Here is a 54,127-nt window from a genome sequence, read left to right as displayed (position 1 = left end):
GCCCAGTTCACGGCCGGTGGGCGAGCCATGCCGGCGGTACCGGGGGCATGCGTACAGTACGACACCGATGCCATCCAGGCCGCCGGTCGCGGCCTGTCCGCCCCGGTCCCCCTGATCGCGGTCGGCGGCCTGCTGCTCGTCTTCGGCCTGTGGTGGATCTGCTTCACCGGAAGCGACGTGGGACTGACCACGCTGCGCACCGCCTTGGCCGGGGGATGCCGGGGGATGCCGGGGGATATGGCCACTACGTGGTCTTCGCCGCGCCGGCAGCTGGCCTCTTCACCGTCCGTCATCGAGCCGAGAGGCGTTGAGGTGAGACTGGACCTGAACAAACTCGACCATCTGATCGCCGTCGCCGAGGAAGGCAGCCTCACCCGCGCCGCCGCCCGCCTCCACCTGTCCCAGCAGGCCCTGTCCACCTCCATCCGGGTCCTCGAACGCGAAGTCGGCGTGGCGCTGCTGGAGCGCGGCAGCACCGGCGTCACCGTGCTGCCCGCCGGAGCTGCCCTGCTTGAGGACGCCCGCGTCCTCAACGGTATGACCCGCGCCGCCCTGCATCGCGCCCGGCGCATCGGACGGGGCGAGACCCAGACGCTCCGCATCGGCTACACCCCCGCCGTCACCGGCGACGAACTCGTCACCCTGCTCGCCCCGGTGACCGACACCCACCCCGACATCACCCCCGAGATCCACCAGCGCTACCCCTCCGAGCTGACCGCCGCCCTCCTCGCCGGCGACCTCGACATCGGCCTGTGCCGCGGAATGACGCCGGCCCACGGTCTGACCCGTACCACCCTCGGCCACCAGCGTCTGCACATCGCCGTCGCCTCCGATCACCCCCTGGCCGCCCGCACATCCGTGGCACTGCCCGAACTCGCCCACGAGTCCTTCCTGGTCTGGGGCGCCCCCGGCCGCTCCGGCTACACCGACCTCCTCATCGACCACTGCCGCAACGCGGGTTTCGAACCGGACACCGAACGCACCGCCCGCCAAGGCACACCGCCAGTCACCGCCGTCATCGGCACCCGTCACATCGCCTTCGTCACCACACCACCGGGCCCCGCGGCGGGCGGCAAAGCGCACGTCCTCGCCCTCGAACCCTCCCTCCACGCGCCACTCCACGCGCTCTACCTCCCCCACACCACCTGCCCCGGCCGCACCACTTTCCTCACCCACGTGAGGCTGTGAGCACGAACCATCACCCGACAACCGAAGCAGCGGCCGGTCGGCCCCGAAGCCGACCGGCCCTCAAGAGCGCGCTCAGCCCTCGCCGGGCGCCACGAGCCCGGACTCGTACGCGAAGATCACGGCCTGCGCCCTGTCCCGCAGCCCGAGCTTCGTCAGGATGCGGGACACATGGGTCTTGACCGTCTGCTCGGCCAGCACGAGCGAACCGGCGATCTCGCCGTTCGACTGCCCGCGCGCGATGAGTTGCAGCACCTCCGTCTCGCGCTCGGTGAGACCGTTCAACTGGAGGGAGCGCCGCTCGCGGGGCACGGGGCGCTGACGGGCGAAGTCGGCGATGAGGCGGCGCGTGACCGAGGGCGCGAGAAGGGCCTCGCCCCCGGCGACGACCCGTACCGCCGAGATCAGGTCGGCGGGCGGCGCGTCCTTGAGCAGGAAGCCGCTGGCACCGGCGCGCAGCGCCTCGTAGACGTAGTCGTCGACGTCGAACGTCGTCAGCATCAGCACCTTCGGCCTGTGGGTGACGCCCGGCGCGGGCTCCAGCAGTTCGCGGGCCGCCTCCAGCCCGTTCATGCGCGGCATCCGCACGTCCATGAGCACGACGTCGGGGTGTGCGCGACGGCTCAGCTCGACGCCCTCCGCCCCGTCCGGGGCCTCGCCCACCACGTCGATGTCGGCCTGCGCGGCCAGCAGCGCGGCGAACCCGGCCCGCACCATGGCCTGGTCGTCGACGATGATCACTCGGGTGACGTCGGCGGTCATGAGGGCTCGGAGTCCTTCCCCTTGGGGGGCAGTGTGGCGGCGACCCGGAAGCCGCCGTCGGGCAGCGGTCCGGTGTCCAGGGTGCCGCCGACGAGACGTACGCGCTCGCGCATGCCGATCAGCCCGTGTCCGGTGCCCGATGTTTCCAGCGGGGGCCCGTCGGGCGCGGGGGAGGGCCCGTTGACGACGAGCACGGTCAGCCCCTTGAGCACGGCCTTCTTCTTCGCGGAGGCGGCGGGCGCGGTGACGGACACGGTGGTACGGGCGCCAGGCGCGTGCCGTACGACGTTGGCAAGGGCCTCCTGCACGATGCGGTAAGCGGACAACTGCACGGCCTGCGGCAGCCCGTCCACCTCGCCCTCCACCGACAGCTCCGTGGGCACCCCGGCCCGTACCGTCGCCTCCACAAGCTGCTCCAGCCGGTCCAGCCCCGGCTGAGGGGCCCGCTCGCCCTTCGTCTCCTCGCTGCGCAGCACCCCGAGGAGGCGGCGCATCTCGGCAAGGGACTCGCGCGCAGTGACGGCGATCGACCCGAACTCCTGCGCGGCCTCGGGCGGAAGGCCCTGGAGCCGGTAGGGCGCGCTGTCCGCCTGGACCGTGATCACGGACATGTGGTGGGCCACCACGTCGTGCAGCTCACGGGCGATGCGCGTGCGCTCCTCCAGCAGCGTGCGGCGCGAGCGTTCGGCCTCGCTGATCGTCTCCTGCTCGGCCAGCTTCCGCTGCACGTCGGCGCGCTCGCGCACCGCCGTGCCGAGGAGCAGCACGGTCCCGCTCAGCACGATCAGCAGCACGTTCGTGCCCTCGCTGCGGTCCTGCCCGATGAAGCCGAGCGCGAGCGAGAGCGCGACGGTCACGCACCAGACGGCGACGACCGTCCTGCGCCGCTCGCGCAGCGCCAGCGCGAGACACAGCACGAGGTACCCGACGATCACCATGGCCGTCCACGGCCAGGGGCGCACCGGTTCGGTGGGGGCGCCCAGCAGCGCGAGGGCGCCGAGGGTGTCGCCCACGATGACGATCCACCAGGCCGCCAACGGCCGCGTCACGGCCAGCAGCAGCGGAGCGGACTGCATGACGGCGAGCGCGCCCGAGACGGCGCCGTTGACCCCGTAGTCGTTGGACAGCACCTGCGCGGTGACGGGGATCAGGGTGGCGACGAAGCCGAACGCGAGCACGTACGGGAGGGAGCGCATCCAGCGGCGCGGGGCGTGCGCGAGAAGGGGCTCGGTGGACCGTGAGGGCGTGGTGAGCGCGGCCCCCAGCGCCCGCGCCCCGCGCCCGACGGCATCCCCGACGACCCCGCGCCAGCCCCCGGCACGGGGCGGCGGCTGTCCGGGTGGCGCCTCGTGAGGGGGCGACGCGTCCTGATCGGATGACGCGCCATGGTCGGGGGACGTGTCCTGTCCGGGTGGCGCGTCCTGTCCGGGTGGCGCGTCCCGATCGGGTGAAGGGGCCCGCGCGGGGGGCGGGTCCTGGTCCGGTGAAGGGGCCCGCGTTGGAGGCGGGTCCTGGTCCGGTGACGGTGTGTTGGCCATGGCGCGCCCAGCGTATGGCGTCGGCGAAGCGTCGACGTCACCCCTGGGTACCGCTGTGTCCCCCTACCCCGGTACGTGGTGGGGAGGGGGCGCCCCCAGCACGGGATGTGTGGGATGTACGGCTTCCGGGCGCGAGGCAAGGCGCACCGTTCCCGTCGGCGCACCGGCACGGCGGCCGAGTGAACCGTTTCCTTCGCCCGACCGGCGAGGTCACAGCTCGGCGAGGAGTTCCGCCTTCTTGTCCGAGAACTCGTCGTCCGTCAGCAGCCCCGCGTCGTGCAGCTCGCCGAGATGCCGGATGCGGTCGGCGATATCGGCGGGATCCGATCTGTCGGACCGCGCCGGCATGGCCGCCTGCGGCGCCGCCGGAGGCGTCACCTCGGCCTCGGACCCCGGATCCACGGCCCGCACCGCTTCCAGCACGGCCGCCGCGAACGGCAGCGACTCGTACACCAGCCCGTACCCGAGCCCGAACACCACCGAGGCCGGATCCTGATCCGCTTCCCCCGGCGCCTCGACGCCCCGCAGCCGCAGCCGCAGATGCCCGTTGAGCACCTCGGGCGAGCGCCACTCGACGCCCTCCAGCTCGGCCACGGAGAAGTTCTGGTCACCGGCCTTCCACTTCGCGGAAGAGGCCCCGGTCCAGAACCACCGGAAAGAGACCGCGCTGCCGTCGAAGGTCGCCTTGCCGTCGTACGCCTTGAAGCTCAGCGGAGGAGACGGCGCCCCCACCATGTGGCGCTCGGCGGGCTTGTCCGCGTCGGGGCCGAGGACCGAGCGCAGCTCCGTCGCGTAGTAGTCGGCCAGCGTCTCGCGCTCGGCGGGGAGCACGAGACGGTAGGGGTCGCTGCCCTCTTTGAGCTGTCCGGCCGCCGCCTCCAGCAGCGGATCGGCGCCCGCGCGGGGCACGGCGCGAAGTACGACGGTGCCCCGCTTGCCTCCCGGCGCGAGCTCGACATCGCTCAGCGCCTCGTACGGAATACGCCGCTCCCCGAGCACGTGGAAGAGCTTGGGCGTGCGGATCCCCCGTTCGAAGCGGATGAGCACCGAGTCCGTGTCGAACTCCCAGGTGGAGTGAATTCCAGCCAGTACGTCACCCATGTGGGCCATCGTATGCGGGGACCGCCCGCGCGTCCCCCTCCCAGCGCTACGCGCGTTAATCGGTGGCGGCTGTGCAGCCCGGGTCGTTCGAGGCACAGTTGACAGCGCCGTACGAGCCGGTGCCGATGGCGGCGAAGTTGGCGAGGCTCCCGGTGCCCGGCACGAAGTAGCCGGTGTGTCCGACGGCGCCGTCGGCGGAGAGCCTGCGGGAGCCGAAGCCGGGGGAGACGGGGTCGGCGCCGTGGCCCAGGCCGCCGAACTCCATGTGCGGCACGTCGGCGATCCAGTCGTCCTGGTCGCGGGTGGCCCACACGTGGGCCCGGGTGTCGAGGTGGTCGGCCTTGTCGGCGCGCATGCCGGGGCTGCCGGAGACCGTGATGTCGCTGACCCGGGGCGACAGCTCGTGCGCCGCGACCCCGCACACCACGGAGCCGTAGCTGTGGCAGAACAGCGCGACCCGCGAGGCGCCGGGCAGCTCCCGCACGAAGTCCCGCAGCCGGTCGCCGCCGTCCTGCGCGAGGTCCCCGGAGGCGGCGTCCATCCCGAGGCCGACGGGCGCGGTGTAGTCCGCCCAGGCGACGGTCGCCGTCCGCAGATGCGGCGAGCGCGCGCTCTGCTGGTCCTGGAGCGCGCGGGCCATGCCCACGGGCGCCGAGTGGGACCGCTCGGTCTTCTCGAAGGTGAGCAGCTCGGTGTCGACCCCGGGGACGACGACGGAGACGCTCTGGGCCCGGTCCAGGTCCCCGAAGACCTCGGCGGCGCGCCCGCGCCCCGTCGGGTCGAAGGAGAGGATCTGACGGCCTGGATGGAGCATCGACTCGAAGCGGTGCATACGGCGGCCCGCCTCGTGCCGCCCCTCGTCGGTGAGCCGCTGGTCGGTCATGCGTTTGCGTTCGACGTCGCGGGCGTCCTCGAGCGCCGCGTGGTTCGCGCGATAGCGCAGCGTCACGGGCGCGCCGCCGAGGTTGCCCACGACCAGGGGATATCGGTCGGCCAGCCGGTACTGCTGCGCCGTGCTCAGCGCGCGGAAGAAGCGCGCTATGGCGCCGGGCCGCCCGTCGGGGTCGGGCAGCGCCCGTCCGGCGACGGATCCCTTCTCCCAGGCGAGCAGCGCCGCGGCGCGGGGGCCCGGCGTGTCGTCGCTCTTGCGGATCGCGGTCCACCCGGTCGTCGCCAGCAGCACGAGCACCACCGCAAGCGCGAGCAGCGCGCGCCAGGCGGTGGAGCCCGGGGCTCCCGTCGCCGGGAAGCCGGTTCCGGACAGGGGATTGCCGAATGCGGAGAAGGAAGTCACTAGCGGGACACCCTAGGAGACGCGGCTGTGTGCTCGCGTATCCGGTGAGCCATCTCACGTTTCGGCGTGGGTAATTGGGTCAGATCGGGCGGCCGTGCTGTCATCCGTGACGCTACGGAGTCACCCGCGAAGGTGAGCCGGAAGCCCCGGCTCCGCGCCGCCGCGCACTGCTCCGCCGCAGGTCGGGGGCTTCTGGCGACCCCTCGGGGCCTCTCGCTCATGCGTACCGGGGCACGGTTGTGCCGCGTCCGCGTGGTCCGCACTCGTACGCGCCGTATTTGGCGGGGTGAGGGGGTTGGGGGGTGAAGGGGTGGGGCGGGGTGACAGATCTCGTTATCTGTTAATTGTTATCTGTTACCTGCTACTTGATAACTGTTATCCGTCAGCCGTCAGCCGTCAGCCGTCAGCCGTTAGCCGTCACGCGTGGGGGTGTGCTCGCCCACTCGTCGGTGAGGGCGGGGCCCAGTGCGTCCACGTAGGACTCCATGAAGCACTGCGCCGCCGTCATGGAGGTGTCCTGGCCGCAGCCCCAGCGGCGTCCGGCGGCCCGCATCACGCCGGAGTACGCGGCGACGAGCACGCGCGGCCGCGGGTCCTTCTCCGGATCGAGGTCCTGGCGGCGCGCGATCTCCGTGACGAGGGCCTCCTCCATCTCCACTGAGCGCCGCAGATGGACGGCGACGAGCGCGGGCGTGGTCTCGATGACCTGCCACATGCGCATGTGGAGCTGCATGGGGACGATCTCGTGGATGGTCTCGCCGATGCTCTGCCACGTCTCGTCCAGGGTGCGGCGCAGCACCTCGATGGGCGCCTCGCCCGGCGGCCGCTCGCGCACCGCCTCCAGATAGCGCTGCTCGACAAGATCCTGGAGGGCGAAGGCGACGTCCTCCTTGCTCGTGAAGTAGCGGAAGAAGGTGCGCTGGGAGACGTCCACGGTGTCGGTGACCTCGTCGACGGTGGTGGCCTCGTACCCCTTGGCGACGAAAAGCTCGTGAGCCGCGCGGATGAGTGCGTCCCGGGTGCGCTGCTTCTTGCGCTCGCGCAGTCCGGTCACTTTCGGCCACCTCCGGGTCTCATCCTGCTGATCTTCTTCCTCACGATATCTGTGAGACACCTGACATCTACCGGCGAATAATTCGGTTTGTCAATTGTCAGCGGCTGACATTAGCCTCGCCCCCATGAGCTCCCAGACCACCACCGTCGCGGACGGGACACCGGAACCGCCCGGACCGCGCAACTCAGAGATAACGGGCGCCAGGAAGGGGCTCAGGGGGCACCCCTGGCTCACCCTGGTCACCGTCGCGCTCGGCGTCACCATGGTCGCCCTGGACGGCACGATCGTGGCCATCGCGAACCCGGCGATCCAGAAGGACCTCGGCGCCTCGCTCGCCGACGTCCAGTGGATCACCAACGGGTATCTGCTGGCCCTTGCCGTGGCCCTGATCACGGCGGGCAAACTCGGCGACCGCTTCGGCCACCGGCAGACCTTCCTCATCGGCGTCGTCGGGTTCGCCGCGGCCTCCGGGGCGATCGGTCTGGGCGGCAGTGTCTCGCTCGTCATCTTCTTCCGCGTGCTCCAGGGCATCTTCGGCGCCCTGCTGATGCCCGCGGCGCTCGGCCTGCTGCGGGCCACCTTCCCGGCCGAGAAGCTCAACGCGGCGATCGGCATCTGGGGCGCGGTCATCGGCGCCTCCACCGCCGCGGGGCCGATCGTGGGCGGTCTCCTGGTCGAGCACGTCAACTGGGAGTCGGTCTTCTTCATCAACATCCCGGTCGGCGTCATCGCCCTGGTGCTGGGCGTGGTGCTCCTGGTGGACCACCGCGCGGAGAAGGCGCCCAGGTCCTTCGACATCCCGGGCATCGTGCTGCTGTCGGTCGCGATGTTCTGCCTCATCTGGGCGCTCATCAAGGCGCCCGAGTGGTCGTGGGGCGACGAGAAGACGCTGCTGTTCCTCGGCGGCTCGATCGTCGCGTTCCTGCTCTTCGGCTTCTGGGAGACCAAGGCCAAGGAGCCGCTGCTGCCCCTGAGCATGTTCCGCTCCGTGCCGCTGACGGCGGGCACCGTGCTGATGGTGCTGATGGCCTTCGGGTTCATGGGCGGCCTGTTCTTCGTCACGTTCTACCTCCAGAACGTGCACGGCATGAGCCCGGTCGACAGCGGGCTGCGGCTGCTGCCGCTGACCGCGATGATGATCGTCGCCTCGCCGCTGGCGGGCTCGTTGATCACCAAGGTCGGTCCGCGCATCCCGCTGGTCGGCGCCATGGTGGTGGCGGCGGTCGCGATGTTCGGGCTCTCCACGCTCGACGCCGAGAGCGGCACCGCGATCACCTCGCTGTGGTTCGGTCTGCTGGGCCTGGGCCTCGCGCCGGTCATGGTCGGCGCGACGGAGGTCATCGTGGGCAACGCGCCGCTGGAGCACGCCGGTGTCGCTGGCGGCCTCCAGCAGGCCGCGATGCAGGTCGGCGGCAGCCTCGGCACGGCCGTGCTGGGCGCCGTCATGGCCTCCCGTGTCGACAGCTCGCTGCCGGAGAAGTGGGCGGACTCCCAGCTTCCGCCGCTGAAGGGCGAGCAGGCAGAGCAGCTCAAGGGCCTGGCCGAGGTCGGCATGGCGCCGCCCGCGCCGAAGGGCACCCCCGCGCAGATCGCCGAGGCGATGACGAAGGCCGTGCACGACTCCTTCATCTCCGGCATGGGTCTCGCCTTCACCTGCGCGGGCATCGTCGCGGTCGTCGCGGCGGGAGTCGCCGTCTTCACGAAGCGCGGCTCGAACGACGCGGGTCCCTCGGTCCACGTCTGAGCCCGGGCCGGTGGCCCTGGCCCCGGCCCGGGAGCCTGTGGAGCCGCCGGAATTCCCCGGAATCTGTGGATCCTTCGGAGCCTGTGGATAACTCCGTGCCCCATGGTGGTGAAACGGCCGGTCTGCCCTTGGCAGACCGGCCGTCGCCGTTCGAGGCTGATCACACGCACGACGCGACAGGCGCGGACGTGCGGCACACGGGGGAGTGATCCATATGCGAGCGGTCCATGCCTGCGCGGTCGTGATGGCGGCGGGCGCCCTGCTCCAGCTCGCCGCGGCCCCGGCGCCTCTGGCGTCGGCGGCCCCGTCGAAGAAGCCGCAGCCGAGGCTGGGGGAGTGCGGCGCGGGGGAGCTGTGCCTCTGGGAGGCGGCGCGCTTCGAGGGCGAGCGGCAGACGTACGAGCTGAGTGACGTCGACATCGAGAGCTGCGTCCCCCTGCCGAAGGGCACGGAAGCGGCCTCGTTCGCCAACCGCACGGGGCGGCCCGTCACCGTCTATCAGAGCGCGGAGTGCGCCGAGACGGCCGAGTTCAGCACCCACCCCTCCGGTTCCTGGACGCCCGAGGGCGCGTATCGGGTGCGGGCCTTCAAGGTCTGGGAGAACTGAGATGGCAGGCGCCGTCACCGCACCGCGTCCGAGAGAGCGCCCAATCGCTGGGACGGGGCGGGCTGTTGAGGAAACCGTGTCTATCGGCCGGGGAAAGGGGCACTTGGTCTCCGAGCCCGAAACGACAACCCTGGGAGGGACGATGACGGGCTATCGGCACTCCACCCGCCCCCGCACGCGCCGGGGCTCCTTCGCCGGACGCGTCACAGCGGACCGGGAGACGCTCGGCATCGTGGGTCTGATCTGCGCGGTCGCGGGCTTCTTCACCCTCGGCATCGTCCTCGGCCCGGTCGCCGTCGTCTGCGGCTGGCTCGCGATGGGCCGCCGCTGGACGGGCACCCGGTCGATCCCCGCCCTCATCGCCGTGGTCCTCGGCGCCCTGGACACGCTGCTGGCACTGATATGGCTCACCGGCGCGGGCGGCGGCACGATGGGCGTGGGCGGCATCCTCTGACGACGGCCCCCTGAACGGGCCCCCGCACGCCCTGGCACGAGGATGTGGCGTCGCCCGCCGAGGGGGCACCCCACCAGGCGACCGGGGCGCTCCACGGGCGGACGTACACGGCCCCGTCACAAAGGGACGCACCCGGCCGCTCCACCCGACGACGCGACGTGCACAGCTCCGTCACCCAGCGAGCGACTTGCGGGGCCGCCGCACCCGGCCACGTAGGTGGTCACGCCACCCCGTGACGCCGGGTGCGGCCCGTCCGGCGAGGACTACGCGTCGCCGCCCGCGGCGCCCGGGTCAGCGGCGGCGACGTCGAGCAGCTGGTAGCGGTCCAGCGCCTGCTTCAGCGCCGAGCGGTCGATCTTGCCCTCCCTGGCCAGCTCGGTGAGCACGCCGAGGACGATCGACTGCGCGTCGATGTGGAAGAAGCGGCGCGCGGCGCCACGGGTGTCGGCGAAGCCGAAGCCGTCGGCGCCGAGCGACTGGTACGTGCCGGGCACCCAGCGGGCGATCTGGTCGGGCACCGCCCGCATCCAGTCGGAGACGGCCACCTTCGGCCCCTCGGCGCCCTGGAGCTTGCGCGTCACGTAGGGCACGCGCTGCTCCTCCTCCGGGTGGAGGAGGTTGTGCTCCTCGACGGCGACGGCCTCCCGGCGCAGCTCGTTCCAGGAGGTCGCCGACCAGACGTCGGCGCGGACGTTCCACTCGTCGGCCAGGATCTGCTGGGCCTCCAGCGCCCAGGGCAGCGCCACGCCGGAGGCGAGGATCTGGGCCTTGTGCGTGCCCTTCTCGCCCTCCTGGTAGCGGTAGAGGCCCTTGAGGATGCCCTCGGCGTCCACGTTCTCCGGCTCGGCGGGCTGGCGGATCGGCTCGTTGTAGACGGTGAGGTAGTAGAAGACGTCCTCACCCTGCGGGTGCTCCTCGCTGGAGCCGTACATCCGCCGCAGGCCGTCCTCGACGATGTGGGCGATCTCGAAGCCGAAGGCCGGGTCGTAGGCCACAGCCGCCGGGTTGGTGGAGGCCAGCAGCTGCGAGTGGCCGTCGGCGTGCTGGAGGCCCTCGCCGGTCAGCGTCGTGCGGCCCGCCGTGGCGCCCAGGACGAAGCCGCGGGAGAGCTGGTCGCCCATCTGCCAGAACTGGTCGCCGGTGCGCTGGAAGCCGAACATCGAGTAGAAGACGTAGATCGGGATCAGCGGTTCGCCGTGCGTGGCGTAGGCCGAGCCCGCCGCGATGGCCGCGGCCGTACAGCCCGCCTCCGTGATGCCGTCGTGCAGCATCTGGCCGGTGGGGGACTCCTTGTAGGCCAGCAGCAGCTCGCGGTCCACGGACTCGTACGTCTGGCCCAGCGGGTTGTAGATCTTGGCCGACGGGAAGAAGGAGTCCATTCCGAAGGTGCGGTACTCGTCGGGGGCGATCGGCACGAAGCGCTTGCCGATCTCCTTGTCCCGCATGAGGTCCTTGAGCAGCCGCACGAAGGCCATCGTGGTGGCGATCTGCTGCTGCCCCGAGCCCTTCTTGACGGCGGCGTACGCCTTCGCGTCGGGGAGCTGGAGCGGCTTCGACCGGTTCACGCGGGTGGGCACATAGCCGCCCAGCTCGCGCCGCCGGTCGTGCATGTACTGGATCTCCTCCGAGTCCGGACCGGGGTGGTAGTACGGCGGAAGGCCGGACTCCAGCTCCTTGTCCGGGATCGGCAGGTGCAGCCGGTCGCGGAAGCCCTTGAGGTCCTCGACCGTCAGCTTCTTCATCTGGTGCGTGGCGTTGCGGCCCTCGAAGTTCGGGCCCAGCGTCCAGCCCTTGATGGTCTGCGCGAGGATGACCGTCGGCTGGCCCTGGTGCTCCTTGGCCGCCTTGTAGGCCGCGTAGACCTTGCGGTGGTCGTGGCCGCCGCGGCCCAGGTGCAGCAACTGGTCGTCGGTCATGTTCTCGGCCATGGCCCGCAGCCGCTGGTCGCCGCCGAAGAAGTGCTCGCGGATGTAGGAGCCGCTCTCGGTGGCGTAGGTCTGGAACTGGCCGTCGGGCGTCGTGTTGAGCTTGTTGACCAGCACGCCGTCGCGGTCCTGCGCCAGCAGCGGGTCCCAGGAGCGGTCCCAGACCAGCTTGATGACGTTCCATCCCGCACCGCGGAAGTACGACTCCAGCTCCTGGATGATCTTCCCGTTGCCGCGGACGGGCCCGTCAAGACGCTGGAGGTTGCAGTTGATGACGAAGGTGAGGTTGTCCAGGCCCTCGCGCGCCGCCAGGGAGAGCTGGCCCAGGGACTCGGGCTCGTCCATCTCGCCGTCGCCGAGGAAGGCCCACACGTGCGACTTGGAGGTGTCGGCGATGCCGCGCGCCTCCATGTAGCGGTTCATCCGGGCCTGGTAGACGGCGCCGATGGGGCCGAGGCCCATGGAGACGGTGGGGAACTCCCAGAAGTCCGGCATCGACCGCGGGTGCGGGTAGCTGGAGAGGCCGTTGGGGAAGGTGCTCTTCTCCTGGCGGAAGCCGTCGAGCTGGGTCTCGGTGAGGCGGTCCAGCAGGAAGGCGCGGGCGTAGATGCCGGGCGAGGCGTGGCCCTGGAAGAAGACCTGGTCGCCGCCGTCGCCCTCGTCCTTGCCGCGGAAGAAGTGGTTGAAGCCCACGTCGTAGAGCGAGGCGGAGGAGGCGAAGGTGGCGATATGGCCGCCCACACCGATGCCGGGGCGCTGGGCCCGGGAGACCATCACGGCCGCGTTCCAGCGGGTCGCGTTCAGGACCTTGCGCTCGATCTCCTCGTTACCGGGGAAGAACGGCTCGTCCTTGGTCGCGATGGTGTTGACGTAGTCCGTGCTGCGCATCTCCGGCACGGCCACGCGCTTCTCGCGGGCGCGCTCGATGAGACGGAGCATGAGATAGCGGGCACGTCCCCTGCCCCGCTCGTCGACGGCCGCGTCGAGCGAGTCGAGCCATTCCTGGGTCTCCTCGGGATCGAAGTCCGGGACCTGGCTGGGGAGGCCGCCAATGATGATCGGGTTGCGATCGGATCCGGAAGCCACGCTGTTCCTTCGCTGTTCGGTCTTGCTCTGTATAGGTGTCGCGCCGCCTCCATCGTGTACCGCTGCCGCGCGTACGTCATCTCTACCGAGAGGTAACTCCTGCTGATTCCGGGACAGGTCCGGGAAGGTGGATGACGGCCAAATCGCAACCTTACGCCCAGTGATCCCTTGTGGGCGTCCGAGGGATCACCCCTCGCCCCCTCCCCTCGCCCCCTTGTCCGGCCCGTACCCGCCCCTGCCCTCCCGCGCGCCCCGGCCTCCCCGCGTGCCCCGGGGCTCCCGGGTCCCCCGGATGGCGGGACGGGCCGCACTGTCTCGTTCTCGCCCGTCCCCACCCGTGCCCGCCCGTCCCCACCCGCCTCTAACGGTCGCGATCGGTCGCGATTGGTCTCGCGCGGTCCGGGTAGGCGCACGGCGCGCGGCGGAGTCCGCGCCGCGCGCGCCGCTGGGCACACGCGGTGCACGCCCCGCGCCTCGGCCTCCGTGGGCCAGCCGGGGCAAACCCGGCTGATCCGCGCCAGATCCCTGTGGTGTGAATCACTGTTGATCAGGCATTGTGGGGTGAGACGTCAACGTTTGGGCGGGATGGAGGGCTGGGTACTTGCGCGATCCGTTCCGCCCGTGTGGACTACGGCCAATGCTTCGCGTGCGCGCGGGGCGCCAGGCATATTCAAGAAAGATGACAGGAGGCAATCCGTGAGCGCGACCGCGGACCACGCGGAGGAGCGGACCAACCCGGCCGCGAGGCTGGGTTTCCAGCCCGGGCAGGTGGTCCAGGAGCTCGGTTACGACGACGACACCGAGCAGGAACTCCGTGAGGGAATCGAGGCCATCACGGGTACGGAGCTCGTCGATGAAGATCATGACGACGTGGCCGATGCCGTGATTCTGTGGTTCCGCGAGGAGGATGGCGACCTGACGGACGCGCTGGTGGACGCCACCACGATGATCGACGCGGGCGCCCCGGTCTGGCTGCTGACTCCCAAGACGGGCCGTGACGGCTATGTGGAGCCCAGCGAGATCGGCGAGGCGGCCCAGACCGCGGGCCTGGCCCAGACGAGCAGCGTCAACGCGGGCAAGGACTGGACCGGCAGCCGCCTGGTCACCCCGAAGGCGGCCCGCTCCGGCAAGCGCTGACGGGCAGAGCCGGCCGAACGGCAGAGACTGAGGCGTAGAGACGCAGAGACCGAGGCATGGGCCCCGACGGCGAGACCGTCGGGGCCCACGCTGTTCCCTGCCGCTTCCCGGCGCCCACGTCCCCGGCACCGTTCCGCGTCCGCGCCCGCGCCCGTGCCGCTTCCGGCCCCGTGCCTGGCCCCCGCCGTGCGGCGCCGAGGTGCGAGACTGGGCCCGTCAGGCAGGCAAGCCACCCAAGAGACCCAAGAGAGGGGCTCCCCACCCATGGCCATCGAGGTCGGCACCAAGGCTCCGGACTTCACGCTGCGGAACCAGCACGGCGAAGCTGTATCGCTCTCCGACTTCCAGGGGAAGAAGAACGTCGTCCTCCTCTTCTACCCGTTCGCCTTCACCGGTGTGTGCACCGGTGAGCTGTGTGCCCTGCGCGACGAACTCCCGAAGTTCGTGAACGACGACGTCCAGTTGCTCGCCGTCTCCAACGACTCGCCGTTCGCCTTGCGCGTATTCGCTGAGCAGGAGGGCCTGGACTACCCCCTGCTCTCCGACTTCTGGCCGCACGGCGAGGCGTCCCGCGCCTACGGCGTCTTCGACGAGGAGAAGGGCTGCGCCGTGCGCGGCACCTTCATCATCGACAAGGCGGGCGAGGTGCGCTGGACCGTGGTGAACGGGCTCCCGGACGCGCGCGATCTGGACGACTACGTGAAGGCCCTGGAATCCCTCTGAGCGAACACTGTGAGCCCGGGGGAACCGCTCACTAGGATCGACTCGTTGATCTGACGGCATCCGTAATACGGGGGCACGGCACGCGGTCACGCGGTGCTCCTCACGAACAATATCCAGGAGGACTCGTGGGAGTCAGCCTCAGCAAGGGCGGCAACGTCTCGCTGACCAAGGAGGCGCCGAACCTCACCGCCGTGATCGTCGGTCTCGGCTGGGACGCCCGTACGACCACCGGCTCGGACTTCGACCTCGATGCCAGCGCGCTGCTGACGAACTCCGAGGGCAAGGTCGGGAACGACCAGAACTTCGTCTTCTTCAACAACCTCAAGAGCCCGGACGGCTCCGTCGAGCACACCGGTGACAACCTCACCGGTGAGGGCGAGGGGGACGACGAGGTCATCAAGGTCAACCTCGCCGGCGTCCCCGCCGATGTGGAGAAGATCGTCTTCCCGGTCTCCATCTACGAGGCCGAGGCCCGCCAGCAGAGCTTCGGCCAGGTCCGCAACGCGTACATCCGCGTCGTCAACCAGGCCGACAACAACGAGCTGGCCCGCTACGACCTCAGTGAGGACGCCTCGACGGAGACCGCCATGGTCTTCGGCGAGCTGTACCGCCACGGTGCGGAGTGGAAGTTCCGCGCCATCGGGCAGGGCTACGCCTCGGGTCTGCGCGGCATCGCGCAGGACTTCGGCGTCAACGTCTGACGGGCGCGGCGGCGCCGCGCACGGCGGAAGCGCCTGGGCCTCCGGGCGGCGCACGGCGGACACCCCTGGCCGCCCCTTGCCGTCCTTGTCGCCCTTGGTCGCTCTTGGCCACAAAGAACAGTGTGTGCGAAACGATCACAAGGTCCCACGCGCTTTACGGCAGTGTCCCGGCGCCGCAGACTTCCGTGTTCGGGAGGTGTGCGGCGCCGGGCGGTGTGGACACACTGGATGCATCAGCGGGTGCATCAGTACCGGGGAGAGGAAGCGGAACATGGGCGTCACGCTCGCCAAGGGGGGCAATGTCTCCCTCTCGAAGGCTGCACCGAACCTGACCCAGGTCCAGGTCGGGCTGGGCTGGAAGGCCCGCTCCACGACCGGCGCCGCCTTCGATCTCGACGCCAGCGCGCTGCTGTGCGCGAACGGGCGGGTTCTCGGCGACGAATACTTCATCTTCTACAACAACCTCAAGAGTCCCGAGGGCTCCGTCGAGCACACCGGCGACGAGCTGGTCGGCGGCAGCGGTGCCGACGCCGGGGACGACGAGACGGTCCTGGTCGATCTCGGCCTCGTCCCCGCCCAGGTGGACAAGGTCGTCTTCCCGGTCTCCATCTACGACGCCGAGCCCCGTCAGCAGACCTTCGGGCAGGTCACCGACGCCTACATCCGTGTCGTCAACCAGGCGGACGGCCAGGAACTGGCCCGCTACGACCTCACGGAAGACGCCTCATCGGAGACCGCCATGATCTTCGGCGAGCTGTACCGGTACAACGGGGAGTGGAAGTTCCGTGCGGTTGGGCAGGGGTACGCCTCTGGGCTGAGAGGCATCGCTCTAGACTTCGGAGTCAACGTTTCGTAATCCATCGTCCTGTCTTACGTAAAGCGGATTGGGTAGCCAGTGCTTCTGAGAACCTTCGGCTGGTCCTTCGGCGTCACCGCCGTCGGACTCGCCTGCGCTGCGTTCTTCTGGGGGTGGGAAGCGTTCGCACTGGTGGCGATGCTCTCCATCCTGGAGATCTCGTTGTCCTTCGACAACGCGGTCGTCAATGCCGGTGTGCTGAAAAAGATGAATGCCTTCTGGCAGAAGATCTTCCTCACCATCGGCATCCTGATCGCGGTGTTCGGAATGCGGCTGGTGTTCCCGGTCGTCATCGTCGCCATCACCGCCAAGGTCGGGCCCATCGAGGCCGTGCAACTGGCCTTGGACAAGCCCGGCCAGTACGAGCAGCTCGTCACCGACGCCCACCCGGCCATCGCGGCCTTCGGCGGGATGTTCCTGTTGATGATCTTCCTCGACTTCATCTTCACGGACCGTGAGCACAAGTGGATCGGCTGGCTGGAGCGTCCCCTCGCCAAGCTCGGCAAGGTGGACATGCTGTCCGTCTGCATCGCGCTGATCGTGCTGCTGGTCTCGGCCATGACCCTCGCGGTCTCGGCGCACCAGCACGGCGGCGGCCACGCCGACAAGTCCGGCACGGTCATGCTGGCGGGCATCGCGGGCCTCATCACGTATCTCCTGGTCGGCGGCCTCTCCGGACACTTCGAGAACAAGCTCGAAGAGGAGGAGGAACGCGAGCAGGAGGCCGAGGAAGAGGCCAAGCGCCAGGGCAAGGACCCGAGCATGGTGGGCCTCGCCGGCAAGGCGGCCTTCTTCATGTTCCTGTACCTCGAAGTGCTGGACGCCTCCTTCTCGTTCGACGGCGTCATCGGCGCCTTCGCCATCACGAACCACATCTTCTGGATGGCACTGGGCCTCGGCATCGGTGCGATGTACGTCCGTTCGCTGACGGTGTACCTCGTCCGTCAGGGCACGCTCGACGACTACGTCTACCTGGAGCACGGCGCGCACTACGCGATCGGCGCGCTCGCCGCGATCCTCCTCATCACCATCAAGTTCCAGATCAACGAGGTCATCACCGGTCTGCTCGGTGTCCTCTTGATCGCCGCCTCCTTCTGGTCCTCGCTCCGGCGCAACCGCGCCATCGCGGCCAACGGCGGTGGTGACGGCGAGGACGACGAGTCCGGTGACGACGGCGGTGGCTCCTCCAAGAAGCCGGAGGTCACCTCGCAGGTCTGACGGGCCAGGGGCGCCGCGAAGCCCGGCGCCCCTGGCCGTCGCCGCCCGACCGTGCGGGACCTGTCCCGGGGTGAGCCCCCGGCATGTGTCACAGCGGTCCGATTGCGGAACGCTCCAAGCGGGGCGGTACCGAGGTCCCGTCCTCGGTACCGCCCCGCCGCAGTTGGAGCATTTTTTCCTGGTGAGTTTCTGGTGAGTTTCCGAGTGGGGGTGCGTGATGGTCTCCCTGTGGGAGAACTGGCGGCGCGGCGTGGGGATGAGGCGGCACGGGCCGAAGTTCGATACGGTCGGCGGCCCTTCGACGTACGCGGTGGAACTGACGAAGCGGAACTCGATGGTCTCGCTGACCGAGCAGGGCGCCGACAGAGGCAGTATGCGGGTCAACCTTTCCTGGCGGATGCGCAGCTCGGACATCGAGGGCCGCCCGCGCCGCAGCTCCTCGCTGCGGCATCCGTTCCAGTCGCTCAAGCCCGACGTCGTCCAGGCGCACACGCACGGCGTCGTCGACGTCGACCTGGACCTGGCGTGCATGTACGAGCTGGTGGACGGCAGCAAGGGGGTCGTGCAGCCGCTCGGCAACTTCTTCGGCGACATGAACGCCCCGCCGTATGTGAAGCTCAGCGGGGACGACAGGTTCGGCTCGGCCTCCGGCGAGACGATCTACATCAACCTTGACCACAAGGACGAGATCAAGCGCCTGCTGATCTTCGTCTACATCTATGACGGCACTCCGGCCTTCGACCGCACCCACGCCATCGTGTCCCTCTTCCCGAGCAACGGCCCCCGCGTGGAGGTCGGCCTCGACGAGCGGGCGCCGCAGGCGCGCTCCTGCGCGGTGATGCTGCTGGAGCACCACAAGGGCGAGCTGATCGTCCGCCGCGAGGGCCGCTACGTGTACGGCTTCCAGGCGGAGCTGGACCGCCTCTACGGCTGGGGCCTCCAGTGGGGCCGCGGCTACAAGGCGGGCAAGGTCTGAGAGGGCTGCGAGGGCTGGGCCGGGTCCGTCGCGGCGCATGACGTACCGGCCGCCGGGACGTACGCGTCCCGGCGGTTCCGGCGGTCCCGGCCGACCTCACCTCATGCGTGGAGGAACTGCGGGCCCTGGGGCGGCAACTGGAAGCTCGGGTCCGGCTGCTGCGGATAGCCGTACGTGGGCTGCGGATACCCGTAGGCGGGCTGGGTGGACGGCGGCTGCTGCGGGGGCGGCGGATAGCCGTACCCCGGCTGCGGCGCGTGCGGTGCGCCGTGCGGGCCCCCCATGGCGCCCGCGCCGGCCGCCGCGAACGCCCCGCCTCCGCCCCCGTGTGCGCCCGCAGGCTGCGGCTGGGGCTCCGGAGAGGGCGGTTCCGGGGCGGGCCCTGGCCCTGGCCCGGGGACCGGGTCAGGGACGGGCTGCGGTTCGGGGCCCGGCTGGGGTTCGGGACGCGGTTCGGGCACCGGTTCCGGAGCCGGGAAGTCCGGCTCGCCGGGCGGCTTCGGCACCGTACCCGCGGGAGCGCCCCCAGGCCCCACAGGGAGGGGGCCGAGCGTCTCGGGGCCCGGCACGTACGGCACGGTGGCGTCCCCGTCCGGATCGGCGGACGGAGACGCGGAGGCGGAGGCGGATACGGACGCAGGTGCGGGCGTCGGTGTCGCCGTCGTCTCGGGACCGTTCTCGCCGCCCGTGCCGTGCGGCGGGGTGACCTCCTGGCTGACCTCGCCTTCATCGACCGAGATGCCGAACTCCGTGGCGAGCCCGATGAGCCCCGTGTCGTAGCCCTGGCCCAGCGCCCGGAACTTCCAGCCGTCCCCGCGGCGGTACAGCTCGCCGCAGATCATCGCCGTCTCCGAGCCCGTCTCCGGCTCGATCTCGAACCGTGCCAGCGGCTCGGCCGACGGATCGGCCTCCGTCCCCGCCGCGTACAGGAGAAGCCGCAGCTCGCGTACGTCGGCGAAGGTGCCGCCGTCCGCCGAGGCGGCCAGCATCACCCGGTCGACGGTGGCGTCCAGCGCCGACAGATCGGCCTCGACGGTGTCCATCAGACCGCCGGACTCACCGGACTCCCGGGTCTTGGCGAGGTGCCTGACCACTCCCGAGGGGTGCCGGGGCTGGTTGTAGAAGATGAAGTCGTCGTCCGAGCGGACCGCTCCGCTGTCGCCGAGGAGCAGCGCCGAGGCGTCCACGTCCGGCGCCCCCGTCCCCGGTGACCAGCACAGGACGGCACGCACCGCCGACGTCTCCAGCTGGATGTTCGACCCCTTCAACATGGCGTGCGTCATAGACTCATCCTGCCCTCCAGCCGCACTCCGCGACAACGCGGGGGGAGAGGCGTGTGTACCCAGGGGTAACGTGTTTTTCACCCGCTTGAGGAACTCTTGACCCACCCTCGTACGTACGATGAGCGGCCAGATTCCGCCACGGCAGCGCTGCCGAGGCGGGCCGAAAGACAGCGCCGCGTCACAGCCACCAAGGTCGGACGGCTGCGAAAGAGACGGGGAGACGAGGGCATCCATGCGCCATTTCAGGCATCTCACGCCTGAACTCCGGCAGACGCTTTTCCACCAGGAGCCCGCCGAGTTCACGCCGGATTCACCGGCCCGCACGCTGGCCGCCGCGCTCGGCGCCACGCTCTACAGCCCGGCCACCCGTGCCTCCCTCGCCTCCGACGTGGTGCGGCAGGGCGCTCGCGGGGTGGTCTCGATGGTGCTGTGCCTGGAGGATTCCATCGACGACGCCGAGGTCGTGGCCGCCGAGGAGAACCTGGTGCGCCAGCTCGGCGAGCTGGCCCACGCCACCTCCGGGACCGGGACCGGGACTGCGGCGGACGGGGCCGACGAGCCGCCGCTGCTGTTCATCCGGGTACGGGAGCCGGAACAGATACCGGACCTCGTCGACCGGCTCGGTCCGGCCGCGCGGCTGGTGTCCGGATTCGTACTCCCGAAGTTCACCGAGGAGCGCGGCATCCCGTTCCTGGAGGCGCTGGACGAGGCGGAGACGGCCGGTGGGCGACGGCTGTTCGCGATGCCCGTGCTGGAGTCGCCCGAGCTGCTGCACATGGAGACCAGGGCCGAGACCCTGGCGGGGATATCCCGTGCGGTCAACAAGTACCGCGACCGCGTACTGGCCCTGCGCCTGGGCGTGACCGACTTCTGCTCGGCCTACGGGCTGCGGCGCACGCCCGAGATGACCGCCTACGACGTGCAGCTCGTCGCCTCCGTCATCGGGGACGTCGTCAACGCGCTGGGCAGGGCGGACGGCACCGGCTTCACCGTGACGGGGCCCGTGTGGGAGTACTTCAGGCTCCAGGAGCGGATGTTCAAGCCCCAGCTCCGGCGCAGTCCCTTCCTGAGCGGGCGGGCCGAGGAGCTGCGGACGAATCTCATCGCGCACGACATGGACGGGCTGCTGCGCGAGATCGAGCTGGACCGCGCCAACGGGCTGCTGGGCAAGACCTGCATCCACCCCTCCCACGTCGCACCCGTGCACGCGCTGTCCGTCGTGAGCCACGAGGAGTTCTCCGACGCGACGGACATCCTGCGCCCCGAGCGCTGCGGCGGCGGAGTCCTGCGCTCCGCCTACACGAACAAGATGAACGAGGTGAAGCCCCACCGCGCCTGGGCGGAGCGCACCCTGCTGCGCGGCGAGGTCTTCGGCGTCGCCCGCGAGGGCGTGGGCTTCGTGGAACTGCTGGCGGCGGGGGTCAAGTGAACGAGACGGGTGCGGCGAACACGGTGGACACGGTGGACGGAGTGGGCGTGGGCGCGGCGGACGGGAGCGACATGGCGGACGGCGCGACGGAGATCTGGTCCGGTGAATGGGTCGCGGAGCGCCTGGACGTCGGGCTGACCGGCGAGGGCCTGCGGGAACTGCTCGGCCTGGCCCTGCGCCGTAACCCCAAGCGCGCCCACCTGCTCGTCTCGCAGGTGCTGGGCAAGCACGTCCCGCAGCGCCCCGGCACGGTGCACGGCGCGGGCCTGGAGCTGGGGCGCCGGGTGCGTGCGCTGCTGGGCGAGGCGGAGGCGGCGCGCGCGGTGGTACTCGGGTACGCGGAGACCGCCACCGGTCTCGGGCACAGCGTCGCCGACGGCGTCGGTGCGCGCGCTTATCTGCACTCGACCCGGCGCCCGGTGCGCGGCGTCACCCCCGTCGGCGGCTTCGAGGAGGAGCACAGCCACGCCACCTCGCATCTGTTGCTGCCGGAGGATCCGGAACTGCTCGCGGAGGGCGCGCCGCTGGTCCTCGTAGATGACGAGTTCTCGACGGGCCGGACCATACGCAACACCATCGCGTCCCTGCACCGCCGCTATCCGCGCGAGCGCTACGTGATCGTCGCGCTGGTGGACATGCGGTCCGAGGCGGACAGTGCCGGGCTGGACAAGTTCGCCGCCGAGCTGGGCGCGCGGGTCGAGATCGTCGCCCTGGCCGGTGGCACCGTCTCCCTTCCGGACGACGTGCTGGAGCGCGGGCGGCGCCTCGTCGCGGAGTACGACCGCGACGAGGAGGGCGACGAGGACGCGGAGGGGGCGCGAGCCGTCGACGCCGGGCCCGCCGGTGACAGGGGTGACGGGGGTGACGGTGTGGAGGACTGCCCCGTCACGCCCGGCGGCGTTGGGAACGTGCGGCGCGTCGAGCTGGGCTGGCCCCTGGGTCTGCCCGACGGCGGGCGCCACGGCTTCACCGCCGCGCACCGCGAGCACCTCGAAGACGCCCTCCCCGCGATGGCCCGGCGCCTGGCGGCCGAACTGCCGCCGCACGCCCGCCGGGTGCTCGTCCTCGGTAACGAGGAGCTGATGTACGCGCCGCTGCGACTCGCCACCGCGCTGGAAACGGAACTGGAAGCGGAACGGGGAGCGGAACGGGGAGCGGAGGCGGAACGGGGAGCGGCGGACGGGGTGGAGGTGCGGTTCTCCACGACCACCCGCTCCCCTGCACTCGCCGTGGACGACCCCGGCTACGCGATACGCACCGTGCTCACCTTCCCCGCGCACGACCGGCCGGGGGAGGGCCACGGCCCGCGCTACGCGTACAACGTCGCGCCCGGCGACGACCGTTCGCGCCGCTTCGACGCCGTCGTCGCCGTGACGGACTCGGCCGGCGACACGCCCCGGCTGCACGCCCCCGACGGGCTGCTGGCGGCGCTCTCCCGGCACACCGACGCCGTCCTCCTGTGCGTCGTCCCCTCTTACGCGCCGCTGCGCGAACCGCTGCGCGGCCCGGCGTTCTCCTCGTACGCGCCCGACGACGTGGGCTGGCTGCTCCAGGACGTCTCGGACGTCGAACTGGAAGCGCCGACGGAGGAGCGCGAGGAGGCGATCCAGAGCGGCGGGGCGCACTACGCGGAGTCGCTGCCCGTCGAGTACCAGCCCAGCGCCGAGTACCAGCGGCTCTTCCACAGCGCCCTAGACGCCTCGGCAGCGCGCATCGCCCGCGCCGTGGGCACGGTGACCGAGACGGTGCTCGCCGAACGAGGCGGGCGAGGTGGGCCGGGCGGGCCTGCTGGGGGCGGGCGGCGCCCGGTGCTGGTGTCGCTGGCGCGCGCCGGTACGCCCGTCGGCGTGCTGATGCGCCGCTGGGCGCTGCACGCGCACGGCCTGGACCTGCCGCACTACGCGGTGTCCATCGTGCGCGGCCAGGGCATCGACACGGCCGCGCTGCGCTGGCTCGCGGAGCGGCTCGACCCCGCCGACGTCGTCTTCGTCGACGGCTGGACGGGCAAGGGCGCCATCACCCGCGAACTGGCCGACGCGCTCGCGCCGTTCGAGGGCTTCGACCCGGAGCTGGCCGTCCTCGCCGACCCGGGCGGCTGCGTACGCACCTACGGCACCCGCGAGGACTTCCTCATCCCCTCCGCCTGCCTCAACTCCACGGTCTCCGGGCTGATCTCGCGCACCGTGCTGCGCGCCGACCTCGTCGGCCCGTACGACTTCCACGGCGGCAAGTTCTACCGCGAGCTGGCGGAGACCGACGTCTCGCGGTTCTTCCTGGAGGCGGTCGAGTCCCGGTTCGGGGAGGTGCGTGCGCAGGCCGACGAGGGCGCGCGGGCGCTGCTCGCCGCCTCCGAAGCGGAGCGCGCGCCCACCTGGGAGGGCTGGCGCGCGGTGGAGCGGATCAGCGAGGAGTACGGCATCGGGGACGTCAACCTCGTCAAGCCCGGCGTCGGCGAGACGACCCGGGTGCTGCTGCGCCGGGTGCCCTGGCGGGTGCTGGCACGGCGCGACGCGGGGGCCGACCTCGACCACGTGCGGCTCCTCGCGGAGCAGCGCGGTGTGCCGGTGGAGGAGGTCGACGGGCTGCCGTACCGCTGCGTCGGGCTGATCCATCCACGCTTCACGAGGGGCGCGACCGGCGCGGACGGCAAGGCGGTGGCGTCCCGATGACCGCCTCTCCCACAGCCTCGGGGGTGCCGTCGCCCTCGCTGTTCGCGAGCGATCTGGACCGCACGCTGATCTACTCGGCCGCTGCCCTCGGCCTGACCGTGCCGGACGCGGCGGCGCCGCGGCTGCTGTGCGTCGAGGTGTACGAGAGCAAGCCGCTCTCCTACCTGACGGAGACGGCCGCTGAGCTGCTGACGGCGCTGGCCGCCCGTACCGTCTTCGTGCCCACCACCACCCGCACCCGCGAGCAGTACGGGCGCATCCACCTGCCGGGCCCACCCCCTCGGTACGCGGTGTGCGCCAACGGCGGCCACCTGCTCGTCGACGGCGAGTCCGACCCCGCCTGGCACGCGCGCGTACGCGAACGCCTCACGGAGTGCGCGCCGCTCGACGAGGTCCGCGCGCACATGTTGCGTACGGCTTCGTCGTCGGCGTCGGCTTCGGGTGTCTCGGACGGTGGCTGGGTGCTCAAGGAGCGGGTGGCCGAGGACCTGTTCGCGTACCTCGTGGTGGACCGCGCGCGGCTGCCCGACACCTACGTCAAGGAACTCGGCGACTGGGCCGCGCCCCGCGGCTGGACCGTCTCCCTCCAGGGCCGCAAGATCTACGCCGTGCCGCGCCCGCTGACCAAGAGCGCCGCGATCGCGGAGGTCGCCCGCCGTACGGGCGCCGCGCGCACGTACGCGGCGGGTGACTCCCTCCTCGACGCCGACCTGCTCCTCGCGGCGGACGAGGGCTGGCGCCCGGGCCACGGCGAACTCGCCGACGAGGGGTGGCACGCGCCCCACATCACCGCGCTGCCCGAGCGGGGCGTGGCGGCGGGGGAGCGGATTCTGCGCGAGGTGGGCGCGGCGGTGGGGTGAGGGCTGGGGGGCGAGGGCGGGTCAGCCGCAGCAGCCGCCACCGCAGCAGCCGCCGCCACCCGCGCCCGGTGCGGGGGCGGCGGAGGCGGCCGAGGCCGAGGCCGAAGCGGTGCCGCCGACGGCGACGGTCGACAGCAGCTTGACGGTGTCGTCGTGCCCCTTCGGACAGTTCGCGGGGGCGCTCGACTCGGCCATCGGACGGCTCAGTTCGAAGGTGGACCCGCATTCGCGGCAGCGGTACTCGTAACGAGGCATGACGGAAGAGTAAGCGATGCGTCGCGCGCCGCAGCGTGCCGTGGTGTCCGTTCCTGGGGGAGGGGAGGGGAGGGGAGGGCAGGGGAGGGGCGCGGGCGGGGTCTACTGCCCGGCCCGCTGCTCTCTGATCTGCTCGACGACGATGCGGACGGTCTCCTTCACCGCGTCCAGCTCGGTCAGCAGATGCCAGTAGTCGGGGTGGCGGCCGGTGAGCGAGGCCACCGCGCGGTCCACGCGCTCCACGGCGTCGTCCAGCGGGCGGGCGTGCCGGGGGTCGGGCGTGCTGCGTCCGGCCATGGCGAGCCTCTGCGCGTCGCGGATGGCGAAACGCGTGCGCTCGACCTCCTTGGAGTGGTTGAACGACACCTCGTTGAGCCGCTGGAGCCGGTCGCCCGCGGCCTTCACGGACTCGTCCGTGGTGTTGAGCAGCGCGCGGACCGTCGAGAGCAGCGACGTCGCGTCGGCCCAGCGCTGCTCGTCGCGCGCCTTGCGGGCCTCCGCCAGCCTCTCCTCGGCCTGGCGCGCGGATCTCGCCGCCTGGTCGGGCACCTGCTGGAGGTCCTGCCAGCAGGCGGCGCTGAAGCGGCGGCGCAGCTCGCTGAGCACGGGCTCGACCTGGCCCGCGCGGGTGTGCAGCGCCTGGGTGCGCGTACGCAGGGAGGAGAGCCGCTTGTCGATCTCGGCGGCGCGCTCCGGCAGCCGCTCGGCCTCGCCCCTGATGGCCTCGGCCTCGCGCACGACGCGGTCGGCGCGGCGCAGGGTGTCCTGGATGCCGTGTCTGCCCGCGCCCTCGTTGAGCTTCGTCAGCTCGGGGGAGAGGGCCGCGAGCCGGGAGGCCAGCTCGTCGGCCTGGAGCCCGGCGGCGCGGGCGGAGTCCAGCGCGTTGCTGGCGGCCAGCAGCCCCTGCCGGGCCCGTTCGACGGCGGGGACGAGCCGGGCCAGCTCGTTCTCGGCCTGGGTGAGGAGGGAGGCGAGGCCCTGGCCGAACCTCTCCAGATCGGCCTTGGTGCGCTCCAGATCCTGCTTGGCCCGGTCCAGCTCGGCGCGGGCGCGTGCGGCGGAGCCGGAGTCGAGATCGTCACGGTCCAGGTCGTGCGCGTCCACGGTGGTGATGTAGGCGTGGCTGACCTCGTCGATCCGGGTCCCGAACTCCTCGAAGTCCCGGACGGCCTTACGGGCGGCGGGGGAGTCGTCGACGGCGCTGAGGGTCTCGATGGAGATCCGCAGATCGCGCTGTGCGGTGTCCAGCTCGTAGAAGGCGGCAGCGGCGGCGTCCTTGGCGGCCTGCGCGTCGGCCCGCTGACTCTCCGAGCGACCGCTGCCCCAGCTCCAGCGACGGGTGCCGCCGCCGTTCATCGCCGTCACGTAACCTCTCTCCCCGCGCACCGCAGCCAGTGAACCGGTGGTCATTCTCCCACCCCCTCCCAACGAACACACGAGCCGTTTCGTTCGCACCCTCCCCGGCCTGCCCCGCGCCCTGGGACGGTTTGCGCGGCCGGTGCGGTGGCAGGGTAGTGTGTGGGCTCATTACGCCCGGGGCGCATAGCTCAGCGGTAGAGCGCTTGCCTTACAAGCAAGATGTCACTGGTTCGATCCCAGTTGTGCCCACTTCATACGCGCAGGTCAGGGCCCCTCCGAGTGATCTCGGAGGGGCCCTGGCGCGTGCTGGGGGCAGCCCTGGCCCGTGTGAAGGGTGTGTCAGGGTGGGCGTATGGCGTGGGATGGCGAGGAGTATCAGGCGCGGTTCGACAGCATTGCCGCCGAGGGCCGGGACGTGCACGGTGAGGCGACGCTGGTGCGCTCTCTGGAGCCGGCCAGTGTGCTCGACGCGGGGTGCGGTACGGGCAGGGTGGCGATCGAGCTGGCGCGGCACGGGGTCGACGTGGTGGGGGTGGACGTCGACGCGTCGATGCTGGAGACGGCCAGGCGCCTCGCGCCCGGCATCCCCTGGCACCTGAGCGACTTGACCGCCCTCGACCTCGGCAGGTCCTTCGACGTGGTGGTGATGGCGGGCAACGTCCCCCTGTTCACCCCGCCGGGCACGGAACCGGCCCTGGTCGCCGGGGTCGCGGCGCACGTCAGGGCCGGAGGCCGCCTGGTGGCGGGCTTCTCCCTGGACCGGGGCTACACCGTGGACGACTACGACGCGCACTGTGTGGCGGCAGGACTCGCGCCCGAGGTGCGGTACGCCACGTGGGACCGCGAGCCCTACGCCGGTGGCGCGTACGCGGTGTCGGTTCACCGTCGGCCCTGACCCCGATTCTGACCCTGTCCCTGTCCCAGCCCCTGACCGCCTTCCACGATGCGGCCCGCCTCCGAGGCCATGTGGCGCAGCCAGGTGTGGACGGGGTCGCGTTCGTGGGCGGGGTGCCACCAGAGTGATTCCAGGAGGTGGCCCAGCTCGAAGGGGGTGTCGGCGATGGTCACGCCCTGGTCGGCGGGGTGCAGGCGGGCGACGCGCTCGGGCATCAGGCCGATGCGTCCCCGGACCGAAGGGTGGGCGATGGGCGACCCGAACGAGATCAACGGATACGACATCTACGAGAACGAGATCGTCTCAGCGCCCGAAAACGCCCCAGGTCACGGCCTGGTGCTCCCCGCGCCCGCAGACCCCGCACCCCACGTACGCCGCACCGTTGCCGTACGCGGATCAGTCCCGCAGCCCGTAGAAGTGGAGCGGGGAGTTCGGGGTGAAGCCGATGCGGGGGTAGACCGGGGCGCCGGCGGCGGTCGCGTGGAGGGTGGCGCGGGGCAGGCCCGTGGCGCGGGCGCCCTCGTAGAGGGCCTTCCGGGTCACCGCCTCGCCGTAGCCCCGGCGCTCCCACTCCGGCGCCGTGGCGACGAGCGCGACGAAGAGGCGGCCGTCCGCCTCCACCGTCGCGGCGCAGGTCACCGGGGTGCCGTCCCGCAGGCCGAGGTAGGCGTACGCCTCGTGCTGCCACAGGCGGGAACCGGCGACGAGGCCGTCCCGGCCGTCCTCCAGGGGGAAGCCGTAGGCGCGGGAGTTGAGGTCCGCGTAGGCGCGCAAGTGGTCGTCGGTGGTCACGCGGGTGAAGGTCAGATCGGGGTGTGTCGGCTCGGGGAGGGGCAGCAGGTTCCCGGCCATGCCGGTGCCGGAGAAGGCGTGCGCGAGGCCCGCTCGTTCGGCCCCCGGGCCCAGCGTCGCGCGGGCTTCGTCGTCCAGGAGGTCCTCGAAGAGCCAGAGGAAGCCCGGGTGCTTCTTCGTACGCATGATGTCCGCCGCCTGGCCCAGGCGCTGACCGAGGACGTCCGCGTCCACGCCGTCCTCGGTCAGCGTCACACAGTTCCAGAAGAGGAACCGGCAGTCGGCCCAGCGCACGGCGATGCCGGGGAGGTCCCGTACATCCGCGTCCGGGTTCCGGTCGAGGACCATGGTGCGCCAGGCCACGGTGAGCTGTTCCATCGATTCGACGGAGTCCCTGAGTGTCATCGTCGAAACCTCTCAAAGGGGGCGGCGTGTCAGATCTGCGCGGGCCGGGCCGGACTCGGGGACGAGTGGACGTCGGGCGAGGTCTCCGGGGGCTGCTCCAGTTGCAGTTCCTTCTTGCGCTGTTCCTCGCGGAGCCGCTCCACTTCCTCGGCGAAGGTCGCCGACGCCTCGGCCGGGGGCACGCCCTTGTAGCGGCGGATGCCCAGCCGGTACGCCTGGAGCTCCAGATCGATCGCGTCCGCCGTCTGCTGGAGGTTGAGGCTCCGTTCGCGGAACTTGTAGTAGGAGATGATGCCCGCGGAGATGCTGACCAGGGCGCTTGTCGAGACGGCGAGCCAGCTCCAGATGCCCTCCTCGGCCGCCGCTGTGGTGGCGACGGAGGTGAGGATCGAGCCGACGATGACCGTCAACTGGAAACGGTTGTGGCGGGAGCGGTAGCGGTCCGCGCTCCGCCGGTACTCGTCGCGCACCAGGGGGACCGACTCGCGGTACTCGCTGAAGGCGTTCGGGATGGACCGGGCGTCGTCCTGAGCCGCCAGCGCGAGACGCCGTCGCGCCTCCAGCTTGCGCTGCTCGACGACGAGGCCGTCGATCTTGGACCTCATGCTGTACCAGTTGACCGCGGCGGCCACGGTGGAGGCCCCGCCGAACAGGACGGTCATGACGTTGGCCACGCCCTGTCCCCCGCCAGGCTCGCCCGGTTTCGGCGCTTCGAACGTCACCACGACGTTGATCAGGATGAGGAGGCCCGTGAGCACGAGAACGCTGGCGAGGAACCAGAGAAGCGTGAGGCGCTGGAGGAAGCGGTGCTTCTTCAGGTCCTCCTCTACCTCGATCGCCCCTTCCTCGATGGTCAGAAGCGCGCTGTCCTGTGCCATACGTTCCCCCCGGAACCAGCAGAAGCGACCGGTAGCGACCGGTCACCCTACCGACCAGCCGTTTACGGGCCACGCTCAGGGTTACGTTCCGGGGATGACTGACATCGTGGACGGACAGGAACTGCTCGAACGGATCCGTCGTGCCCGGGACTGGGCCGCCAAGGAAGAGGCGAAGTTCAAGGAGGTCGGCGAGGAAGTGGGCAGCACCGAGGATCTCGCCTTCGCCGTCAACTATGTCGCCTACGGCGCCGTGCGCGAGGTGCTCGACGAGGTGTTGCAGCCGGGCGTTCACGACCGGAACGAGTAGACCCAACCCTGGTCCCCACCCCCCGGCTCCCTCACCGGTCCCGTCGCGCGATGCTGCCGCGCGGGATGAGGGACGGGGTCGGGGAGCGGACCGGGCCCGGGGGCGGGGAGGTGCCGTCCAGGAGTTGGAAGAGGCGACGGGTCACCTCGGCGCCGAACGCGGTCACGTCGTGGCTCATCGCCGAGAGCGTCGGGTGGGTCAACTGGCAGAGCTGGGAGTCGTCCCAGGCCAGCAGGGAGACGTCGGCCGGGACCGCGAGGCCCATCTCGGAGGCGACGGAGAGCCCGGCGACCGCCATGATGTCGTTGTCGTAGATCACCGCCGTCGGACGGTCGGCCGAGGCCAGCAGCGTGCGGGTGGCCCGCGCGCCCTCCTCGCCCGAGAAGTCGGTGGGGAGCGTGCGGCGGTAGGGGAGGGAGAGGGCGCGCAGCGTCTCCTCGTACGCCGTCGTGCGGATCGCGGTGTGCCCCAGCGAGGGCGGCCCGGCGACGCGCGCGATGCGCAGGTGCCCCAGCGCGGCGAGATAGCGGACGGCCTCGGTCACCGCCGTCGCGTCGTCCGTCCACACGCAGCTCAGGTCCTCCGCGAGCGACGGGTGCCCCACGGCGACGGCCGGGATGCCCAGGCTCCGCACGGCCGGGAGGCGCGGGTCGTCCTGGTGGAGGTCGACGAGGATGGTGCCGTCGATCTGGCGGGAGCGCCACCAGGTCTCCTGGAGCGCCGTCTCCTCGTCGTGGTCGCGGACGAGGCGCAGCAGCAGGGAGCAGGAGCGCTCGCTCAGCACGCTCTCGATGCCGGAGATGAACTCCATGTAGAAGGGTTCGAGCCCCAGCATCCGCGCGGGTCTGGCGATGGCCAGGCCGATGGTGTCCACCTTGGAGTTGGAGAGGGAGCGGGCCGAGAGGTGGGGGGCCCAGCCCAGTTCGCGCGCCGCGGCGAAGATGCGGGCACGGGTGGCGTCGGAGACACCGGGGCGCTTGTTGAACGCGAGGGAGACGGCGCCCTTGGAGACGCCCGCGCGGGCCGCCACGTCGTTGATGGTGACGCGGCGGCCAGCGGCGGGTCCGGGGCGGCGGGCGCGGCGGGTGGTCATGAGGCCGGGCCGCCGCCCGTGCCTGCGACGTCGGGTGCGGCGAGGCCGCCTGGCGCGTTGACGCAGTACAGGGCGGTGCGGGCCGCCTCGGCGCTCGGCCGGTGCCAGCCGGTGACGGTGAGGGTGACGCTCTCACCTGGCAGCAGGGTGCGGACGCCGTGGTCGGCCGCCGCGCCGGGCGCGAGCCGGTCGGGCTGGAGGAGCAGGTCGCGTACGAGGGTGTGGGCCGTGACGACCAGCTTCGTTCCGTCCCCTTCCCCCTCCTCGTCCCCGCCCCCGTCGCCGGGCGCGAGTGCGACGTCGATACGGGGGCGTGGCCAGGCGAACTCGCTGTCCGGGCAGGCGAAGTGGAGGGCCCGCAGGCCGTCGGCCCCGGTCTCGCCTTCGCCCTCGCCTTCGCCGTCGGCCTCGGCCGTCAGGAACTCCTTCGCCGCGTCCCCGAGCCCCGCCGTCTCCGGCGGCAGCGGCACCACCGCGACCGCGTCGGGCCCGGCGGCGAACGGCAGCGTGGACTCGGCGAGCACGGCACCGTCGGCCGAGTGGCGGCGCAGCACGAGACGCCCGCTCCACTCCGTGCGGGACTGGTTGACGGCGACGACCGTCAGCGCGCCCTCGCGTTCCTGGAACGTCAGCAGCCGGTCCGCGTAGAGGCGCCGCAGCTCGTGGTGGAGGGGCTTGGCGCGGCCTTCGCCGTCGACCGCCGCCCATGAGGTCACCGGCCAGCAGTCGTTGAGCTGCCACACGACGGTGCCCGCGCAGCGCGGCCAGTGGGAGCGCCAGTGCTCGATGCCCGTGGAGACGGCCCGTACCTGGGTGAGCTGGGCGAGGTAGTGCCAGGCGTCGAAGCCGAGTTCGCGCTCGACGGACGACGACGTGGCCTCGGGCCCCTCCGCGACGGTGCCGGACCGTACCGTGAAGTGGCGGGCCAGGCCGCGGGCCAGCTTGGTGTTGCCGTCCGCCGCCTTCTGGTGCTGGAGCATGCCGGGGGAGGCGGGGTCGGTCAGCGGGTCATCGGGCAGGGCGCGGCGCAGCGTGGCCCAGGCGGGCGGCGCCTGCCAGCCGAACTCGGCGACAAACCGGGGCACGTCGCGCAGGTAGTCGGCGTAGTCGGTGCGGTTCCACACCTCCCAGGAGTGGTGGGTGCCGTGCGCGGGATCGTTGGGGTGGTGGTCCCACGACCCTGACCAGGGGCTGCCGGGCCAGTACGGGCGCGTGGGGTCCAGCTCGGCGACGACGCGCGGCAGCAGGTCCAGGTAGTAGCCCTCGCCCCAGCTCAGCTCGCCCAGCCTGGGCTTCCAGTCCCAGTCCTCGTGCCCCCACAGGTTCTCGTTGTTGCCGCACCACAGGGCGAGGCTCGGGTGGGACGCGAGCCGGGTGACGTTCTCGCGGGCCTCCGCCTCGACCTCGGAGCGCAGCGGCTCCTCCTCCGGGTAGGCGGCGCAGGCGAACGGGAAGTCCTGCCAGACCAGCAGTCCGAGCGCGTCGCAGGCGTCGTAGAACGCCTCGGACTCGTAGAGTCCGCCGCCCCAGACGCGGACGAGGTCCACGTTGGCCTCGGCGGCCTGGCGGAGGCGGTGCGCGTAGCGCGCGTGGGTGATGCGGGACGGGAAGGTGTCGTCGGGGATCCAGTTGACGCCCCGCGCGAAGACGCGGCGGCCGTTGACGACGAGGGCGAAGGCCGTGCCGTGCGCGTCGGGCGAGGTGTCGAGGGCGACGGTGCGGAAGCCGACGCGCCGGTTCCAGGAGTCGAGCGCGGGGCCTCCGGTGTCCCCGGTGTCCCCGGTGTCTCCAGTGCCGTCCTCGGCCGCCGGGCCGTGCAGCGTCACCTCGCAGTCGTACAGCGGCTGTTCCCCGTGTCCGCGCGGCCACCACAGCCGCACGTCGGGAACCCGCAGCGTGACGACGGTGCCGGTCGCGTCAGGGGCGACCGGCACCGTCGCCCGCACACCCGCCACCCGCAGCTCGGCGGTCAGCGGGCGGCCCTGGCCCGAGGCGGCGCGCTCGATCTCCACGTGCGCCTCGACGCGGCCCGTGGTGCCGTCGGCCTCCACCGTCACCAGCGGCCTGACGGAGGCGAGCCGCGCTGTGGACCAGTGCTCCAGGCGCACCGGCTTCCAGATTCCGGCGGTGACGAGGGTCGGGCCCCAGTCCCAGCCGAAGGAGCAGGCCATCTTGCGGAGGTAGGGGAAGGGTTCCGGATACGAGTTGGGGCGGTCGCCGAGCCGGTCCCGCTCGGATTCCGCCTCCGTGTAGGCGGAGGTGAACCGGACGGCGAGGGTCCGGTCCGCCTCGGCGCTGTCCGTCTCGGCGAGGTCCGCGCCGGTGACGTCGAAGCGGTAGCCGCGGTGCATGTTGCGCGTGGTGCCCAGGAGGCGCCCGCCCAGGGTGACGGCGGCGACCGTGTCGAGCCCGTCGAAGACCAGGTCGGTGCGCTCGTGCTCAGGGGAGGAGTGGGGGGACGGCTGCTGTCGCGCGGGAAGCGTCGTCGTGTACGTCCAGTCGGCGCGGCCCACCCAGGCGACGTCGCGCTCGTTCTCGCCGAGATACGGGTCCGGAATCAGTCCCGCCGCCAGCAGGTCGGTGTGGACGCAGCCCGGGACGGTGGCGGGCGTGGCGGGCAGTGACCGGCCCTCGTGGTGCAGCGTCCAGCCTTCGCACAGCGGCGTGACGTCCTTCATCGGGTACCTCCGGGGAAACCCCGTCCTTGAGGGCGGGGAGGAATCGGATCCCTGCGGAGCAGGGCAACGAGCGGGGTTTCGCCGCCGGGGCGAAAGGCGGTGCTCTGCCCCGCGGGTTTGGTCTTAAGTCGCAGTCTCGCTAGTTTGTGAGCGTGACCACGGGCCAGGTGAAGCGGGCGTTCAAGTACCGCTTCTATCCGACCGATGCGCAGGCGGCTGAGCTGTCGCGCACGTTCGGCTGTGTGCGCAAGGTCTACAACCTCGCTCTCGCCGCACGCACGGAGGCGTGGGCGCGGCAGGAGCGGGTGAACTACCACCAGACCTCGGCGATGCTGACGGTGTGGAAGAAGACCGGGGAACTGGCCTACCTCAACGACGTGTCCTCGGTGCCGCTTCAGCAGTGCCTGCGGCACTTGCAGACGGCGTTCACCCACTTCTTCGGCAAGCGGGCCAAGTACCCGCGCTTCAAGTCCCGGAAGAAGTTCCGGAAGTCCGCCGAGTACACCACCAGCGGCTTCCGCTTCCGCGAGGGGAAGCTGACCCTCGCCAAGATGCGCGAGCCGCTGGAGATCGTGTGGTCCCGGCCCCTTCCCGAAGGGGCGAGCCCTTCGACGGTGACTGTCTCCCAGGACGCGGCCGGACGCTGGTTCGTCTCCATGCTGTGCGACGACGCATCCGTGAAGCCGCTGGCGAAGACGGATACGGCGGTCGGTATCGACGTCGGCCTGACGCACCTTCTGGCCCTGTCCACCGGGGAGAAGATCGCCAATCCCCGACATGAGCGCCGGGACCGCGCTCGCCTGGCCAAGGCCCAGCGCAACCTCGCGAAGAAGGCCCGGGGAAGCAACAACCGGGCCAAGGCGCGGCGCAAGGCCGCCCGGGTGCACGCCCGCATCGCTGACCGGCGCCGCGACCTGCTCCACCAGCTCACCACTCGACTCGTGCGCGAAAACCAAACGCTCGTGATTGAGGACCTGACCGTGCGCAACATGGTCAAGAACCACACGCTCGCCCGAGCCATCTCGGATGCGAGCTGGAGCGAATTCCGCTCCATGCTGGAGTACAAGGCGGCCTGGTACGGGCGAGAGGTCGTGGTCGTGGACCGCTTCTTCCCCTCGTCCAAGCTGTGCTCCACCTGCGGCACCTTGCGGGGCAAGATGCCGCTGCACGTCCGCACCTGGACGTGCGAGGGCTGCGGCACGGCCCATGACAGGGACGTGAACGCGGCCAAGAACCTGCTTGCCGCCGGACGGGCGGTCCAAGCCTGCGGAGCTGGTGTAAGACCTCAACGGAGTTCTCCGGGCGGGCAGTCGGTGATGAAACAGGAAGTCTCACGGCGCGAGCCGTAAGAATCTCCCCCGTATACGGGGGAGAGCGTCAAACAGTCTCCGTTCGTCCGCGGAACGCGGTTCGGGGGCGCGACGGGATGCTCAGGGCGGTGCTCAGTGGGGTGCCCGGTGCGGTGCTCGGGGTTCACGACTTCACGGCCCCCTCGACGAGGGCGGCCTCCATGCGGCGCTGGAGCGCGGTGTAGACGACGTAGACGGGAGCCAGTGTGATCAGACAGGCGGCGGAGAGTATCCCGTACTGCACCATCACCGCCGAGGTGAGCGACGGCAGCGCGACCTGGACCGTACGCAGATCGGGGTCGGGGCCCAGGATGACGAGGCTGAAGAGGTACTCGTTCCAGAACCCCAGGAAGTTCAGGATCGCCACGGTGACGACCCCCGGCACCGACAGCGGCAGATAGACGCGCAGCAGCACGGTCAGCCGCCCCGCGCCGTCCATCAGCGCGCTCTCCTCCAGCTCGGCCGGGATGGTGCGCAGGAACTGGGTCAGCAGGATGACGGAGAGGGGGAGCGAGGTGGCGGGCAGGAACAGCACCAGGAAGGCGCGGGTCTGGAACATGCCCAGCTCGATCGCGAGCAGCACCGTCGGCACCAGCGCGGCGAAGGCCGGGATGAGGAACCCGAGCGCGAAGACCTTCTCCACGACGGCCGCCGTACGCCCGCCGCTGCGCGCGAGCCCGTAGGCGGCGGGGAAGGCCAGCAGGAGGCTGATGGCCTCCGCGCCGAGGGTGATCAGCGCCGAGCTGCCCAGCGCGGGGCCGAGCGCTGCCAGCTCCCAGGCGCGGGTGAAGTTGTCCGTCAGCCACTGGGTGGGCAGGCCGAACGGGTCGGTGAGGACGCGCTGGTTGTCCTTGAGCGAGGAGACGACGAGGTAGTAGAGCGGGACGAGCAGGAGCAGCGCGTACGTCCACGCGGCGACGTGGCCCGCGACGAGGCCCTTCCCGTGCGGGGCGCGCCCGCGCGTGGTGCCTGTAGTGCGTGTGGCTTGTGACATGGCCGGCCCGGCCTCCCCTCAGTAGTTCTGCCGGAGCAGTCGGCGGATGACGACCATGCCGAGCAGGCCGAGGACGAAGAGCAGGGTGCCGACGGCCTGGCTGTAGCCGATGTTCTGTTGCAGGAACGCCTTCTGGTACATCAGGAAGGACAGCGTCGTGGACGCGGTGCCGGGGCCGCCCTGGGTGAGCATCAGCACGGTGGCCGCCGAGTTGAAGAGCGTCCACAGGAACTGGAGCATCGTCGCGACGCCGAAGAAGTCCTTGCAGATCGGATACGAGATCTGCCACATGCGCCGCCAGTGCCCCGCGCCGTCCAGCGCCGCCGCCTCGTAGACCGTCTCGGGCACGGAGGCGAGCCGCGCCGCGAACAGCACCGCCGTGTAGCCGATGCCGCTCCAGACGTCGACGGCGATGATCGCGGCCAGCGCGGTGGCGGGGTCGGCCAGCCAGGGCGTGGTGGACGACTCCAGGCCCACCGAGGCCAGCAGCCCGTTGACGCCTCCGTCGGGTGCCAGCATCCCGAAGAAGATCATGGCCTTGGCGGAGAGCGAGAGCAGCCCGGGAGTGAAGCAGAGCACGCGCAGCAGCCGGTGGCCCGGGGGTTTGAGCTGGAGGTAGTAGCCCAGCATGAAGGCGAGCGGGATCATCAGCGGGAGGGCCACGGCCAGCTGGATCAGGGTGTTGGTCAGCGCTTCCCAGAACACGGGGTCCGCGAGCACGTCCCCGTAGTTGGCCGAGCCGATCCAGCGGTGCGGGGCGACGAGGCTGGCCCACTCGTTGCCGCTGATGACGAACATCGCGACGAGCGGGCCCGCCATGAAGACGCCGTACCAGAGCAGTGCCGGGACGGCCCACAGCGTGGGACTCGCGCCCCTGCGTCCTCTCGCGCCCGCTGCCGCGCGAGAGGGCCCGCCCCGCCCGTACCGTCGGCCGCCCCCTTTGCGGCCGTCGGGCGGCGAAACACGCTCCGCCACGGCGGAGGGGGCCGCCGCCATCACTTGACTCCGCTGTACGCCTGGTCCATCGCCGCGCAGATCTTCTTCGCGTCGGCGTCCTCGCCGAAGGCGAGGCTGGTGGCCTGGACGAGCGGGGTGTTGGCGGCTGCCGGGATCTGGAGGTCGGGGAGCTGCGCGAAGTCCGCCTTGGCGGGGAGGTCGTTGAGGGACTGGTCGAGCAGGTCGTCGTCCGTCGCGCGCCGCTTCTCGTCCAGCTCGACGGAGGTGATGATGCTGGCGTCGTCGAGGAACCGCTCGGCCACCTCCTGCTGGTAGAAGTGCTGGATGAACCGCTTCACCGAGTCGGCCTTCTTGTCGCCGTTGGGGCTGATCCAGAAGCCGGTGCTGGTGTAGCCGCGGAAGGCGGTCGGCTTGTCGAAGGTGCTGCCGGAGGGGATCGGCAGCCCGGCCATCACCGTCTGCTCCGCGGTCTTCTCCGGCACCTCGGCCAGCGCCCAGGAGCCCTGCGACATGATCGCCGCCTGCCGGTTCCAGAACTTGCTCTGCATCGTCTCGAACGTGAAGCCCTGCGCCTTGTCGATGAAGACGCCCGCCTCGCGCAGCTTCACGAACAGCTCGATGCCCTTCATCGCGTCGGCCGACGCGCAGAAGCCGCCCCGCGCGTACAGCTTCCGCGTCTCGGCGGCGCTGGAGTATGCCTGGGCGACCTGCGAGAGCACCTTCTGACCGCTCCAGTCCTTGCCGCCCACCGCCATCGGTGCGATGCCTTTGGCGCGCAGCTTCTTCGCCGCCGCGATCAGCTCGTCCGTCGTGGCCGGTATCTCCTCCACTCCGGCCTTCTCCAGCAGCGCCGTGTTGTACCAGACGGGCCAGCTGAAGCCCGCGTACGGGAAGCCCATCAGCTTGCCGTCCGAGTCCGTCCACTCGGTGAGCGCCTGCGGCAGCACCTTGTCCTTGAGGCCCCAGTCCTCGATGTAGTCCGTCGCGGCGACGGTGGCGCCGTTCTTGGACCAGCCCAGGGACTTGTCGTAGACGTTGACGAAGACGATGTCCGCCTCCTTGCCCGCCGTCAGCGAGGTCTCGTACGTCTCGTCCAGGTCCTCACCGGCCTCGACGACCTTGACCTTGATGCCGGTCTCCTCGGTGAACGCCTTGGCCTCCTCGTGGAAGACCTTGCCTCCTGGGGTGGACTTCACGTACTGCGAGAGGACGGTGAGCGTCTTGGGGTCGCTCGAGGCGCCGCCGCCCGAGCCGCCGCACGCGGCGGCGGTCAGGCCGAGCGCGGCGGCCCCGAACAGCGCTGTGGTCCTGCGGTGGCGGGTGCTTCGGGCCGTACGGGAACGGCCCGTCGTACGGACGTGGCGTGCTGTCATCGGGCACCTCCGGGGAAACCCCGTCTTTTAGTGCGGGGAGGAATCGGATCCCTGCGGAGCAGGGCAATGTCCGCACCTGGACATGCGAGGGCTGCGGCACGAGTCACGTCAGGGACGTGAACGCGGCCAAGAACCTGCTTGCCGCCGGACGGGCGGTCCAGGCCTGCGGAGCTGGTGTAAGACCTCAACGGAGTTCTCCGGGCGGGCAGTCGGTGATGAAACAGGAGGTCTCACGGCGCGAGCCGTAAGCATCTCCCCCGTATACGGGGGAGAGCGTCAACGGCTCTTCCCTCGCTGGAGCAGGAGAGTTCTGGCGGTGCGGTGCGCTGCGGTATCCGGTGGCGGTCAGCGGCGCGCGGCGGTGGTGGCGGCGCCGAGGCCCAGCTCGCCCTGGTTCAGGCTGCGTTCGTGCGCGTACGTCTCCCGGATGCGTTCCGGGGTGTTCCACACGGGGTCGGTGAGCATCTCGGACCAGACCATGAAGTACGTCCACTCCGGCTGCGCAGCGAGGTCGGAGGGCGAGGGGATGCGGCCGACCTCGGCGAGGGCCAGGGGCTTGCCGCCCGCGAGGTCCTGGAGCGTCGCGTACTGCTCACCGCTCGGGAAGCCCGCGTCGTTCCAGGCGTCGACGCTGACGACGTCCACGTACGCGTCCCCGGGGTAGTAGTCGGGCATCTGCCCGGCGGCTCCCTTGGCGTCGACGTTCCACACCCAGACCAGCTGGTCCAGGCCCTTCTCCCGCGTGAGGTAGTCGTGGGTGAGCTGGTAGAGCTTGCGGGTCCCGTGGTCGCCGCCGTGCGCGCCCCACCAGAACCAGTCGCCGTTCATCTCGTGCAGCGGTCGGAACAGGGCGGGCACGCCCGCGTCCTCCAACTGCTGGAGATACGGGACGATCTCGTCCAGGCGCCGCTTCCAGGCGGAGTTCAGTCCCGTGCCGTCGGTGGTCAGCTCGGTCCACTGGCCGGCGGACAGCTCGTCCATGATCCCCGTGCCCGCTTCCCAGCCGCACGACGAGCCTCGGGTGGGCGGGCACACATGCCAGGTCAGGGCGGCGAGGGAGCCGTTGTGCCACTGGTTCTTCGCCTCGTCGACCATGGTCTGCCGGTCGTCCAGATCGCTCGCCCCGAAGCCGAACTCACCGCCCCACAGCCCTGGGTAGACGCCCGTGATCCCGTGCGCCTGCTCCGTGTACTGGGTGGGCTGCGAGAGCGGCTCCTTGTTGTGCTGGCCGGTCACGGTGCGGCTGCCGGTGATGCTCTTCAGATACGACACGAGTTCGCCGGGGGTGGCGGCGGCACCGGGTTCGGCGGCGCGAGCTGAACCGGTTCCTGCCGACTGCTTCGGTTCCGTCGAGGCGGGGAAGGGGGCGTGTTCCTCGTACGCGACGGCGGCGGGCACGCCTGTCCCGGCGAGTAACAGGGCGGCGGCGCCGAGGGCCAGGGCCCTCCTCTTCCTCGTCCTGCGTGCGTGTGGGCGTGTGCGGGGGTGCGTGCGTGTGGGGCGCATGGCAGACCTCGTCGATTCGTCCGTGGGGTGCTTCGGCCGCTTGGGTCGATGGCCGGGGATGGAAGCACTGAACCGGTTAAGGGTCAATGGGTGCGGCACGGCATCGTCGCGAACGGCGCACGGACGCGGGCTCGGAGCGCGGGTCCCGGAGAGACGAGGACGGGAGGAGGGTGAGGCTCGTGGGCGGCTCAGAGGCCGAAGGGCGCCGCGTACCGCACCGGGCCGCGTGGCGGGTCGCCGCCGTCCAGGGAGAGGGCGAGGAACGGCTCGTCGGGCCACTCCTGTGCGGGCGGCGGGGTGATGCCGAAGCGTGCGCAGGGCGTGAAGCCGAAGCGGGGGTAGTACGCGGGGTGCCCGAGCACGATCACCGTGCGCTCGCCCGCCTCCCGCGCCGCGTCGAGCGCGCCCCGGATCGCGGCGCCGCCCGCGCCCCTGCCCTGGTGCGCGGGCAGTACGGCGCACGGGGCGAGCGCGAGCGCGGGTACGTCGCCGACGTGGCAGCGGGTCAGCAGCGCGTACCCGGCGACCTCGCCCCCGTCCTCGTTCCCGTCCCCGCCCTCGCCGGGCTCGGGGACGGGCTCGCCCAGGGGACCGGCCAGCGCGCCCGGCGCGGACACGGCCACGTAGGAGAGCCCCGGAAGCCAGGCGTCCGGGTCCTCGCGCAGCGCGTCCACCAGGTCGGCTTCCTCGGTGGTCTCGAAGGCGGCGAGGTTGACGCGGCGTACCGCCTCGCGCTCGCCCTGCCGCTCGGGGCGCACCTGCCAGACGGGCGCGGGTCCGGGAGCGGGGGTGTCGGCTGCGGGTGTACGAGGATCGCTCATGCGGCCATGCTCGCACCACCGGTACGGGCTACGGGAGCCGCCTGGTAAGGGCCGCGCCCCCTGGCGGGCACCCCTTACTGGGCCGCCGGAAACTACTGGGCCGCCGGGACCGGCTCGTCCTTCGGGCCACGCCTGATCATGTACGCGGCCAGCGTCCCGGCCGCGAAGAGCGCGAGCACCGAGACCACGGTGCCGAGCCAGCCCGCGCCGCCCAGCCACTTGCCGCCGAAGTAGCCGAGCCCCACGCTGTACGCGGCCCACGCCAGCCCGGCCAGCGCCGACCACGGCACGAACTCGGCGGCGCGCCGGTGTGCCACGCCGGCGGTGAGGCTGACGACGGAGCGCCCGGCGGGCGCGAAGCGGGCGAGGACGACGAGGGCGCCTCCGCCGCGTACGAGCGCCTGGCCCAGCCGTTCCTGGGCGAGCGTCAGACGGCGCGAGCGGGCGATGGCGCGGTCGAAGCGGTCACCGCCACGCCAGGCGAGCCGGTAGGCGACGAGGTCGCCGAGGACCGAGGCGCCCGTGGCGCACAGCACCAGCGCGAACATCTCGGGGAGGTGGGGGAAGGCGGCGACGTGCCGCGCGGCGTGGCTCGGAAGGTCGGCGGCGTCGGCCGCCGTGGTGCCCGCGACGGCCGTCGCCGCGGTGATCACGAGGACCCCGCTGGGCAGCAGGGGCACGAAGACGTCGAGGACGACGGAGGCCGCGACGATCGCGTAGATCCACGGGGAGGCGGTCACGGAGCCCAGGGTTTCCAGCACGCCGCGCCCCGTTTCTCCCTTGCCCCGAAAAGACTTCACTTCCGTTTACCGCCGTACAGCGTACGCCCCCGTAACCCCCTGGGAGCCGCTAGCGGCACGTGGCGCCGATCTCATTCGCAGAAGGGATACACATGGCCGTGACCCGGACGTACCCGACAGCGTTCGACCGGATACGGACAGCAGCGGAGGGCCGTCGAAGGGCGGCGTACAGCGGTGGAGGATTCGGCGATGGTGATGGCGATGGCAAAGACGAGGGCGAAGGCGAAGGCGGGAGTGAGGGGGAATGTGAAGACGGCGGGCGTGGGGGCCGGGGTCGTGCTGGCGGCCGTGCTCGCGACCGGCGCGGCGAGCCCGGCGGGTCCGGCAGGCCCTCCGAATCCGGCAGCGGGTCCCGGCGGGGCCGCGGACGGCACCCCGGCCCTCCTCGGCGGTCTGGTCGGCGACGGCCTCGGCGGTCAGTCCGCACGGTGGATGCGCGCGAGCGCCGTGTTCGCGCAGGCCGAGGGGTCGCGGACGCCCCGCGCGGTCACGCACGATCCGACGCTGGTTCCGGCAGGGGCGCGCGTCAGGGTGGCGCAGAAGGTGACCGGGCGGGGCATGGAGATCGAGGCGGAGGTGCACGGCGTCAGGCCGGGCCACACCTACGGCGTCCATGTGCACACCCGGCCGTGCGGCGCGGCGCCCGACGCCTCGGGGCCGCACTACCAGGACAGGAAGGACCCGAAGCAGCCCTCGACGGACCCCGCGTACGCGAACAGGCACAACGAGGTCTGGCTCGACCTCACCACCGACGACAAGGGCAACGGCCGCGCGAGCGCCAGCCAGAAGTGGCACTTCCGCCAGGGCGAGGCGCGTTCCCTCGTCCTGCACGAGCACGCCACCCACACGGGACGCGGCGAGGCGGGCCAGGCGGGCGACCGGGTCGCCTGCTTCACGGCGCCCTTCATCTCGGGCACCCGCTAGCCCAGGCACGGGCGCAGGTCACAGGGCGCAGGGCGCAGGTGCGGACGGGTGAGGTGGGCGCCCCACCCGTCCGCACGCTGTCTGTTCGTCAGGCCGCCGCGCGCCCCGTACGGGCCGCGCGCTCCGCGCGGCCCGTACGGGAGAAGAGGCCGTCGAGGGCGAGGGCGCCGGGCCCCGTGAAGATGAGCAGGAAGAAGGCCCAGCAGAAGACGGCGGCCAGTTCACCCTGGTTCTGGATGGGCCACAGTGCCTCGGGCTGGTGGACCTTGAAGTACGCGTAGGCCATGGAACCCGAGGCGAGCAGCGCGGCGGCGCGGGTGCCGAGGCCGGTCAGGACGAGCAGGCCGCAGACGAGTTCGATGACCGCGGCGTACCAGCCTGGCCAGGTGAACTGGGGCACGGTCCCGCCCTGCGAGCCCATCGCACCGCCCATGACGCCGAAGAGCTTGGAGGCGCCGTGGCAGGCGAAGAGGCCGCCGACGACGGCACGGAACCCGGCGATGACGTACGGCTGGGCTGTCGCGCCGAACCGGGCGAGCGGGCCCGGGGCGGGGTCGGCGGATCGGGCGGAGTCGGGCGAGGAGTGCGCTGAGGCTGCTGGGGACAGCGGCGCGGATGCGGACATGGAGGTGGCTCCTTCGGTCTGGGGACGGAGAACCGAACGATGGAGAACCGAACGACGGACAACCGGGCGATGAAGAAACCGATCGATGGAGAACTGGGCGATAGGTAACCCATCGACGCAGGTTAAGGATTACCTATCAATACTTGTAAGCTCAACCACCTGTGCATGGGACACCTTCCGATGACCCAGTGACAGCAGCGCCGCGCGGGCCACGGCGTCGGTGTCCGTCAGCGTCACCGAGTTGACTCCGGGACGCGCCCCCGCCGCCGTCACCCAGTGCACCCCCTCCGTCGGCACCCCCACGGCGAACCGGTACGGATGGGCACGCCCCCGCGCGTCGACGAGCCGGTACGGGCGCCGCGTCACGTCCAGGCCGCCCGTCTCGTAGCCGTCCGCCAGGTGCGGGCGGCACGCGCCCGCGCGCAGCAGACCGGCCAGCAGCGGATCGGCGGTCCGGCGCAGGTCGGGCTCGGGCAGCCGGGCCTCGATCAGCGCCGTGGCCGCGACCCGCGAGCCGGGAACGGCGGGCGAGTGCGCCACGAAGGCCCCCGCTTCCGTCTCCCGGTCTGCCCCGGGTTCTGCCGTCGAGACCTCCATCCCCGGGCCGAGGATCCGCAGCACGCCCGCCTCGATCAGCGCCGCCATCTCCTCGATGCGGCGGCGGGGCGGGCCGATGGAGAGGAAGGCGTTGAGCGGCGTGTACCAGCGGTCGAGGTGTGCGCGGCGCGACGTGCCCGCCAGCCCGCCGTGGTCGACGATCTGGCGCAGCTCGTTGCGCAGGTCGCGCAGGACGTCGAGCGCGGCCTTCACGGGGCCGCTCACGTTGCCGAGCCGCGCCTGGGCGACATCCTCGCGCAGCGCGTCCAGCAGCCAGCGGGTGAAGTCGTCAGGGCCCGTGAAGTCGCGGCGCGCGTGCGGGTGGGAGACGGACCGCCAGTCCCAGCGCGCCGCTCCGGGAATCCCGTACTCCGTCAGCAGCGTGTCCTCCTCGGCGCTCCCGTGCGCGACGTCGAGGAAGCGCGGCCGGAAACCGGGGGCTCCGGCGGCGAGGAGCGTCTCGTAGTAGACCGTCTCGACCTCCTTCGCGGCAAGGGGCCACACCTCCGTCAGGAAGTCCGGCGGGTCGCCCGCGTCGGCGCGCTTGCGGAAGCGCTCGATCACGTCGGCCGTCAGCAGGAGGGGTGTGTGACGCCCGTGCGCGCCCTTCTCGTTGTCGCCGCGCGCGTGGTACGGGACGCCGCGCCGCGAGCCCGCGCAGAGGCGGGGTTCGTGGCCGGAGGGGAGGTAGCGGAGGCCGCCCTTGTCAGCGGGGGTGAAACGGCCGCCGCGGCCGAGGGTCAACAGAGCCATGTGGTCGAAGAAGTTGAGGCCGAGCCCGCGCAGCAGCACCGGTGCGCCGGGCGCGAGGGCGTCCAGCTCGGCGGTCAGATCGGCCGGGTTGCCGGGCGGGAGATAGGTCAGGCCGTGTGCACGGGCGTACGCGGCGAGGCGGCGCTCCCGCGCGTCCGGGGCCGTGGGGAGGTGGCCCTGCGCGAGGAGGACGGCGGAGAGGCCGGAGAGGTGTGTGCCGTCGGAGAGGTCGAGCCGCTGGGTACCGGGGGCGGGGGCTGCGGCGCCGCCCGGCGGAGCCGACGCCGCCGGTCCCGGTATCGGTCTCGGTATCGGTTCCGCTCCCGCTTCTGGTTCCGGTCTCGGCCCCGGTACCCGTTCCGGCGTAGGTGCCGTTTCCGTGAGGCGGATCGCCCGCGCCGCGTGGGTCCGTACGGTCACCGCTTCGGGGGCGGTGCGGAGTGTTTCGGCGAAGACCCACTCCAGATAGGTGCCGTAGAGGGCGCGCGTCGGGTAGTCGTCGGGGCCGAGCTGCCCCGGCGCGATCCGCGCGTACCACTCGTAGAGGCTCGGCCCCGGGCGTATCGGCCCCTCCGCCTCGACGCTGTCGTCGGTGAACAGCGTCACCTGGGACGCGACGGTGTTCATCAGCAGCTCGCCCGACTGCGCCGTACGCCACACACGGCCCGCGCCCGGCGGGTCCGGATCGATGACGTGGACGGTCAGCCGGTCGCCGGGCGCGAGGAGTTCGGGTACGGAGGCGCAGAGCCGCTCCACCAGGCTCGTTCCGCGTGGTCCTGCGCCGACGACGGCTATGGCGTGGTGCTGGGCCACGTGTTCTCTCCTGGGGCGTTTGCGACGCGCGGGGCGGTGAAGTGCGCACCATCATGCCGCTCGGCCCCTCGCCGTCACCCCTTACTCCGGAACATCCCCGTCCGGTGTGGGATTGCTCACTCGGCGAGCGAGGTGGGGGAAGGCGCTGGGGAGGCCAGGGCGCGGGTGTGCACCCGCTCCAGCCAGGAACGGGACGTGACGGGCCTGGGCGCGGGGTGCGCGGGGCCGCCCGCGCCCGTCGCCGTGCCCGCGTCCACGTCACCGGCGCGGGCCTGGTCCAGCGCCAGTTCCGCGCCCCGGCCGCTCAGCGCCAGCGTCATGAGCTGGTTGCCGAACCACGGTCCGCCCGTGCGCCGCCACTTCAGCGAGGGGCGCGGGACGCGCCCGTGCCGCGCGAACGCCCTGCCCAGGCGGCGTCCCGCACCGCTCCAGCCGAAGCGGAAACCGGCCCGCATGAAGGCGGGGATGCTGTTGTGCATCGGCGAGCAGGTGAGCTGGACCACGCGTGCGGGGGCGCTCCGTCCTGCCCCCGTCCCCGACTCCGCTTCCGTCCCCGCCCCCGGCTCCGCTTCCGGTTCCCCTTCCGCGTCCGGGAAGCGGGGCTCGGCTATGTACGCGTGGTGTACGTCGCCGGACAGCACGCACACCGTCGCGGGCGCCCCAGGGCCCGTCGCGACCTCCTTGACCAGGTCCGTCAGCTCCTCGAAGGAGCGCGGGAAGGCGGCCCAGTGCTCAAGGTCAGCGGCGCGGCGCAGCCGCTCGCCGAGCCGCGCCCAGCGCGGACCCCGCGCGCCCCCGCACAGCGCCGTGATCCACTCCTCGGCGCCGTGGATCGCGGGCGGCAGCAGCCAGGGGAGGGAGGTGCCGATGAGGAGGTGGTCGTACTCGCCGGGGCCGCCGGGTTCGCCGGAGCCGTGCGGGAGGGCCTGCTCCCGCAGCCACGCCATCTCGCGCGCGTCGATCATGGCGCGCTCCCGCTCGGGCAGGACGCGCGCGGCGCGGGTGTCCGCCATCAGCAGCCGCACCCTGCCGAAGTCACGGCGGTAGCTCCAGCGCACGTTCGCCGGATCGGCGTCGGCGTGCTCGGCGAACTTCCGCAGCGGTTCGGCGCCGTCCTCCGCGGCCCGTACGGACGCGAACAGCGGGTCCTCGGCCAGCTCGCCGGGGGAGAGGTTGCCCAGGTGCTGGTGCACCCAGTAGGAGGTGAGGCCGCCGAGGATGCGTTCGTGCCACCAGCTCGTGGCGCGGATGTCGCGCTGCCAGCTCTCGCTGGTGTTCCAGTCGTCGATCACGTCGTGGTCGTCGAAGATCATGCAACTGGGCACGGTGGACAACAGCCAGCGCACCTCGGGGTCCAGCCAGGACTCGTAGTACAGCTCGGTGTACTCCTCGTAGTCCGCGACCTGGTCCCAGGGCGGCTCGCTCAGATCGCGCCCGCGCGCCAGCTTCTCCCTGACCGCTTCTGACGTCTCGTCCGCGTAAACCTGATCGCCCAGGAGCACCAGTACGTCCGGGCGGGCGCTGCCCCCGCTCGCGATGGCCCGCTGCGCGAGCGCGTCGAGCGCGTCGGGGCCGACGGGGTCGTGCGAGCTGTCGGCGGGGCGCGCGGCCCAGCGGCACGACCCGAAGGCGAGCGTCAGCTCTGTGGTGTCGGGCGCGGGCGTACGGATGGTGCTGGGCGGGAACGCGGTGCCCCCGGCGGCGGGCGGCGGCAGGGGCCAGACCTCTTCGCCGTCGAGCAGCACGCGGTACGGGGTCTCGGTGCCCGGCTCCAGGCCGACGACCGTGACCAGCGCGTAGTGGTGTCCCGCCACGTGCCACGTGCGGGCGCTGCCGCCCGCCGTCGTGCCGTCGCAGCGCACCTCGGCCTCGCAGGGGCCCGCCGTCTCGACCCACACCGTCGCCGTGTCCTCGTCCACATACCGCAGCAGCGGTCCCAGGCGCAGCCCGACCATGGAGTCCTCCCTCTGTCGTCCCGCACCGTACGGAACGTCGGGCGCGTACGGCGAGTTTCCTGCGCGAGGAACGCGGGATGTGGGGCGGTATGTGGCGAAGCGCACGTCGCGCGGGGCGCGCTTCCCGGGGCCGGGGCGTCAGGGGCGCGCTGCGGCGCAGCGCACGCAGGTCCGCGCCGTCGGCCGCGCCTCAAGGCGTTCGGCGGGGATGGGCTCGCCGCACCCCTCGCACCGCCCGTAGTCGCCGCGCTCCAGCCTTTCGAGCGCGAGGTCCAGCGCCTCCAGCTTCTCCCGGGCCTGCCCGAGCATGGCGGCGACGTGGGCCCGCTCGAAGGCGGTGCTCGACCCCTCCGGGTCGTGCTCGTCGTCGACGGCGACCAGCGCGTTCGCCTCGACGATCGCGTCGAAGTCCCGGCTCAGCGCCGCGATCTGCGCGTACGTGCCCGCGCGTTCGGCGGCCAGCCGTTCGCGTACGGTCGCGTCGTGACGTGCGTCGCGGGACGAATCGGTCATCGGTGGGGGAACGGCGGGCGCGGGGCGCCTATTCCGCTATTCCGACGTCGCCGTTCTATTGCCTCGTGTCTCCAGCCCCGTGACGGCAGACTGACGTCGATCACGCCCTTACTGAGCCCTGGGAGCTGCCCGCCATGCCGCCGACGCCGTTCACCCTGGAGGACTTCGCGCACCGCATGCGTCGCGCGGTGGAGGCCGCGAGCCGGGAGGGGCTCGACGGGCTCGTCGTCACCCCGGGCCCCGACCTCGTGCACCTCATCGGCTACCAGCCCACCGCGGCCACCGAACGCTTCACGGGGCTGGTGCTCACCCCGGAGACCGATCCGCTGCTCGTCGTGCCCGCGCTGGAGCGGCCCGACGCGGAGGCGGCGCCCGGCGCCGCGGCGGCGCACATCACCGACTGGACCGACGGCCGCGACCCGTACGCCGCCGTCGCCCCACGGCTGCGCCCGCACGGCAGGTACGGGATCTCCGACGGCGCCTGGGCCCTGCACCTGCTGGCGCTCCAGGCGGCGGTGCCGGGCAGCGCGTTCACGGCGCTGAGCGAGTCGCTGCCCATGCTGCGCGCCGTCAAGGGCGCCGACGAACTGGAGCGGCTCGCCGCTGCGGGCGCGGCGGCGGACGAGACGTACCGCCGCATCCTCGACGTGCCCTTCGCCGGGCGCCGCGAGACGGACATCGCGGCCGACCTGGCCGCGCTGCTGCGCGAGTACGGGCACAGCCAGGTCGACTTCACCGTCGTCGGCTCGGGCCCGAACGGCGCCAGCCCGCACCACGAGGCGGGGGAGCGCGTCATGGGCGCCGGCGACATGGTGGTCCTCGACTTCGGCGGCCTCAAGGACGGCTACGGCTCGGACACCACCCGTACCGTGCACGTCGGAGAGGACGTCGCACCGGAGGCGCGGGAGGTGCACGAGGTGGTGCGCCGCGCGCAGCAGGCCGCGTTCGAGGCGGTACGGCCCGGCGTCGCCTGCCAGGAGATCGACCGCGTGGCCCGCGCGGTGATCACCGAGGCCGGGTACGGCGAGTTCTTCATCCACCGCACCGGCCACGGCATCGGCCTGACCACGCACGAACCGCCCTACATGGTGGAGGGCGAACAGCGCGAACTCGTGCCCGGCATGTGCTTCTCGATCGAGCCGGGCATCTATCTGCCGGGCCGCTTCGGCGTCCGTATCGAGGACATCGTCACCGTCACCGAGGACGGCGCCCGGCGCCTCAACAACACCCCGCACGAACTGCGCACCGTGGCCTGACCGCCAGGCGCCGCCTCGTGCTCGCGGTTGCTCGCCCGGGTCAGCGGAGCTTGGCGGCCTGCGCGTCGATGAGGGCCGTCGGCTGCTCGTACGCCTCGCCACGGGAGACCGAGGCGATGTTGAAGGAGGAGAACCCCGCGAGCGTGGTGCCCTGCCGGAGGACGACGACCTTGGTGTCGGCTGCGGTGCCGTCCTGCTTCGTCCCCACCGTCCAGGCGACGGCGTCCTCGCCGACGGACAGCTTCTCCCCGGTGACCTTGGTGACCTGCTGCTTCTCCCCGTCCGTCGTCATCACGAAGCCCCCGGCGCACTTCTCGCCCGCCTTCCGCAGCGCGGCGAGGGCCTGTTCGGCGCCGTCGGCCTCGTAGGACCAGAGGGAGGTCAGCGTCTTGGTGATGTCGAGCGAGTCGATCGTCGCCGCCTCGATCTGCTCCTCCGTCATGCCCGCCATGTCCTCCGTCGAAGGCATGCCCTTGCCGGCCGCGTCGGACTTGTGGACGGCGAGCCGCTGGACGGCCGCCGTCGGCTCGCCCGTGGGCAGGGCCGAGAGCGCCTGGGCGACGGGTTCGCACCCGGCCTTGTCGACGGAGAGGGTGTCGGCGTCGAACACGTCGTCCTTGCCCGGCTCGTCGATCTCGTGGTCCTTGACGTCGTCCTCGGTGACCACGCGCTTCTCCAGCGCGTTCGCGCTGAGGGCCTTGGCCACGGGTCTCTCGGACCCGGCGCCGCTGTCCGCCCCCTCGTCCGCACCGCCACCGCCGCTGCCGCCACAGGCGGTGAGGACAAACGCGAACGAGACCGCGGCGGCGGCCATGACGGTACGGCGAACGGCAGTGACGCGCACTGTGCTTCTCCCTGTGCTCCGTGCTCCGCGCCCAGGTGCGGTGCGCGGATCTGACGCGGGCAAGACCCGCGTGACCAGGGAGAGGTTGTAGCGGAGGCCGTCCATGTGACGGAACCGATCCCGGGCGGTAGGGGGCGAGGCGGCCGGACGTCAGTCGAGCAGACCGGCTTCCTGCGCCAGTACCGCCGCCTGGACGCGGTTGGTGCAGTCGGTGCGGGTGAGGATGTTGCTGATGTGGGCCTTGACCGTGCCGGAGCTGAGGTGGAGCTGTGCGGCGATCCCGGCGTTCGAGAGGCCGGTGCCCAGCAGCCGGAGGACGTCGCGTTCGGCCGGTGTCAGGTCCGCGATCCGACGAGCGGCGGCTTCGCTGCCATGCCCCGACCTGGCCCGGAATTCGACCAGTTGACGGGTGACCTGCGGGGCGAGGACGGGTTCTCCGGCGGCGGCGCGGCGTACGGCGTCGATGAGGTCGCGAGGCCCCGTGTCCTTGAGCAGATAGCCGTGGGCCCCGGCGCGCAGCGCTGAGGCGACGGTCTGTTCCTCGCCGAAGGCCGTCAGCATCACCACCCGGGTGCGGGACGAGTGCCGGGTGATCTCGGCGAGGGCGCTGATGCCGTCCCCGGGCATCCGGATGTCGAGGAGGGCGACGTCGACGGGGTGGGCACGGCAGGCTTCGACGGCCTCACGGGCGTCCTGCGCCTCGGCCACGACGCGGACCTCGTCGGCGTTCTCCAGGATCAGCCTGATACCGGCACGCATCAGCGCCTCGTCGTCGGCGATCAGGACTCGGATCATCGGCTCAGTCTAGAACCGCCATGATCAGCAGGGCGATGGTGCCGCCGATCGTCGGCAGCAGCACCAGCAGCGCGGCGCAGCCGCCGCCCAGGAGGCGGGGCCAGGTGAGGACATCCGTGGGCAGCGGGGGGCGGGAGCCCGTCCCGTCGAACGCGTTGGACCCGTCGAACCTGTCGGACACCGGCCTCGGCGCGGCGGCGGGCACGGGCGGCGATTCGGGCCGGACGGGTATCCGCGCGGAAAGGGCGAAGCCGCCCTCCGGACGCGGTCCGGCGTGGAGGGTGCCGCCGAGCAGGCTGATCCTCTCCTGGAGGCCGACGAGTCCGCTGCGGCTCCCGCCCCCGGGCGAACGGGGCACCGGCGGGGCGCCGTTGACGACGGAGACCACCACCGTGTCCCCTTCGTCATGGAACGTCACACGCACGGGCGCGCCGGACGCGTGCTTCAGCGCGTTGGTGAGTCCTTCGCGGGTGACACGGTGGACGGCCTGCCTGGTGCGGGCGTCCGCTTCCGTCGGCCCGGTCGCCTCCCAGCGCAGTTCGGCGTCGACCCCCGCGCTGCGGGAAGCCGCGACCAGGGCCGACAGATCCTCGCGGGTCCCCCGCTCGCCGGTGTCGTCGCCGGACTGGTGACGGAGGACGCCGAGGATGCCGCGCAGCTCCTCCATGGCCGTTCCGGCGGTGGTGTGCAGAAGTCCGGCCTGCGCAGCCAGCGGGGGCGCCTGGCGTTCGGCAGCGAGCTGGAGGGCTCCGGCGTGCACCGAGATGAGGCTGATGCGGTGGCCGAGCAGATCGTGCATCTCGGCGGCTATGCGCGCCCGTTCCTCCATGCGGGCCGCCTCGTCGGTGAGGAAGCGGGCGTGTTCGAGGTAGGCGTTGCGTTCCCGCAGCAGCCGCGTCAGCGGGCGGCGACGCGCCAGCATCAGGCCGGACAGCGCGGGCAGCAGGATGAACAGCGCGCCCAGGCCGAGGCCGCCGACCAGGTAGGGCGTCTTCGTCGGTGGCCCGGCGAGGGACTGGCCCGCGAACAGCACGAGCACGACGCCGACGCTGCTCGCCCCGACCACCGCCCAGGCACGCCGTGCGGGGACGATGCGGCGCACGGCTGACCACACGACGTACGGCACCACCGCGGCCGCCCACACGTTGTCCCCGGCGGCCACCGGCACGCAGCCCAGCACCGTGAGGGCGGGGTACATCCGCCGCGCGGGCACGAGCAGCGCCGTCCACACTCCCAGGAGGGTCGCCGTCACCGGGTGGGGCGCCGGGGTCAGTGGAACCGGCACGAGCGAGCACAGCAGGACCAGTCCGGCGAGTACGGACTCGGTGACGACCGTCCGCCGGGGCGTGCCGCGCACCGCCTCCCGGATCGCGACGGTCTCGCCGCGCACCCGCCTCCACGCCCGCTTCCAGGGGCGCGATTGCGGTTGCGGCCGCAGTCGCGGTCGCACTGCCGGGCTCATGGCTTCTTCCTCCGTGTGGCTTCGCGCGGGTGCCGTTCTGCACCGATGCTCAGGCGCTCTTGTCGTACGCGTCGGCGAACCGCCGCGACATCAGCGTCAGGCACTTCGGGCAGCGCCTCCCGGAACCCGCAGCTCCGGCTCGGCCCGCAGCCCGGCGACGTCGGCGCCCGCCTCGGTCAGCACGCGCTCGATCTCCGCCGCGGACTCCGCGTCCGTCCCGGTCTCGTCGAGCAGCGCGGCCAGCAGGTGGGTCGTGCCGACCGTCGGCGAGTCCTGAGCGGAGGCGGTGAACTCTGTGACGTGCAGGAGCCTGCGTTCGAAGTCGGCACTGCTGCCGATCTCCGGGGGCTCTCCCGCCGCGACCCCGGTGGTGGGCAGCAGCACCCGGGCGACAGCATCCTGCCGTACGCCGTACCGGCGCAGGAGTTCCGCCCCCTGGTTCGCGCCCGTCAGCTTCTCGGGCAGCTCACGCCCCGCGACCGCCAGCGCCCGGTCCAGCCCCAGGATGCCCAGCAGTATGTCGACGGGCTCCTGCTCCGGCCCCCCGCGCCGCACCGCGGCGCGTCGCGCCTCCGTGCCCACCACGCCCACGACCGCGGAGCCGAACCCGGCGCCGCCCCCGAATATCCAGGCGAAGAACTTCCGGGCCAGCGGATTGCCGCTCTTCCCGAAGGTCCCCGCCTTGCGCAGCACCAGCACCGGGCCGGGCTCGGGCGTTTCGTCGCTCCCGCGCAACGCGTCGAGCGCGGCCGTGGCAGCCGCGACGTCCAGCTTCTCCACCACCAACGCCTCGCGGGCCCGGGTGTCGGGCAGCTCGACCAGTGCGCGCGCCACATGGCGGACGCGCACGGAGATGGTGCCCTCCTCCCGCGCGGCTTCCAGCGCCTTGCGCAGACAGGCCCGCAACGCGCCGGTCATCGGGGGGAGTGCAAGGCTGCCGCGCTCGTCTTCCGCCTTCTTCCGGTTCTTCCAGCGCAGCCTCTTGGCCTCCTCGTGCAGGACCTCCCGCCAGAACGCGTCGACCTCCCGCTCGTCGTCCGGGCTTCCCGCCGTGCCGTCACCCGCGTCGTCGCTGATCCACACGGATGTCCCCCGGACCCCGATCGAACCGCCGAGGGTGCCCGCGGCCTTCATTCCGGGGGCGATCGCGGAACCCGCGGCGGAGTCGCCCGCCACGAGCGCGCTCAGCAGGCTCTCCGTACCGATGTCGTCGCGTTCCTGCTTGGTCGCCGTGCGTACGGTCTCCAGCAACAGCGTGAAGACGTCCCTCTCGAACTCGGTGGTCGCGCCGGCGCTGCGGTCGGACATGCGCTGGTCCATCGGGCCTTCCTCTCCGTGGGGGTTCTGTGGGGGTCTGGGTCTGCGGGGTTCCGTGAGGTCACCTGCCGAGAAGGACGCTAGCCCCGCGCTTCCCGGCTCCGCCTCGGCCGACCGGCCATGCTTCCGGTCCAACCGTCCAGACCCTCCCGTCCGGCCGTCCTCGCGACGGACGGCGCCCACTCCCTGCCGACGCCGCAGCCCACGGGCGCCCGCACCGAGATCAAACGCTACGAGCACGGTGGGCGCCGCCCTGTCGACTGGTTACCGTTCATCGCGGGGGCTCTCGGAATGTCCTCCGATGAGCTGACGGGCGTGTCACGGACCCGATCGACGCGGTCCTGGCCGATCTCGAAGTGGACGTGGGCATGGCGATCGACCGGCGTACCTTCCTGACCGACAGTGGCGGCCTCGCGCTCTCCGCACTGCCAGTGAGCCCCAACTCGCCCGTGCCGCCCGAGGCCGTCGACTACTTCCGCGACCGTCCGGACGGGCACTGGAGAGAGGACGCCGTGCAGGGCCCGCGGCACCGCGCCACTGTCACAGCGCAGTTCAAAGTGCTGGAACACGTGGCAGGCCGGGCCACCGGCTCGGTGCGCCGGGAGTTGTGGCAGACAGCCGCGGCTTGGTCCGGGCTGGCCACCTGGCTCTGCCAGGATGCCGGACAGATGAGTCGGGCCGTCGCCTGGAGCGTCCGCACGCTGGAACTCTCCCACCGCGCCCACGATGCCCAACTGGTCGCCCACGCACTGGCCAACCGCGCGATGCTGGACACGGACATCGGAGACGGCCCCACCACGGTGGAGATGGCCACTGCGGCCCTGGAAGGAAACGGCCTGTGCGTCAAGGTCCGCGTCCAGGCCCTCCAGCAGGCCGCGCACGGGCACGCCTTGCTCGGCGACCGCGCGGCCGTCGACCACGCCCTCGACAGCGCGCCTCCACTGATCGACCAGATGGACGACCCCTACGGCTGGGGCAACGCCCCCCCATACTCCCTTGTACCTGGAGATCCAGCGCGCCACCTGCTACACCCGCCTCGGCCTGGGAGCCGAGGCGGTGCGCTTGTGGGACCAGGTCCAAGGCTCCGAGTCCCGCCGCAACAGTGGTGTCTTCACCGCCCGGTACGCACGGTCGCTGGCCACCGCCCGGCGGCCGGAGGAGGCGGTCACCGCGCTGGAGGCGGCGATCCAGGTCGCGGCCGAGGTCGAA

Annotated in this window: 47 protein-coding genes, 1 tRNA gene and 1 pseudogene; 21 read left to right on the top strand and 28 right to left on the bottom strand. The window is 71.7% G+C overall.

Annotated features, from left to right (window positions below; genetic code table 11):
• Nucleotides 1-312 precede the first annotated feature (312 nt).
• A complete protein-coding gene (locus ACWGJ2_RS32555) occupies nucleotides 313-1,188 on the top strand; it encodes a LysR family transcriptional regulator (protein WP_453349906.1) in 876 nt (291 codons plus the stop codon).
• A 72-nt stretch (nucleotides 1,189-1,260) separates the two neighbouring features.
• Here ACWGJ2_RS32555 and ACWGJ2_RS32550 read toward each other — a convergent pair whose 3' ends face one another.
• The 5 genes from ACWGJ2_RS32550 to ACWGJ2_RS32530 form a co-directional block, all read right to left on the bottom strand.
• Nucleotides 1,261-1,947, bottom strand: a complete 687-nt coding sequence (locus ACWGJ2_RS32550) for a response regulator (RefSeq protein ID WP_453349905.1) — start codon at nucleotides 1,945-1,947, stop codon at nucleotides 1,261-1,263.
• The gene (locus tag ACWGJ2_RS32545) at nucleotides 1,944-3,143 is read right to left on the bottom strand and encodes a histidine kinase (RefSeq protein ID WP_453349904.1); all 1,200 of its coding nucleotides are present in this window, start codon (nucleotides 3,141-3,143) and stop codon (nucleotides 1,944-1,946) included. The genes ACWGJ2_RS32550 and ACWGJ2_RS32545 overlap by 4 nt, the downstream gene beginning before the upstream one ends.
• A gap of 552 nt (nucleotides 3,144-3,695) precedes the next feature.
• Complete coding sequence (locus ACWGJ2_RS32540; protein ID WP_453349903.1) at nucleotides 3,696-4,586, bottom strand: DUF4429 domain-containing protein; 891 nt, start codon at nucleotides 4,584-4,586, stop codon at nucleotides 3,696-3,698.
• A gap of 55 nt (nucleotides 4,587-4,641) precedes the next feature.
• Complete coding sequence (locus ACWGJ2_RS32535; RefSeq protein ID WP_453349902.1) at nucleotides 4,642-5,880, bottom strand: alpha/beta hydrolase; 1,239 nt, start codon at nucleotides 5,878-5,880, stop codon at nucleotides 4,642-4,644.
• A 403-nt stretch (nucleotides 5,881-6,283) separates the two neighbouring features.
• Nucleotides 6,284-6,934 (bottom strand): TetR/AcrR family transcriptional regulator, encoded by a 651-nt coding sequence (locus ACWGJ2_RS32530; RefSeq protein WP_453349901.1) that lies wholly within the window; start codon nucleotides 6,932-6,934, stop codon nucleotides 6,284-6,286.
• Between the two features lie 124 nt (nucleotides 6,935-7,058).
• Between ACWGJ2_RS32530 and ACWGJ2_RS32525 the strand changes: the two genes are divergently transcribed.
• The 3 genes from ACWGJ2_RS32525 to ACWGJ2_RS32515 all read left to right on the top strand — a co-directional run bounded on the left by ACWGJ2_RS32525 (nucleotide 7,059) and on the right by ACWGJ2_RS32515 (nucleotide 9,739).
• A complete protein-coding gene (locus ACWGJ2_RS32525; RefSeq protein ID WP_453349900.1) occupies nucleotides 7,059-8,678 on the top strand; it encodes an MFS transporter in 1,620 nt (539 codons plus the stop codon).
• Nucleotides 8,679-8,892: 214 nt separating this feature from the next.
• Complete coding sequence (locus ACWGJ2_RS32520) at nucleotides 8,893-9,285, top strand: peptidase inhibitor family I36 protein (protein ID WP_453349899.1); 393 nt, start codon at nucleotides 8,893-8,895, stop codon at nucleotides 9,283-9,285.
• Nucleotides 9,286-9,427: 142 nt separating this feature from the next.
• Entirely contained in the window at nucleotides 9,428-9,739 is a 312-nt protein-coding gene (locus ACWGJ2_RS32515) for a small hydrophobic protein (RefSeq protein WP_453349898.1), read from the top strand.
• A 263-nt stretch (nucleotides 9,740-10,002) separates the two neighbouring features.
• On the opposite strand, the gene aceE is transcribed toward ACWGJ2_RS32515, so the two are convergent.
• Nucleotides 10,003-12,750, bottom strand: a complete 2,748-nt coding sequence (gene aceE, locus ACWGJ2_RS32510) for a pyruvate dehydrogenase (acetyl-transferring), homodimeric type (protein ID WP_453349897.1) — start codon at nucleotides 12,748-12,750, stop codon at nucleotides 10,003-10,005.
• Nucleotides 12,751-13,446: 696 nt separating this feature from the next.
• Between aceE and ACWGJ2_RS32505 the strand changes: the two genes are divergently transcribed.
• From ACWGJ2_RS32505 to ACWGJ2_RS32480, 6 genes are all read left to right on the top strand, one after another.
• Nucleotides 13,447-13,887 carry a DUF3052 domain-containing protein gene (locus ACWGJ2_RS32505; protein WP_453349896.1) on the top strand — a complete coding sequence of 147 codons (441 nt, stop codon included), beginning with the start codon at nucleotides 13,447-13,449 and terminating at the stop codon, nucleotides 13,885-13,887.
• Nucleotides 13,888-14,151: 264 nt separating this feature from the next.
• Nucleotides 14,152-14,610, top strand: a complete 459-nt coding sequence (locus ACWGJ2_RS32500) for a peroxiredoxin (RefSeq protein ID WP_453349895.1) — start codon at nucleotides 14,152-14,154, stop codon at nucleotides 14,608-14,610.
• 125 nt (nucleotides 14,611-14,735) lie between these two features.
• Nucleotides 14,736-15,311, top strand: coding sequence for a TerD family protein (locus ACWGJ2_RS32495; protein WP_453349894.1), 576 nt, complete (start codon nucleotides 14,736-14,738; stop codon nucleotides 15,309-15,311).
• Between the two features lie 271 nt (nucleotides 15,312-15,582).
• Complete coding sequence (locus ACWGJ2_RS32490) at nucleotides 15,583-16,167, top strand: TerD family protein (protein ID WP_453349893.1); 585 nt, start codon at nucleotides 15,583-15,585, stop codon at nucleotides 16,165-16,167.
• Nucleotides 16,168-16,206: 39 nt separating this feature from the next.
• Complete coding sequence (locus tag ACWGJ2_RS32485; protein WP_453349892.1) at nucleotides 16,207-17,385, top strand: DUF475 domain-containing protein; 1,179 nt, start codon at nucleotides 16,207-16,209, stop codon at nucleotides 17,383-17,385.
• Nucleotides 17,386-17,602: 217 nt separating this feature from the next.
• The gene (locus ACWGJ2_RS32480; RefSeq protein WP_453349891.1) at nucleotides 17,603-18,361 is read left to right on the top strand and encodes a TerD family protein; all 759 of its coding nucleotides are present in this window, start codon (nucleotides 17,603-17,605) and stop codon (nucleotides 18,359-18,361) included.
• Between the two features lie 101 nt (nucleotides 18,362-18,462).
• On the opposite strand, the gene ACWGJ2_RS32475 is transcribed toward ACWGJ2_RS32480, so the two are convergent.
• Nucleotides 18,463-19,644, bottom strand: coding sequence for a TerD family protein (locus ACWGJ2_RS32475; RefSeq protein ID WP_453349890.1), 1,182 nt, complete (start codon nucleotides 19,642-19,644; stop codon nucleotides 18,463-18,465).
• A gap of 232 nt (nucleotides 19,645-19,876) precedes the next feature.
• Between ACWGJ2_RS32475 and ACWGJ2_RS32470 the strand changes: the two genes are divergently transcribed.
• The 3 genes from ACWGJ2_RS32470 to ACWGJ2_RS32460 all read left to right on the top strand — a co-directional run bounded on the left by ACWGJ2_RS32470 (nucleotide 19,877) and on the right by ACWGJ2_RS32460 (nucleotide 24,602).
• Entirely contained in the window at nucleotides 19,877-21,073 is a 1,197-nt protein-coding gene (locus tag ACWGJ2_RS32470; RefSeq protein WP_453349889.1) for an HpcH/HpaI aldolase/citrate lyase family protein, read from the top strand.
• Nucleotides 21,074-21,144: 71 nt separating this feature from the next.
• On the top strand, nucleotides 21,145-23,742 hold the full coding sequence (locus ACWGJ2_RS32465) for a phosphoribosyltransferase (protein WP_453349907.1): 2,598 nt from the start codon (nucleotides 21,145-21,147) through the stop codon (nucleotides 23,740-23,742).
• Nucleotides 23,739-24,602: an HAD family hydrolase gene (locus ACWGJ2_RS32460; RefSeq protein ID WP_453349888.1), complete on the top strand. Its 864-nt coding sequence runs from the start codon at nucleotides 23,739-23,741 to the stop codon at nucleotides 24,600-24,602. Before ACWGJ2_RS32465 ends, ACWGJ2_RS32460 begins: the two co-directional genes overlap by 4 nt.
• 21 nt (nucleotides 24,603-24,623) lie before the next feature.
• On the opposite strand, the gene ACWGJ2_RS32455 is transcribed toward ACWGJ2_RS32460, so the two are convergent.
• Nucleotides 24,624-24,857, bottom strand: a complete 234-nt coding sequence (locus ACWGJ2_RS32455) for an FmdB family zinc ribbon protein (RefSeq protein WP_453349887.1) — start codon at nucleotides 24,855-24,857, stop codon at nucleotides 24,624-24,626.
• A gap of 102 nt (nucleotides 24,858-24,959) precedes the next feature.
• Nucleotides 24,960-26,267 (bottom strand): hypothetical protein, encoded by a 1,308-nt coding sequence (locus tag ACWGJ2_RS32450; protein WP_453349886.1) that lies wholly within the window; start codon nucleotides 26,265-26,267, stop codon nucleotides 24,960-24,962.
• A 126-nt stretch (nucleotides 26,268-26,393) separates the two neighbouring features.
• On the opposite strand from ACWGJ2_RS32450, the gene ACWGJ2_RS32445 reads away from it, so the two are divergent.
• Nucleotides 26,394-26,465, top strand: a tRNA-Val gene (locus ACWGJ2_RS32445).
• Between the two features lie 103 nt (nucleotides 26,466-26,568).
• Nucleotides 26,569-27,111, top strand: a complete 543-nt coding sequence (locus tag ACWGJ2_RS32440; protein WP_453349885.1) for a class I SAM-dependent methyltransferase — start codon at nucleotides 26,569-26,571, stop codon at nucleotides 27,109-27,111.
• On the opposite strand, the gene ACWGJ2_RS32435 is transcribed toward ACWGJ2_RS32440, so the two are convergent.
• The 3 genes from ACWGJ2_RS32435 to ACWGJ2_RS32425 form a co-directional block, all read right to left on the bottom strand.
• Complete coding sequence (locus tag ACWGJ2_RS32435; RefSeq protein WP_453349884.1) at nucleotides 27,096-27,395, bottom strand: hypothetical protein; 300 nt, start codon at nucleotides 27,393-27,395, stop codon at nucleotides 27,096-27,098. The two genes, ACWGJ2_RS32440 and ACWGJ2_RS32435, sit on opposite strands and share 16 nt — an antisense overlap.
• Nucleotides 27,396-27,507: 112 nt before the next feature.
• Entirely contained in the window at nucleotides 27,508-28,308 is an 801-nt protein-coding gene (locus ACWGJ2_RS32430; RefSeq protein ID WP_453349883.1) for a GNAT family N-acetyltransferase, read from the bottom strand.
• A 29-nt stretch (nucleotides 28,309-28,337) separates the two neighbouring features.
• Nucleotides 28,338-29,186, bottom strand: a complete 849-nt coding sequence (locus ACWGJ2_RS32425; RefSeq protein WP_453349882.1) for a DUF4231 domain-containing protein — start codon at nucleotides 29,184-29,186, stop codon at nucleotides 28,338-28,340.
• A gap of 94 nt (nucleotides 29,187-29,280) precedes the next feature.
• On the opposite strand from ACWGJ2_RS32425, the gene ACWGJ2_RS32420 reads away from it, so the two are divergent.
• Nucleotides 29,281-29,493 (top strand): hypothetical protein, encoded by a 213-nt coding sequence (locus tag ACWGJ2_RS32420; protein ID WP_453349881.1) that lies wholly within the window; start codon nucleotides 29,281-29,283, stop codon nucleotides 29,491-29,493.
• A 31-nt stretch (nucleotides 29,494-29,524) separates the two neighbouring features.
• On the opposite strand, the gene ACWGJ2_RS32415 is transcribed toward ACWGJ2_RS32420, so the two are convergent.
• Both ACWGJ2_RS32415 and ACWGJ2_RS32410 read right to left on the bottom strand, forming a co-directional pair.
• Nucleotides 29,525-30,586: a LacI family DNA-binding transcriptional regulator gene (locus ACWGJ2_RS32415; protein ID WP_453349880.1), complete on the bottom strand. Its 1,062-nt coding sequence runs from the start codon at nucleotides 30,584-30,586 to the stop codon at nucleotides 29,525-29,527.
• Nucleotides 30,583-33,264 (bottom strand): glycoside hydrolase family 2 protein, encoded by a 2,682-nt coding sequence (locus ACWGJ2_RS32410; protein WP_453349879.1) that lies wholly within the window; start codon nucleotides 33,262-33,264, stop codon nucleotides 30,583-30,585. The genes ACWGJ2_RS32415 and ACWGJ2_RS32410 overlap by 4 nt, the downstream gene beginning before the upstream one ends.
• Nucleotides 33,265-33,410: 146 nt before the next feature.
• Between ACWGJ2_RS32410 and ACWGJ2_RS32405 the strand changes: the two genes are divergently transcribed.
• A complete protein-coding gene (locus ACWGJ2_RS32405; protein ID WP_453349878.1) occupies nucleotides 33,411-34,613 on the top strand; it encodes an RNA-guided endonuclease InsQ/TnpB family protein in 1,203 nt (400 codons plus the stop codon).
• 124 nt (nucleotides 34,614-34,737) lie between these two features.
• Here the strand turns inward: ACWGJ2_RS32405 and ACWGJ2_RS32400 are convergent, their stop codons facing one another.
• From ACWGJ2_RS32400 to ACWGJ2_RS32390, 3 genes are read right to left on the bottom strand one after another with little or no spacing between them, the layout of a single operon-like run.
• On the bottom strand, nucleotides 34,738-35,607 hold the full coding sequence (locus ACWGJ2_RS32400; protein ID WP_453349877.1) for a carbohydrate ABC transporter permease: 870 nt from the start codon (nucleotides 35,605-35,607) through the stop codon (nucleotides 34,738-34,740).
• A gap of 18 nt (nucleotides 35,608-35,625) precedes the next feature.
• Nucleotides 35,626-36,603, bottom strand: coding sequence for a carbohydrate ABC transporter permease (locus tag ACWGJ2_RS32395; RefSeq protein WP_453349876.1), 978 nt, complete (start codon nucleotides 36,601-36,603; stop codon nucleotides 35,626-35,628).
• Nucleotides 36,603-37,937 (bottom strand): ABC transporter substrate-binding protein, encoded by a 1,335-nt coding sequence (locus ACWGJ2_RS32390; RefSeq protein WP_453349875.1) that lies wholly within the window; start codon nucleotides 37,935-37,937, stop codon nucleotides 36,603-36,605. The genes ACWGJ2_RS32395 and ACWGJ2_RS32390 overlap by 1 nt, the downstream gene beginning before the upstream one ends.
• Here ACWGJ2_RS32390 and ACWGJ2_RS32385 point away from each other — a divergent pair.
• Nucleotides 37,928-38,185, top strand: a complete 258-nt coding sequence (locus ACWGJ2_RS32385; RefSeq protein ID WP_453349874.1) for a zinc ribbon domain-containing protein — start codon at nucleotides 37,928-37,930, stop codon at nucleotides 38,183-38,185. The two genes, ACWGJ2_RS32390 and ACWGJ2_RS32385, sit on opposite strands and share 10 nt — an antisense overlap.
• A gap of 97 nt (nucleotides 38,186-38,282) precedes the next feature.
• On the opposite strand, the gene ACWGJ2_RS32380 is transcribed toward ACWGJ2_RS32385, so the two are convergent.
• From ACWGJ2_RS32380 to ACWGJ2_RS32370, 3 genes are all read right to left on the bottom strand, one after another.
• Nucleotides 38,283-39,335 (bottom strand): glycoside hydrolase family 26 protein, encoded by a 1,053-nt coding sequence (locus tag ACWGJ2_RS32380; protein WP_453349873.1) that lies wholly within the window; start codon nucleotides 39,333-39,335, stop codon nucleotides 38,283-38,285.
• Between the two features lie 296 nt (nucleotides 39,336-39,631).
• Entirely contained in the window at nucleotides 39,632-40,264 is a 633-nt protein-coding gene (locus ACWGJ2_RS32375; RefSeq protein ID WP_453349872.1) for a GNAT family N-acetyltransferase, read from the bottom strand.
• Nucleotides 40,265-40,356: 92 nt separating this feature from the next.
• A complete protein-coding gene (locus tag ACWGJ2_RS32370; protein ID WP_453349871.1) occupies nucleotides 40,357-41,025 on the bottom strand; it encodes a DedA family protein in 669 nt (222 codons plus the stop codon).
• A 240-nt stretch (nucleotides 41,026-41,265) separates the two neighbouring features.
• Here ACWGJ2_RS32370 and ACWGJ2_RS32365 point away from each other — a divergent pair, with 240 nt between their 5' ends.
• A complete protein-coding gene (locus ACWGJ2_RS32365; RefSeq protein WP_453349870.1) occupies nucleotides 41,266-41,988 on the top strand; it encodes a superoxide dismutase family protein in 723 nt (240 codons plus the stop codon).
• 88 nt (nucleotides 41,989-42,076) lie between these two features.
• Here the strand turns inward: ACWGJ2_RS32365 and ACWGJ2_RS32360 are convergent, their stop codons facing one another.
• From ACWGJ2_RS32360 to ACWGJ2_RS32345, 4 genes are all read right to left on the bottom strand, one after another.
• Nucleotides 42,077-42,613: a DoxX family protein gene (locus ACWGJ2_RS32360; RefSeq protein ID WP_453349869.1), complete on the bottom strand. Its 537-nt coding sequence runs from the start codon at nucleotides 42,611-42,613 to the stop codon at nucleotides 42,077-42,079.
• Nucleotides 42,614-42,742: 129 nt separating this feature from the next.
• Nucleotides 42,743-44,776 carry an FAD/NAD(P)-binding protein gene (locus ACWGJ2_RS32355; protein ID WP_453349868.1) on the bottom strand — a complete coding sequence of 678 codons (2,034 nt, stop codon included), beginning with the start codon at nucleotides 44,774-44,776 and terminating at the stop codon, nucleotides 42,743-42,745.
• Nucleotides 44,777-44,892: 116 nt separating this feature from the next.
• Nucleotides 44,893-46,731 carry an alkaline phosphatase D family protein gene (locus ACWGJ2_RS32350; RefSeq protein WP_453349867.1) on the bottom strand — a complete coding sequence of 613 codons (1,839 nt, stop codon included), beginning with the start codon at nucleotides 46,729-46,731 and terminating at the stop codon, nucleotides 44,893-44,895.
• A 138-nt stretch (nucleotides 46,732-46,869) separates the two neighbouring features.
• Nucleotides 46,870-47,244, bottom strand: coding sequence for a TraR/DksA family transcriptional regulator (locus ACWGJ2_RS32345; protein WP_453349866.1), 375 nt, complete (start codon nucleotides 47,242-47,244; stop codon nucleotides 46,870-46,872).
• Nucleotides 47,245-47,378: 134 nt separating this feature from the next.
• Here ACWGJ2_RS32345 and ACWGJ2_RS32340 point away from each other — a divergent pair, with 134 nt between their 5' ends.
• The gene (locus tag ACWGJ2_RS32340; RefSeq protein ID WP_453349865.1) at nucleotides 47,379-48,500 is read left to right on the top strand and encodes a M24 family metallopeptidase; all 1,122 of its coding nucleotides are present in this window, start codon (nucleotides 47,379-47,381) and stop codon (nucleotides 48,498-48,500) included.
• Between the two features lie 40 nt (nucleotides 48,501-48,540).
• On the opposite strand, the gene ACWGJ2_RS32335 is transcribed toward ACWGJ2_RS32340, so the two are convergent.
• From ACWGJ2_RS32335 to ACWGJ2_RS32320, 4 genes are all read right to left on the bottom strand, one after another.
• Nucleotides 48,541-49,344, bottom strand: coding sequence for a hypothetical protein (locus ACWGJ2_RS32335; RefSeq protein ID WP_453349864.1), 804 nt, complete (start codon nucleotides 49,342-49,344; stop codon nucleotides 48,541-48,543).
• Nucleotides 49,345-49,494: 150 nt separating this feature from the next.
• Nucleotides 49,495-50,139 (bottom strand): response regulator, encoded by a 645-nt coding sequence (locus ACWGJ2_RS32330; protein WP_453349863.1) that lies wholly within the window; start codon nucleotides 50,137-50,139, stop codon nucleotides 49,495-49,497.
• Nucleotides 50,140-50,143: 4 nt separating this feature from the next.
• Entirely contained in the window at nucleotides 50,144-51,529 is a 1,386-nt protein-coding gene (locus ACWGJ2_RS32325; protein WP_453349862.1) for a sensor histidine kinase, read from the bottom strand.
• Nucleotides 51,530-51,697: 168 nt separating this feature from the next.
• On the bottom strand, nucleotides 51,698-52,921 hold the full coding sequence (locus ACWGJ2_RS32320; protein WP_453349861.1) for a Clp protease N-terminal domain-containing protein: 1,224 nt from the start codon (nucleotides 52,919-52,921) through the stop codon (nucleotides 51,698-51,700).
• 993 nt (nucleotides 52,922-53,914) lie between these two features.
• On the opposite strand from ACWGJ2_RS32320, the pseudogene ACWGJ2_RS32315 reads away from it, so the two are divergent.
• Nucleotides 53,915-54,127 (top strand): annotated as a pseudogene (locus tag ACWGJ2_RS32315) (hypothetical protein); the annotation flags it as partial.

The organism is Streptomyces sp. NPDC054796, assembly GCF_053611545.1.
The sequence above is the reverse complement of the archived record's forward strand: the minus strand, read 5'-3'. Positions and strand labels throughout refer to the sequence as shown.

Bases quoted from the DNA above. Each gene is read 5' to 3' on its own strand.
- ACWGJ2_RS32550 (WP_453349905.1), bottom strand. From the start codon at position 1,947: ATGACCGCCGACGTCACCCGAGTGATCATCGTCGACGACCAGGCCATG.
- ACWGJ2_RS32545 (WP_453349904.1), bottom strand. From the start codon at position 3,143: ATGCGCTCCCTCCCGTACGTGCTCGCGTTCGGCTTCGTCGCCACCCTG.
- ACWGJ2_RS32540 (WP_453349903.1), bottom strand. From the start codon at position 4,586: ATGGGTGACGTACTGGCTGGAATTCACTCCACCTGGGAGTTCGACACG.
- ACWGJ2_RS32525 (WP_453349900.1), top strand. From the start codon at position 7,059: ATGAGCTCCCAGACCACCACCGTCGCGGACGGGACACCGGAACCGCCC.
- ACWGJ2_RS32520 (WP_453349899.1), top strand. From the start codon at position 8,893: ATGCGAGCGGTCCATGCCTGCGCGGTCGTGATGGCGGCGGGCGCCCTG.
- ACWGJ2_RS32515 (WP_453349898.1), top strand. From the start codon at position 9,428: ATGACGGGCTATCGGCACTCCACCCGCCCCCGCACGCGCCGGGGCTCC.
- ACWGJ2_RS32500 (WP_453349895.1), top strand. From the start codon at position 14,152: ATGGCCATCGAGGTCGGCACCAAGGCTCCGGACTTCACGCTGCGGAAC.
- ACWGJ2_RS32490 (WP_453349893.1), top strand. From the start codon at position 15,583: ATGGGCGTCACGCTCGCCAAGGGGGGCAATGTCTCCCTCTCGAAGGCT.
- ACWGJ2_RS32480 (WP_453349891.1), top strand. From the start codon at position 17,603: ATGGTCTCCCTGTGGGAGAACTGGCGGCGCGGCGTGGGGATGAGGCGG.
- ACWGJ2_RS32475 (WP_453349890.1), bottom strand. From the start codon at position 19,644: ATGACGCACGCCATGTTGAAGGGGTCGAACATCCAGCTGGAGACGTCG.
- ACWGJ2_RS32470 (WP_453349889.1), top strand. From the start codon at position 19,877: ATGCGCCATTTCAGGCATCTCACGCCTGAACTCCGGCAGACGCTTTTC.
- ACWGJ2_RS32465 (WP_453349907.1), top strand. From the start codon at position 21,145: ATGGCGGACGGCGCGACGGAGATCTGGTCCGGTGAATGGGTCGCGGAG.
- ACWGJ2_RS32460 (WP_453349888.1), top strand. From the start codon at position 23,739: ATGACCGCCTCTCCCACAGCCTCGGGGGTGCCGTCGCCCTCGCTGTTC.
- ACWGJ2_RS32455 (WP_453349887.1), bottom strand. From the start codon at position 24,857: ATGCCTCGTTACGAGTACCGCTGCCGCGAATGCGGGTCCACCTTCGAA.
- ACWGJ2_RS32450 (WP_453349886.1), bottom strand. From the start codon at position 26,267: ATGACCACCGGTTCACTGGCTGCGGTGCGCGGGGAGAGAGGTTACGTG.
- ACWGJ2_RS32440 (WP_453349885.1), top strand. From the start codon at position 26,569: ATGGCGTGGGATGGCGAGGAGTATCAGGCGCGGTTCGACAGCATTGCC.
- ACWGJ2_RS32435 (WP_453349884.1), bottom strand. From the start codon at position 27,395: ATGTCGTATCCGTTGATCTCGTTCGGGTCGCCCATCGCCCACCCTTCG.
- ACWGJ2_RS32430 (WP_453349883.1), bottom strand. From the start codon at position 28,308: ATGACACTCAGGGACTCCGTCGAATCGATGGAACAGCTCACCGTGGCC.
- ACWGJ2_RS32425 (WP_453349882.1), bottom strand. From the start codon at position 29,186: ATGGCACAGGACAGCGCGCTTCTGACCATCGAGGAAGGGGCGATCGAG.
- ACWGJ2_RS32420 (WP_453349881.1), top strand. From the start codon at position 29,281: ATGACTGACATCGTGGACGGACAGGAACTGCTCGAACGGATCCGTCGT.
- ACWGJ2_RS32415 (WP_453349880.1), bottom strand. From the start codon at position 30,586: ATGACCACCCGCCGCGCCCGCCGCCCCGGACCCGCCGCTGGCCGCCGC.
- ACWGJ2_RS32410 (WP_453349879.1), bottom strand. From the start codon at position 33,264: ATGAAGGACGTCACGCCGCTGTGCGAAGGCTGGACGCTGCACCACGAG.
- ACWGJ2_RS32400 (WP_453349877.1), bottom strand. From the start codon at position 35,607: ATGTCACAAGCCACACGCACTACAGGCACCACGCGCGGGCGCGCCCCG.
- ACWGJ2_RS32395 (WP_453349876.1), bottom strand. From the start codon at position 36,603: ATGGCGGCGGCCCCCTCCGCCGTGGCGGAGCGTGTTTCGCCGCCCGAC.
- ACWGJ2_RS32390 (WP_453349875.1), bottom strand. From the start codon at position 37,937: ATGACAGCACGCCACGTCCGTACGACGGGCCGTTCCCGTACGGCCCGA.
- ACWGJ2_RS32375 (WP_453349872.1), bottom strand. From the start codon at position 40,264: ATGAGCGATCCTCGTACACCCGCAGCCGACACCCCCGCTCCCGGACCC.
- ACWGJ2_RS32365 (WP_453349870.1), top strand. From the start codon at position 41,266: ATGGCAAAGACGAGGGCGAAGGCGAAGGCGGGAGTGAGGGGGAATGTG.
- ACWGJ2_RS32360 (WP_453349869.1), bottom strand. From the start codon at position 42,613: ATGTCCGCATCCGCGCCGCTGTCCCCAGCAGCCTCAGCGCACTCCTCG.
- ACWGJ2_RS32350 (WP_453349867.1), bottom strand. From the start codon at position 46,731: ATGGTCGGGCTGCGCCTGGGACCGCTGCTGCGGTATGTGGACGAGGAC.
- ACWGJ2_RS32345 (WP_453349866.1), bottom strand. From the start codon at position 47,244: ATGACCGATTCGTCCCGCGACGCACGTCACGACGCGACCGTACGCGAA.
- ACWGJ2_RS32340 (WP_453349865.1), top strand. From the start codon at position 47,379: ATGCCGCCGACGCCGTTCACCCTGGAGGACTTCGCGCACCGCATGCGT.
- ACWGJ2_RS32330 (WP_453349863.1), bottom strand. From the start codon at position 50,139: ATGATCCGAGTCCTGATCGCCGACGACGAGGCGCTGATGCGTGCCGGT.
- ACWGJ2_RS32320 (WP_453349861.1), bottom strand. From the start codon at position 52,921: ATGGACCAGCGCATGTCCGACCGCAGCGCCGGCGCGACCACCGAGTTC.